This is a genomic window from Pseudochelatococcus contaminans (assembly GCF_014195635.1).
Classification (GTDB): Bacteria; Pseudomonadota; Alphaproteobacteria; order Rhizobiales; family Beijerinckiaceae; genus Pseudochelatococcus; species Pseudochelatococcus contaminans.
In genome coordinates this window covers 1-43,745 of the sequence record NZ_JACICC010000014.1, presented here as the reverse complement: position 1 = coordinate 43,745, position 43,745 = coordinate 1, and the positions used below count along the sequence as shown (strand labels likewise).

At 60.1% G+C, this 43,745-nt stretch carries 48 protein-coding genes and 1 pseudogene; 21 read left to right on the top strand and 28 right to left on the bottom strand.

The window, feature by feature from the left end; all coding sequences use genetic code 11:
• Positions 1 to 239 precede the first annotated feature (239 nt).
• The 5 genes and pseudogenes from FHS81_RS16620 to FHS81_RS16600 form a co-directional block, all read left to right on the top strand.
• Positions 240 to 827: an HdeD family acid-resistance protein gene (locus FHS81_RS16620; RefSeq protein ID WP_100560239.1), complete on the top strand. Its 588-nt coding sequence runs from the start codon at positions 240 to 242 to the stop codon at positions 825 to 827.
• 63 nt (positions 828 to 890) lie between these two features.
• Positions 891 to 1,931, top strand: coding sequence for a patatin-like phospholipase family protein (locus FHS81_RS16615; protein ID WP_035715050.1), 1,041 nt, complete (start codon positions 891 to 893; stop codon positions 1,929 to 1,931).
• A gap of 4 nt (positions 1,932 to 1,935) precedes the next feature.
• Positions 1,936 to 3,369, top strand: a complete 1,434-nt coding sequence (locus FHS81_RS16610; RefSeq protein ID WP_035715066.1) for a GntP family permease — start codon at positions 1,936 to 1,938, stop codon at positions 3,367 to 3,369.
• A 29-nt stretch (positions 3,370 to 3,398) separates the two neighbouring features.
• Positions 3,399 to 3,569, top strand: coding sequence for a hypothetical protein (locus FHS81_RS16605; RefSeq protein ID WP_183754664.1), 171 nt, complete (start codon positions 3,399 to 3,401; stop codon positions 3,567 to 3,569).
• Positions 3,548 to 3,736 (top strand): annotated as a pseudogene (locus FHS81_RS16600) (ATP-binding protein); the annotation flags it as partial. The gene FHS81_RS16605 and the pseudogene FHS81_RS16600, both read left to right, overlap by 22 nt.
• Before the next feature lie 227 nt (positions 3,737 to 3,963).
• On the opposite strand, the gene FHS81_RS16595 reads toward FHS81_RS16600, so the two are convergent.
• On the bottom strand, positions 3,964 to 4,698 hold the full coding sequence (locus FHS81_RS16595; protein WP_046797718.1) for a DUF6118 family protein: 735 nt from the start codon (positions 4,696 to 4,698) through the stop codon (positions 3,964 to 3,966).
• 8 nt (positions 4,699 to 4,706) lie between these two features.
• Complete coding sequence (gene traA / locus FHS81_RS16590) at positions 4,707 to 8,330, bottom strand: Ti-type conjugative transfer relaxase TraA (RefSeq protein ID WP_100559808.1); 3,624 nt, start codon at positions 8,328 to 8,330, stop codon at positions 4,707 to 4,709.
• A gap of 248 nt (positions 8,331 to 8,578) precedes the next feature.
• On the opposite strand from traA, the gene FHS81_RS16585 reads away from it, so the two are divergent.
• Genes FHS81_RS16585 through FHS81_RS16570 form a run of 4 tightly spaced genes read left to right on the top strand, consistent with a single transcriptional unit; the run spans position 8,579 to position 11,736 of the window.
• Positions 8,579 to 9,355 carry an NYN domain-containing protein gene (locus FHS81_RS16585; protein ID WP_030092369.1) on the top strand — a complete coding sequence of 259 codons (777 nt, stop codon included), beginning with the start codon at positions 8,579 to 8,581 and terminating at the stop codon, positions 9,353 to 9,355.
• Positions 9,356 to 9,368: 13 nt separating this feature from the next.
• Entirely contained in the window at positions 9,369 to 9,674 is a 306-nt protein-coding gene (locus FHS81_RS16580; RefSeq protein WP_030092368.1) for a hypothetical protein, read from the top strand.
• On the top strand, positions 9,671 to 11,335 hold the full coding sequence (locus FHS81_RS16575; RefSeq protein ID WP_030092367.1) for a type IV secretory system conjugative DNA transfer family protein: 1,665 nt from the start codon (positions 9,671 to 9,673) through the stop codon (positions 11,333 to 11,335). Before FHS81_RS16580 ends, FHS81_RS16575 begins: the two co-directional genes overlap by 4 nt.
• An 11-nt stretch (positions 11,336 to 11,346) precedes the next feature.
• Positions 11,347 to 11,736: a hypothetical protein gene (locus tag FHS81_RS16570; protein WP_030092366.1), complete on the top strand. Its 390-nt coding sequence runs from the start codon at positions 11,347 to 11,349 to the stop codon at positions 11,734 to 11,736.
• 226 nt (positions 11,737 to 11,962) lie between these two features.
• Here the strand turns inward: FHS81_RS16570 and FHS81_RS16565 are convergent, their stop codons facing one another.
• The 7 genes from FHS81_RS16565 to FHS81_RS16535 all read right to left on the bottom strand — a co-directional run bounded on the left by FHS81_RS16565 (position 11,963) and on the right by FHS81_RS16535 (position 15,893).
• Positions 11,963 to 12,280, bottom strand: coding sequence for a helix-turn-helix domain-containing protein (locus tag FHS81_RS16565; RefSeq protein ID WP_024899700.1), 318 nt, complete (start codon positions 12,278 to 12,280; stop codon positions 11,963 to 11,965).
• The gene (locus FHS81_RS16560) at positions 12,258 to 12,647 is read right to left on the bottom strand and encodes a type II toxin-antitoxin system RelE/ParE family toxin (protein WP_019200205.1); all 390 of its coding nucleotides are present in this window, start codon (positions 12,645 to 12,647) and stop codon (positions 12,258 to 12,260) included. The genes FHS81_RS16565 and FHS81_RS16560 overlap by 23 nt, the downstream gene beginning before the upstream one ends.
• A 78-nt stretch (positions 12,648 to 12,725) precedes the next feature.
• Positions 12,726 to 13,007 (bottom strand): ribbon-helix-helix domain-containing protein, encoded by a 282-nt coding sequence (locus FHS81_RS16555; protein ID WP_037506114.1) that lies wholly within the window; start codon positions 13,005 to 13,007, stop codon positions 12,726 to 12,728.
• 72 nt (positions 13,008 to 13,079) lie between these two features.
• Entirely contained in the window at positions 13,080 to 13,703 is a 624-nt protein-coding gene (locus FHS81_RS16550; RefSeq protein WP_030092365.1) for a nucleotide-binding protein, read from the bottom strand.
• Positions 13,704 to 13,946: 243 nt separating this feature from the next.
• Positions 13,947 to 14,822 carry a helix-turn-helix domain-containing protein gene (locus FHS81_RS16545; RefSeq protein ID WP_030092364.1) on the bottom strand — a complete coding sequence of 292 codons (876 nt, stop codon included), beginning with the start codon at positions 14,820 to 14,822 and terminating at the stop codon, positions 13,947 to 13,949.
• Positions 14,823 to 15,013: 191 nt separating this feature from the next.
• Positions 15,014 to 15,223, bottom strand: coding sequence for a ribbon-helix-helix protein, CopG family (locus FHS81_RS16540; protein WP_024899703.1), 210 nt, complete (start codon positions 15,221 to 15,223; stop codon positions 15,014 to 15,016).
• Between the two features lie 109 nt (positions 15,224 to 15,332).
• Positions 15,333 to 15,893, bottom strand: a complete 561-nt coding sequence (locus FHS81_RS16535; RefSeq protein WP_024899704.1) for a recombinase family protein — start codon at positions 15,891 to 15,893, stop codon at positions 15,333 to 15,335.
• 224 nt (positions 15,894 to 16,117) lie between these two features.
• Between FHS81_RS16535 and FHS81_RS16530 the strand changes: the two genes are divergently transcribed.
• From FHS81_RS16530 to FHS81_RS16515, 4 genes are all read left to right on the top strand, one after another.
• On the top strand, positions 16,118 to 16,408 hold the full coding sequence (locus FHS81_RS16530; protein ID WP_092938939.1) for a type II toxin-antitoxin system RelE/ParE family toxin: 291 nt from the start codon (positions 16,118 to 16,120) through the stop codon (positions 16,406 to 16,408).
• A 9-nt stretch (positions 16,409 to 16,417) separates the two neighbouring features.
• Positions 16,418 to 16,750: a HigA family addiction module antitoxin gene (locus FHS81_RS16525; protein ID WP_092938937.1), complete on the top strand. Its 333-nt coding sequence runs from the start codon at positions 16,418 to 16,420 to the stop codon at positions 16,748 to 16,750.
• 62 nt (positions 16,751 to 16,812) lie between these two features.
• Positions 16,813 to 18,261 carry a hypothetical protein gene (locus FHS81_RS16520; RefSeq protein WP_092938935.1) on the top strand — a complete coding sequence of 483 codons (1,449 nt, stop codon included), beginning with the start codon at positions 16,813 to 16,815 and terminating at the stop codon, positions 18,259 to 18,261.
• Positions 18,262 to 18,450: 189 nt separating this feature from the next.
• A complete protein-coding gene (locus tag FHS81_RS16515) occupies positions 18,451 to 18,783 on the top strand; it encodes a hypothetical protein (RefSeq protein ID WP_092938933.1) in 333 nt (110 codons plus the stop codon).
• 8 nt (positions 18,784 to 18,791) lie between these two features.
• Here FHS81_RS16515 and FHS81_RS16510 read toward each other — a convergent pair whose 3' ends face one another.
• Complete coding sequence (locus tag FHS81_RS16510; RefSeq protein ID WP_183754662.1) at positions 18,792 to 19,058, bottom strand: DUF6118 family protein; 267 nt, start codon at positions 19,056 to 19,058, stop codon at positions 18,792 to 18,794.
• A gap of 36 nt (positions 19,059 to 19,094) precedes the next feature.
• Positions 19,095 to 21,992, bottom strand: coding sequence for a Tn3 family transposase (locus FHS81_RS16505; protein ID WP_075657592.1), 2,898 nt, complete (start codon positions 21,990 to 21,992; stop codon positions 19,095 to 19,097).
• Between the two features lie 95 nt (positions 21,993 to 22,087).
• Between FHS81_RS16505 and FHS81_RS16500 the strand changes: the two genes are divergently transcribed.
• Positions 22,088 to 22,705, top strand: coding sequence for a recombinase family protein (locus tag FHS81_RS16500; protein ID WP_075657591.1), 618 nt, complete (start codon positions 22,088 to 22,090; stop codon positions 22,703 to 22,705).
• Positions 22,706 to 22,823: 118 nt separating this feature from the next.
• Here the strand turns inward: FHS81_RS16500 and chrA are convergent, their stop codons facing one another.
• On the bottom strand, positions 22,824 to 24,044 hold the full coding sequence (chrA, locus tag FHS81_RS16495) for a chromate efflux transporter (protein WP_075657590.1): 1,221 nt from the start codon (positions 24,042 to 24,044) through the stop codon (positions 22,824 to 22,826).
• Positions 24,041 to 24,397 carry a PadR family transcriptional regulator gene (locus FHS81_RS16490; RefSeq protein ID WP_246050384.1) on the bottom strand — a complete coding sequence of 119 codons (357 nt, stop codon included), beginning with the start codon at positions 24,395 to 24,397 and terminating at the stop codon, positions 24,041 to 24,043. The genes chrA and FHS81_RS16490 overlap by 4 nt, the downstream gene beginning before the upstream one ends.
• A gap of 110 nt (positions 24,398 to 24,507) precedes the next feature.
• On the opposite strand from FHS81_RS16490, the gene FHS81_RS19215 reads away from it, so the two are divergent.
• Complete coding sequence (locus tag FHS81_RS19215) at positions 24,508 to 24,951, top strand: TSUP family transporter (RefSeq protein ID WP_198513209.1); 444 nt, start codon at positions 24,508 to 24,510, stop codon at positions 24,949 to 24,951.
• Entirely contained in the window at positions 24,917 to 25,264 is a 348-nt protein-coding gene (locus tag FHS81_RS19210; protein ID WP_198513208.1) for a TSUP family transporter, read from the top strand. Before FHS81_RS19215 ends, FHS81_RS19210 begins: the two co-directional genes overlap by 35 nt.
• Positions 25,265 to 25,295: 31 nt before the next feature.
• On the opposite strand, the gene FHS81_RS16480 is transcribed toward FHS81_RS19210, so the two are convergent.
• Positions 25,296 to 25,853, bottom strand: coding sequence for a DUF6118 family protein (locus tag FHS81_RS16480; protein ID WP_245872445.1), 558 nt, complete (start codon positions 25,851 to 25,853; stop codon positions 25,296 to 25,298).
• Between the two features lie 206 nt (positions 25,854 to 26,059).
• On the opposite strand from FHS81_RS16480, the gene FHS81_RS16475 reads away from it, so the two are divergent.
• The 3 genes from FHS81_RS16475 to FHS81_RS16465 are packed head-to-tail and all read left to right on the top strand — an operon-like array spanning position 26,060 to position 30,332.
• The gene (locus FHS81_RS16475) at positions 26,060 to 26,665 is read left to right on the top strand and encodes a recombinase family protein (RefSeq protein WP_003501158.1); all 606 of its coding nucleotides are present in this window, start codon (positions 26,060 to 26,062) and stop codon (positions 26,663 to 26,665) included.
• A gap of 16 nt (positions 26,666 to 26,681) precedes the next feature.
• Positions 26,682 to 29,651 (top strand): Tn3 family transposase, encoded by a 2,970-nt coding sequence (locus FHS81_RS16470; protein ID WP_100559806.1) that lies wholly within the window; start codon positions 26,682 to 26,684, stop codon positions 29,649 to 29,651.
• 51 nt (positions 29,652 to 29,702) lie between these two features.
• Positions 29,703 to 30,332 (top strand): MarC family protein, encoded by a 630-nt coding sequence (locus FHS81_RS16465; protein WP_012092073.1) that lies wholly within the window; start codon positions 29,703 to 29,705, stop codon positions 30,330 to 30,332.
• Here the strand turns inward: FHS81_RS16465 and phnE (FHS81_RS16460) are convergent.
• From phnE (FHS81_RS16460) to phnG, 13 genes are all read right to left on the bottom strand, one after another.
• On the bottom strand, positions 30,329 to 31,201 hold the full coding sequence (gene phnE / locus FHS81_RS16460) for a phosphonate ABC transporter, permease protein PhnE (protein ID WP_012092074.1): 873 nt from the start codon (positions 31,199 to 31,201) through the stop codon (positions 30,329 to 30,331). The two genes, FHS81_RS16465 and phnE (FHS81_RS16460), sit on opposite strands and share 4 nt — an antisense overlap.
• A gap of 10 nt (positions 31,202 to 31,211) precedes the next feature.
• Positions 31,212 to 32,084: a phosphonate ABC transporter, permease protein PhnE gene (gene phnE / locus FHS81_RS16455; protein WP_012092075.1), complete on the bottom strand. Its 873-nt coding sequence runs from the start codon at positions 32,082 to 32,084 to the stop codon at positions 31,212 to 31,214.
• 118 nt (positions 32,085 to 32,202) lie between these two features.
• A complete protein-coding gene (phnD, locus tag FHS81_RS16450) occupies positions 32,203 to 33,144 on the bottom strand; it encodes a phosphonate ABC transporter substrate-binding protein (protein ID WP_100559804.1) in 942 nt (313 codons plus the stop codon).
• 56 nt (positions 33,145 to 33,200) lie between these two features.
• Positions 33,201 to 34,292, bottom strand: coding sequence for a phosphonate ABC transporter ATP-binding protein (phnC, locus tag FHS81_RS16445; protein WP_183754660.1), 1,092 nt, complete (start codon positions 34,290 to 34,292; stop codon positions 33,201 to 33,203).
• Positions 34,293 to 34,394: 102 nt separating this feature from the next.
• The gene (gene phnN, locus FHS81_RS16440; protein WP_036586893.1) at positions 34,395 to 34,973 is read right to left on the bottom strand and encodes a phosphonate metabolism protein/1,5-bisphosphokinase (PRPP-forming) PhnN; all 579 of its coding nucleotides are present in this window, start codon (positions 34,971 to 34,973) and stop codon (positions 34,395 to 34,397) included.
• A gap of 5 nt (positions 34,974 to 34,978) precedes the next feature.
• Positions 34,979 to 36,118, bottom strand: a complete 1,140-nt coding sequence (locus FHS81_RS16435; RefSeq protein ID WP_036586751.1) for an alpha-D-ribose 1-methylphosphonate 5-triphosphate diphosphatase — start codon at positions 36,116 to 36,118, stop codon at positions 34,979 to 34,981.
• On the bottom strand, positions 36,111 to 36,767 hold the full coding sequence (locus FHS81_RS16430; RefSeq protein WP_036586752.1) for a DapH/DapD/GlmU-related protein: 657 nt from the start codon (positions 36,765 to 36,767) through the stop codon (positions 36,111 to 36,113). Before FHS81_RS16430 ends, FHS81_RS16435 begins: the two co-directional genes overlap by 8 nt.
• Entirely contained in the window at positions 36,764 to 37,483 is a 720-nt protein-coding gene (gene phnL, locus FHS81_RS16425; protein ID WP_036586755.1) for a phosphonate C-P lyase system protein PhnL, read from the bottom strand. The genes FHS81_RS16430 and phnL overlap by 4 nt, the downstream gene beginning before the upstream one ends.
• A 67-nt stretch (positions 37,484 to 37,550) precedes the next feature.
• Positions 37,551 to 38,327: a phosphonate C-P lyase system protein PhnK gene (gene phnK / locus FHS81_RS16420; protein ID WP_036586756.1), complete on the bottom strand. Its 777-nt coding sequence runs from the start codon at positions 38,325 to 38,327 to the stop codon at positions 37,551 to 37,553.
• Positions 38,324 to 39,217 carry an alpha-D-ribose 1-methylphosphonate 5-phosphate C-P-lyase PhnJ gene (locus FHS81_RS16415; protein WP_036586757.1) on the bottom strand — a complete coding sequence of 298 codons (894 nt, stop codon included), beginning with the start codon at positions 39,215 to 39,217 and terminating at the stop codon, positions 38,324 to 38,326. The genes phnK and FHS81_RS16415 overlap by 4 nt, the downstream gene beginning before the upstream one ends.
• Entirely contained in the window at positions 39,214 to 40,323 is a 1,110-nt protein-coding gene (locus FHS81_RS16410; protein ID WP_010660131.1) for a carbon-phosphorus lyase complex subunit, read from the bottom strand. Before FHS81_RS16410 ends, FHS81_RS16415 begins: the two co-directional genes overlap by 4 nt.
• A 2-nt stretch (positions 40,324 to 40,325) precedes the next feature.
• Positions 40,326 to 40,955 (bottom strand): phosphonate C-P lyase system protein PhnH, encoded by a 630-nt coding sequence (gene phnH / locus FHS81_RS16405; protein WP_036586758.1) that lies wholly within the window; start codon positions 40,953 to 40,955, stop codon positions 40,326 to 40,328.
• Positions 40,955 to 41,482, bottom strand: a complete 528-nt coding sequence (gene phnG, locus FHS81_RS16400; RefSeq protein ID WP_080692056.1) for a phosphonate C-P lyase system protein PhnG — start codon at positions 41,480 to 41,482, stop codon at positions 40,955 to 40,957. The genes phnH and phnG overlap by 1 nt, the downstream gene beginning before the upstream one ends.
• A 214-nt stretch (positions 41,483 to 41,696) precedes the next feature.
• Here phnG and phnF point away from each other — a divergent pair, with 214 nt between their 5' ends.
• Together phnF and arsC are read left to right on the top strand one after the other, a co-directional pair.
• A complete protein-coding gene (gene phnF, locus FHS81_RS16395; protein ID WP_167388134.1) occupies positions 41,697 to 42,470 on the top strand; it encodes a phosphonate metabolism transcriptional regulator PhnF in 774 nt (257 codons plus the stop codon).
• 54 nt (positions 42,471 to 42,524) lie between these two features.
• Entirely contained in the window at positions 42,525 to 42,938 is a 414-nt protein-coding gene (gene arsC, locus FHS81_RS16390; protein WP_036586762.1) for an arsenate reductase (glutaredoxin), read from the top strand.
• Between the two features lie 116 nt (positions 42,939 to 43,054).
• Here the strand turns inward: arsC and ssb are convergent, their stop codons facing one another.
• Complete coding sequence (gene ssb, locus FHS81_RS16385; RefSeq protein WP_029924876.1) at positions 43,055 to 43,573, bottom strand: single-stranded DNA-binding protein; 519 nt, start codon at positions 43,571 to 43,573, stop codon at positions 43,055 to 43,057.
• Between the last annotated feature and the right edge of the window lie 172 nt (positions 43,574 to 43,745).

The following is a 43,745-nucleotide window of genomic DNA, read 5'->3' as shown; positions in this document are numbered from 1 at the left end:
TGCCGATGTCTCTTGACCTCGCGGCCTGACCGGAGCCAACGTTACATGCTCGGAGCGCGCTGCTCGCCAATTTCCACCACATTCGCGACACGACCGCATCATGGCGATGAAAAATTGATTGTCTGGCATGGGCTTCACGGTCCTGTGCCAATTTTGATCCATATCCGGCCCTGCGGGTCGGGGAAGGCAACACCCGCTGCCCGGCGGGAAGCACCCTGTTGAACAAGGAAGTCAATGCCATGCCGATCAGTCTTGCCGCCGCTGCACAGACCTACCGCGAAGCCGCGCGCGATGCGGTGCGCCGCCATTCGACCTTCCACCTGGTACAGGCGGCGCTGCTGGTCGTCGCGGGGATCGTCGCCATCGTCTTCCCGGCCTTTTCTTCGGCTGCTGCCGTCGTGGTGTTCGGCTGGCTGCTGATCGCCAGCGGCATCATTCAGGCCATCGGCCTGATCAGCGCACGCCATACGCCGAACTTCTGGCTGCAGATCATCTCGGCCATACTTGGTGTGTTGCTGGGCATTCTGCTCTTGCGCAACATCGCGCAGGGGATGCTGCTGCTGTCGCTTCTGCTGATCATCTTCTTCATGATCGAGGGGATGTCGAAGGTTGTCTTCGCATTGACGATCCGTCCCTTGCCCAACTGGCTTTGGGTTTTTGCCAGCGGGGTGCTCTCGGTCGTGCTGTCGCTTGTGCTTTTTGCCGCGATGCCGGTCACTGCGCTGTGGCTGATCGGGCTGATGCTGGGGCTCGACCTCATCGCCATTGGCGCGGCCCTTGGTGCGATGGCGTGGAGGCTTCGCGGGCAAGCGGTGCCCGCCGCCTGATCCCCTAGGGCGCCCGGCTTCGGGCGCCATTTTCTTGCAATGAATTGACTGAAAGGCGCCGAAATGGCCAGCAACCCGAAATCGCAGACGCGAAAAACCCTTCCCATCGACCTCGCCTTGCAGGGGGGCGGTTCGCATGGGGCGTTTACATGGGGCGTTCTGGACCGCATCCTCGAGGAAGACTGGTTCGAGATCGATGGCATTTCCGGCACCTCGGCCGGCGCCATGAACGCGGCAATCCTGGCGGCCGGCATGGCCACCGGCGGGCGGCAGACCGCGCGTGAGATGCTGACCGCCTTCTGGCGCCGGACGGCCGATGCCGCGCGCTTCAGCCCGTTCAAGCGCGGGCCGCTGGAGGTCCTGACGGGCAAATGGACGCTGGACAACTCGCCCGCCTTCATCGCCATGGATCTGATGGCGCGGCTGATCTCGCCCTATTCGCTGGGTGGGGCGGCAGGGAACCCGCTGCGCGACATCCTGACAGACCTGATCGATTTCGACGCGCTGGCGACCGGGCCGGTCAAGCTGTTCATCACGGCAACCAATGTGCACACCGGGCAAGGCAGGGTGTTCCGCAAGCATGAGGTGACGGCCGATGTGCTGCTCGCCTCGGCCTGCCTGCCATCGATGTTCCAGGCCATCGAGATCGACGGCGTGCCCTATTGGGACGGCGGCTATGCGGGCAACCCGACGATGACGCCGCTCGTGCGTGAATGTGAAAGCCTCGATACCGTTCTGGTGCAGATCAACCCGGTCGAGCGGCGCGAGACGCCGCGCACCGCGCGCGAGATCGCAAGCCGCCTGAACGAGATCTCTTTCAACGCCCAGCTACTGAAAGAGTTGCGGATGATGGCGCTGCTGCGCCGTGTCATCGACCCCGGCAATGGCGAGGCGCGGTACTGGAAAGAGATGCGCCTGCATCGCATCACCTCGGACATCATGGTGGACCTTGGACATTCCTCGAAGCTGAATGCCGAATGGGACTTCCTGAAGATGCTCTTCGACGAAGGGCGCCGCGCCGCCGAGGATTTCGGCCGCACCCATATTCAGGACATCGGGGTGCGTTCGACCTTCGATATCGACGCGCTGGCGGACGAGCTCTGACATGCTGGGTCTGCTGGGTATTCTGTTGGGCCTTGCCCTGATCATGGTGCTTGCGTTCCGCAGTTGGACAATCCTGCTGCTGGCGCCTTTGGCTGCTGCGGTGGCGGCGCTTTTTTCCGGTCAGCCGATGCTGGCGCACTGGACGCAGACCTTCATGCCTGCGGCGGCGGGGTTTGTGGCGCAGTTCTTTCCGCTTTTCCTGCTGGGCGCATTGTTCGGCAAGCTGATGGACGACAGCGGATCGGTTTCAGCGATCGCCGATTACATGACGCGCCGGCTCGGCCCCTCGCGGGCGATCCTTGCCGTGGTGGCTGCGGGCGCGATGGTCACCTATGGCGGTGTCAGCCTGTTTGTGGCGTTCTTCGTTCTGGCGCCAATGGGGCAGGCGCTGTTCAAGGCGGGAAGCGTGCCGCGCAGGCTGCTTCCGGCGGCACTCGCGCTTGGAACCTCGACCTTCACCATGTCAGCCATGCCGGGAACGCCTGCGATCCAGAACGCGATTCCGATGCCGTTCTTTGGTACCACCCCCTTTGCCGCACCTGGGCTTGGCATCATAGCCAGCATCATCATGGCGGCCATCGGCCTGGGCTGGCTTTCCTTCCGCGAACGTCAGGCCAAGGCGCGGGGCGAGGGTTATGGCGCGGCCGAAAAAGGCTCCGCCGTCTCGCGCGAGCTGGCCAGCACCGCACGCGAGTTTGACCCTGCCGAGATCAGCCGCGCCGGATCCTGGGGCGGGCGGCCACCGATCGGCCTGGCCATTCTGCCGCTGGTTCTGGTTGTCGTGGTCAACCTGATCCTGACGCAGTTCGTGCTGCCCAGCATGGATTTCGATTTCCTCTCGCAGCCCGCATGGGGCGAAACCACCCTGTCGGCTGTCGGCGGGGTCTGGTCGGTGGCGCTTGCGCTTCTGGTCGCCTGCATCGTGCTGGTTGCCATGAACCGGCGCCGCTTTCGCAATCTGCGCGAAAGCATCGACTCGGGCGCGACGGCCGCAGTACTTCCGATCATGAGCGTGGCAAGCCTTGTGGGGTTCGGCGCGGTCGTGGCGGCCCTGCCTGCGTTCGAGATGGTGCGGGACTGGGTTCTGGGCATCGGAGGCGGGCCGCTCGTGTCACTGGCGGTAGCGACGAACATCCTTGCCGCGTTGACCGGATCGGCTTCGGGCGGGATGACCATTGCGCTGCAGGCCCTTGGCCCCACCTTCATGCAGATCGCGTCAGACACAGGGCTGGACCCTGCGCTGATGCACCGGGTGGCCGTGATCGCCTCGGGTACGCTGGACAGCTTGCCGCATAATGGCGCGGTGGTCACGATGCTTGCGGTCTGTGGCTGCACGCATCGCGAAAGCTATCTGGACATCGTCATGGCCGCCATTGTCAGCGCGCTTGTTGCCCTTGTGGCCGTGATCGTGCTTGGCACAGCCTTCGGTTCCTTCTAACCCGATAGGGACAGAGCTTCGGGATCGTCATGACACAGCCCACGCCGACCGCCGCACCACCGGCCCTTTTGAACATCACGCTGGGCGTCATGCTGGCGCTGATGCTGGGGTGGTTCTTCCACATCGCCTCGGGCGTTCTGGTGCCAATGGTGCTGGGGCTGATGATCTCTTATGTGGTCATGAGCGCGGGTCCACGCTGATCACCAGCAATCTGCCCTTCGACGAATGGACCGAAACCTTCGGCACCGAACGCCTGACCGGCGCTCTCCTCGACAGACTGACACACCACGTAAACATTCTCGAGATGAACGGCGACAGCTATCGCCTCAGCCAAAGCCGCGCTCGAAAGGCCCGATCCGCCACCTGATCACACCTAACAGAATTGGCCCTCCGGGCCAATGCGCCATGGCACGTGCCAGCTATTTGGGGAGCGCACGCGCCATGGCGCTTAGTGCCCCGCCACTGGCCTACTTTTGCGCCGCCACGTGGCCGGTTTTGTCTCCGCCGTTGACATACAAATCATCCCGCAGAAGAATCCGGCTAAAATCACATAGATTCCGTAAATATCGGACGCAGCTCGAACTAGCGCCAAGGCTACTGAGGCACTGCCATGGTGACCGTGCAACGTTGTTCTTTCTTCGCCTTGGCGGCCGCCTCTGCGCACGCCGCAAGCGTCTCCTGATTGGCGCGCACAAGATTGCTGGCCTCAACCAGGTTGCGCCAGCCTCCTGGGCTTCCCGACTGCATGAGCGAGATTCCCGCATTCCAGCGGTCGGCATTCATGGCGATCGAGGCTACGGCCATATCGACCGATCCGGGCAGAACGCGCGGAAGGAACAACGTCAACAGCACGCCGGCGACCAGGCCGGCCGCTCCCACGCCCCAAAGCCACCAATCCTGTTCCCGACGAAGGCGGGCGGCCCTGACGAACTCGCGAAGATCGCCGGTCACGCGCTCGAGGGCTTGTCCTCGAGCCTCGATCGTGCGCCCAGCACCCTCCGAAATCCGGTCGCCGGCGTTCTCGAGCGCGCGGGCGTAATGATCGGGGCCATTCCTGAGCGCCGGCGACTTCTGCAAGGCTTCAAGGGCCTGTCCAACGGCGGTAACCTGCTTGACCATACGGCCAAGCTCCGGGCCGTAATCGGGCGGCTGCTGGATTTTCTCGAATTCCTCGAACGCCGCTTCCACCCCCTTGCGGATGACGGTCATTTCGCCGCCAACGTCGCGCGTCAGCTTCTCGACAGATCGCCGCAACGTATCGAAAGCCTGGGCCGGGTCGCTGCCTGCGTCCTGCTCGTCTGGTTCTGTACCCTCGCTCTCGTCCGTCATGGCGTCTCCTATCGTTCCATCCCAAGGCCCTGGCTCCGGCCGCGTGCAAGGCTCTGCTCCATGTTGCGGGCGAGGCTTTCACTCTGCCGCACATGACCGATTCCGAGGTCCTGGCTGCGATTGCGCAGGATCGATTCAACCTGCGGATCGCGCTCAAGGTTCTTTGTCATGCCGCGCATTTGCCCCTCGACCTTCCCGCGCGCCTCGTCGTGCTGCCAACCGCGAAGCTCCTGGCGTTCGCCCTGTAGCTCCTGCCAGCGCTGCACGAACCGTTCGGCCCTGACGTTCGGGTCCGCCAGTGCGGCGCGCTCCCGGTCCATGCCGGCGCTGAGTTGGCCGACACGCTCGCGGCCGGAAAGCTCCTGCATGGCAGCCCGCGTCTCGGGGTCATGCTGCAAGGCGGACACCATCAGCGCCGACGCTCCCGGCCGCGCCTGGTCGAGCTGCTGGCCGGCCTGCCGCAATTCCTGCTTCTGCGTTTCGAGTACGGGCAAGCCCTCACTGTGATTTCGCTCGGCCGCGTCATAGGCCCGCGCATAGCGGTCTATGGCGCGCTCCATGTCGGACGGCCGCCGCAAGCGGTCTGCCTGCCGGTCGGGCGCGGGCACCTCTCGCACGCTCTCCACTCTTTCCGGCTGCGCCTGGCCGGTTGAGACGGCATTGAGCTTCAGGCCGTCGAACATGGAGCGCCGGGGAGTCTCGTCTCTCTCTGGCCGCTCCTGGGCCGGCGCGACGCGGTCCTGCTGCGGCCCTTCAGCCGCCGCGCTCCGCCCGAGTTTCAAGCCCTCGAACATGCCTCGGCGCGGGCGCTGCTGCTGATCGTCCCCATGTTCCTGAATACGATCCTGGGCGAGATCCTTGGACAGCGAAGAAACCCGGTGTGGATCCTCGCCCCTATTTTCGGCCTCGATGCTCGGCCGCTGCGATTGACGATCGGCCCGGGTTTGCTCCTGCGTCGGCTCTCTGTCCGGACGTAGCTCGATCTCGCTGCGAACCCCCATCTGCTCTGCGATCCCGCGCCGCTCGGCAAAGTCGCGGGTATAATCGAGCGTCGTTTCCTTCACGCCCGACCGGCTGAGCCGGTTTTCAAGTTGGGCGTAGGCCAGCTCGCCGCCTTCATGCACCTTCCACGCATTGCGCTCGGCCGTAGTCCCGTCTGGAAGACGCACCGTCTCCGATCCGCGATGCTCAAGGCCGATCTTGTCCCCGATCTCTGGCGCGGCCTCTTTCATGGCGCGCTCAAGGTCCACACCCCAAATCGTATGTTTCTGGCCGCGATCGTTTTCCAGCGTCACGAAATAGCTGTCGCGGTTCTTCGGGTCGTGCTGATAGGGCGCGGCCCCATGATCGACCAAACGACCGGCGTTACGGTCGGCAAACTCATCCATGCCGGCATAGAGCTGCGCGCCGTCGCGATGCCGGGTCATGGCGACATAGGTCAGATGCCTGTCCATCGTGCCCGACGCCATCACAAAGGCGCGGTCCACTGTCGCGCCCTGGTTCTTGTGAATCGTCGTCGCATAGCCATGGTCGAAAGCCCGATAGTCGTTCGTCGGCACGCTGATACTGTCGCCCCTGCCCTTTCCTCCGGGACCGTCGAGCTGCGCGACGATCCGGCCAGCCTCGACGCTCTCGACCGTGCCAAGCATCCCGTTCTTGACGCCAAGGCCGCGATTGTTCTCCAGGAACACGATACGGTCGCCCGGCGCGAACTCGCGCTTGCCGTCATTGGTCTGGAAGGTCAGTCCACCAGCGTCCGAGCCCTCACCGGGCACACTGCTCTTCGCCAGCTCGCCGCGCTCCTGCAGGGCCGATCTGATTTCGTCATTGATGGCGCGAACATCGGCACGGCGATGTGCCATCGCAACGCGCGTGCCCTCCGGCCGTTCGTCGCGATCGGCAAGGTAGTCGCGCACGATCTCGCCGCGCGCCTCGTCCCGCGTTTCGCTAAGCCGGATGCTCCCGTTATCCCGGTAGGCGGCCAGGCCCTCGGCCGTCCGATGGGTGGCGAAGTCAACCGACGCCTCCCGCTGCCAGTCCACGCGCTGCCGGCGAATCTCCGAAAGCTCGGCATGGCCGATTTGCTCGGCGATGGCGCGGAACGGTGCGCCGGCCCCGATCGCCTGGAGCTGCTCATGATCGCCGACGAGGACGATCTTCGCCCCCCGCGCCTCGGCCTCGTTGATGAACCGGGAGAGCTGCCGGCTCCCGATCATGCCCGCCTCGTCGATCACGAACACGTCGCCGCGGCCGAGTGTGCCGCGGTCGTTCTGCCAGCGATATTCATACGACGCGAGCGTGCGGCTCTGGATGCCGGAGGATTCCTCCAATCCCTCGGCCGCCTTACCCGACAGGGCCGCGCCGTGAACCGTGTAGCCATGCGCCTCCCATGCTTCGCGCGCCGCCGCGAGCATCGTGCTCTTGCCTGCGCCAGCATAGCCGACAACCGCCGCGATCTGTTCCGGCCCGGTGATATGCTCGATCGCGCGCCGCTGCTCGTCCGATAGCCGTGCCGAAAGATCGCCAGCGCTCTGACGAATGGCAGCGTCTTGGGCGTCGATCGCGCGGCCGACATGCTGCCGATCGACGCCATGGGTCTGCGCCTCGTGCAGCCTTGTCGCGCTCATCGCCATGCCGGATTCGATCCCGACCATTTCGCGGGTCGAATATCGCGCAAGCTCGATCTCGCCTGTCTCGGGGCTCATTCGCTCGCCCTGCAACTCCACCAGCGCAGGCGAAGCCATGACGGTCGCAAAGGCATTCTGGAACGTCTGCGCGTCGTCGTTGATGTAGCGATGCAGTGTCCGCGCAATGTCGTGCCGATCGAACACGCTCTTTTCGTTCGTGACGATCGCAAGAACCTGTTCCGGCTTCTCCCGGATCAGCTCCGCATTCCGCTGCGCCGCTTCCGCATCAAGCCGGGTGCGCGACACGTCGAGGCCGCGCCGCTGCATCTGCGTGGCATGCACGCCCATATGCTCGGTCGGCTCAAGCTCAAGTCCGCGCTCCTGATGCGAGCGATGATCAATCCGCACATCGAGACCGGCCTTTGCCAAATGCTCGTTCGCATGCTGCTCCCACGACTGTCTGATATCGCGGAGCTGCATTTGCGTCGTCGGCAACCCCTCGTTCAACAGACGCACATTCTTCCACTCGATATGCGTTTTCTCGCCAAGCCGTTCCTCTGTGACCTGGCGCGTCGTCATCAAAAGGTGCGCGTGATAATTCCGAACGTCGCTCGCCGAATGCGGCGAATGGATCGCGAAATCGACCGCCCCGCCATAGCGGTTCGCCAAATCCTGGGCGAACGCCCGCGTTAGCTCTAGCCGCTGCTCGGCTGTCAGCTCGTGCGGTAGCCCGATCTCGATCTCACGAGCGACACGCGCGTCTTTCCGATTTTCGGCAAACTCCGCTGCGTTCCAAAGCGCCTGGCGGTCCTTCGCCCATTCGGCACTCACACCCTCGGGCAACACGATTTCCACATGCTCAACGCCCTGCTTGCGGGTGAAGTCATGCGTGAGGCCATCGCGTTCGTTCGTCAGGCGCTCGCCGGCACGATAGGCAGCAGAGGCAACGGCGCTTCTGCCGCTGGCCCGCGATACCGGTTTCATGCTCGCATGATAGATTGCCAAACGCTGCCTGCCCTTTTCCGATCTGCGATCGGCGCAACTGACTTGCGAAGCAAGTCGTAAGTGCGCCCTTCTCAACTCAATCGCTACGCTCTTTCGTCGCTCGGTGTGGCGCTTGCGGCAAGGTCGATGCGATGAACTGAGGCCCTGATTGTGCTGCAAAGCTGCCAAAAATTCAAGGTAGCGCATAATCGTGTTTGGTGACGCTGCTTGCATCGGATAGACTTCGGCTCAAATGGGAGTGCAGACCGATGGCAATAGACAGCGCCGGAACACTTGCGTTGCTGATCGACGGCGATAATGCCACCCCGAAAATCATAACCGGGCTGCTGGCTGAGATCGCCAACTATGGCACCGCCAGCGTCAAGCGCATCTATGGCGATTGGACCAAGCCGAACCTCAACGGCTGGAAAGAGTGCCTGCTGGAACACTCGATTCAGCCGGTCCAGCAATTCGCCTATACGACCGGGAAGAACGCAACGGACGGCGCGATGATTATCGACGCGATGGACTTGCTCTATACCGGCCGCTTCTCCGGTTTCTGCATCGTCTCAAGTGATAGCGACTTTGCCCGCCTGGCCGCGCGCATCCGTGAGCAAGGCGTCATCGTCTATGGGTTCGGGGAGCGCAAGACGCCCCGCCCCTTCATCACCGCTTGCGACAAGTTCGTCTATTTCGACGTGCTCAACACGGCCGGGGAACAGAAGGAAGCGGAAGCCGTCACCGCGCCTAAAGCGGCCGCCGCCAAGCCTGCACCGGCGAAAGCGGCACTCGATCGCGCTGCCCTCGACATGCTGGCGAAAGCTGTCACCGCCTCGGCCGACGAAGACGGCCGCGCCAATCTGGCCCGCGTCGGCGCGCACCTGGCGAAACAATCGCCGGATTTCGACGCCCGTAACTATGGCTTTCCCCGCCTCTCCGATCTGGTCGAGGCGTCGGGCATTGTCGAGGTCGAGCGCATTGGCGAAAATCCGAAAATTATCATGGTTCGCCTCAAGGGCGGGCCAACCCCTCGCCCCGCTAGATAGAAGGAAACGACACATGGCGCGCAAGACGATCGAACAGCGGTTGGCCGAGCTGGATGCGCAGCGCGCCACGCTCAAGGCCCGGCTCGGCAAACAGGAGCGCGCCAACGATACCCGCCGCAAGGTGCTGCTCGGCGCGCTCGTTCTGCATCGCCTCGAAAGCGGCAAGGATGAGGAATTTTCCCGACGCCTCCGCGAATGGCTCAAGCGCGAGCTGCCCGACTTCCTGACGCGCCCTGGCGATAAGGAACTCTTTGCCGATCTGATCGCCAACGCGCCGGCCAGGGAGACAACAGACAGCGCCGGGGGGGCCGCCTCATGAATCAGGCGACGTTAGCCTGGGCCGCGTTCAAGAACATGATGCGGCAGGCTGCGCGTGATCCGCTATGGGCGTTCCTATCCCTGCTCGCCCTGCCCTTCCGCATCTGGAAACCGCTTCTCGGGCTTCTGTTCATCCTCATCATAACCCTGTTCGTGGTCGGCTTCGGCGGCCGGTTCTTCCTCGAACAAATGGGCTTCGGCCCCGGCTCGGTTCCCTTCATCGCGCTCGATCTCGTCACGCTGCTGGTGCTGGCCGCGATCACCTTCCGGCTCGTCACCAATCCGCTGATTATCCATTTCGGGGATATGGACGGCGAAACCCACGGCTCGGCCCGCTTCGCCACCGACAAGGAAACCGCCGCCCTTGCCCGCGCCGATTCCGGCCTGCTGATCGGCCGCGACGGCAAAACGGGAAAGCTCCTGCGCTATGACGGCCCGGCCCACCTGCTGACGATGGCCCCGACGCGCACCGGCAAAGGGGTGGGAACCATCATCCCTAACCTGCTCACGGCCGACCGCTCCGTGATCTGCATCGACCCCAAGGGCGAAAATGCCAAGATCGCCGGCCACGCCCGCCAGACCTTCGGCCCGGTCCACGTCCTCGACCCCTTCGGCGTCACCGGCCAGCCCTCGGCCGCCTTCAATCCTCTCGACCAGCTCGACCCGGCCGGCCTCGATGTCGCGGAAGATGCAAGCACCTTGGCCGACGCCCTCGTGTTCGATGAACCGGGCATGGCCGGCGAGGCGCATTGGAACGAGGAAGCCAAGGCGCTCATTGCCGGCCTGATCCTCCATATTGCCGCCAGCGAGCCGCGCGACAGGCGAAACCTCGCTACCCTGCGCGAAGCTCTCACCCTCGCCCCTGAAGCCTTCGCGGCGCTCCTGAAGGACATGCAGGCGTCAACGGCCGCCGGCGGCCTGATCGCCCGCGCCGCAAACCGCCACCTCGGCAAATCCGACCGGGAAGCGGCCGGCGTCCTCTCGGCCGCGCAGCGCCATACCCATTTCCTCGACAGCCCCCGCATGGTCGCGGTCCTCGGCCGATCCGATTTCCGCTTTGCCAATCTCAAGCGCCGCAACGCCTCGGTGTTCCTCGTCCTGCCGCCCGATCGCCTCGCCACCTATTCCCGCTGGCTGCGTCTGCTCGTCGCGCAAAGCCTGACCGACATGGCGCGCGACCCCGCCAAGCCGGCCGTGCCGGTCCTCTACCTGCTGGATGAGTTCGCCGCCCTCGGCCACCTCGCCCCCGTCGAGCGCGCAATGGGCCTCATGGCCGGCTATGGCGTCCAGCTCTGGCCGATCCTGCAAGACGTTCACCAGCTCCGCGCCACCTACGGGCAACGCGCCGGAACCTTCCTGTCAAACGCCGGCGTCCTACAGGTGTTCGGTGTCAACGATCACGACAGCGCCCGCCTCGTCTCCGATCTGCTCGGGCAGGAAACCGTGGTGTTCCAGACCATGAGCCGGGCGCTCGATTCCGAAAAATCCGGCCTCTCCTATGGCGAGCAACACACGGCCCGGCCGCTGCTGACCCCCGATGAGGTCCGCAACCTGCCGCAGCATGTCGAATTGCTGTTCCTCGCCGGGCAACGGCCGATCGTCGCCGGCAAGCTCGCCTATTACGCCGATGCAGAATTCCGGGGGCTGTTCGACCAAGCATAAAGGATGAAACCATGACCGACACCGATGCGCCCGAATGGCCCGATCCCGCCGACAAGGCCCATGCCGTTGAACAGGCCAAGCAGCTCCGTGACCAGGCCGCCAAGGGCGGCTTGCGGTTTGAAGCCTATCTGCCGCCGTCGCTGGCCCTGTGGCTGCTCGATCTGATCGAACAGGACACGTTCCTTGATCCGTCCGAAGCCGTGTTCGTGATCCTGGGCGAGCATAAGGAGCTGGCACCCCATGCCGATCTGCGCCGGGAACTACTCAAGCGCCGCATACAGGTGGCGGCCGATGATTCCCGACCGGGTATTTCGATGGAAGAAATGAAAGCCCTACTGCGCGAAAAGCGCGAAGCCCCCCTGCCCGAGCCGGCCAGATGGGAAAAGCGGTCCCGGCGCTGACGCACCGGGGCTTCTCTCTTGCGGCCCTCCGGTCACTTCGGCGCTATGTGGGAGCGCGTTCCCTCCGGGCCGGGGCCGGCTGCTCGCCGGCATCGCTCAACCAGGCCACACCCGCGACGCTAGCCCCCGGCCGTCCCGCTCTCATCATCTAGGGCCGTAGGGACGGCCGGGGGCGGGATGCAGGCAGACAACTTGCCAAATTGCTTGTTTGCCAACTTGCCAGCAATCAGGCAATCGCCTCAAGGCCCCTTTTCTGAATAACGGTCAGCAGCCGCAGCGCCGGGCCGCCGGGCTTCTTCACCCCACGTTCCCAATCTGACACCAGCCCCTTACTCACGTTGAGATAGCGGGCAAAGACAGGCTGCGAGATACGCTCACGCTCACGAATAGAACGGATTTCCTCGGGGGTCAGCGGCTCAACGGTTGTCAGACACCCCTCGTCAAATTCGCGCATCGTCTGCTTGTCGATCGCGCCGGACTCATAGAAGCCTTCCATCATCTCATGGACGGCCGCCAGAGCTTCACTCTTGTAAGTCTTGCTCATCGCAATTCACCTCGAACATTCGACCCGCAGCAACTTCCGCGTCCATCTGCGCATCTGCAAACCCCAAGACCAGCTTTGCGGCCTTCTTCAAGTAGGCTTCTTCCGCATCATCAAGGTTCGCCATATCGCTCTTGGCAAACCCGAACGCGAAAACCGCCCTCGTCTCCGCGCGGAAGAAAACCAGCGTTCGGAAGCCGCCAGACTTTCCAGCGCCGGGCCGCGCTACTCGTTGCTTGATAAGGCCGGCCCCTAGATCGGCGTCGATCTGGCCGCGCTCAGCCCGCTCTACAGCCTCACAAAGCATCGCGTCAGAGATTTTCTCCTTTCGGGCAAACTTGTGAAACCGGCTGTTTTTGAAAACCCTCACGCGACTTCCTCGCCCCTGAATGTATGACACATAGCGTTACACTTCAAGGCCCTTACCGCATCGCCGCTTTGCTGGCAATCAAGCACTATGTTTTGCCAGCAAGTCAGCAAGCGCCTCGCGCATGAGGTCTTCAATGGAGCGGTCGGTGTCGGCTGACAGCCGCTTAACCCGGCGATGTTCCTCCGGCTCGACCACGACTGTCACCCGCTTCATTCCGGCCCGCGTGGCGGCATGGTAACGCTTACCCTCGGCACGATCCGGGGTCGGCGCGGGGGCGGATTCCGCGATAGGCGCAACAGGCGGCGTGGTCTGCGCGCCCACGGCCTTCATGCTCGCGGCTAAACTCGGTCTTTTCGACATGGTTTTATCCCATCAAACTGCCAGTTTGCCAGCAATACCATTATGCCTTATTGCTGGCAATACAGCTTGCCGTCAAATCAGCAATTGGCCTCTAAGCCAGGTCAGCAATTCGGACACTTCCTCGCTGGCTTTGCCGGCCGGCTCATACTCCGGAGCGGTTTTGCCGGCCGTGAGCGCATGTCCGAAAGCCGCCCGCTGCTGGAAGGCGACGGGGGCAACCTCCAAGCCGTGAACCTGAACGGCTTCCCGCGCATCGGCCAGAAGCTGCGTGGCACGCGGCGGCACGGCGTTCAAAACGACAAAGGCCGGCTTTTGGGCGAGTTTCACCAGCTCGGCCGTGCTTCCGATCGCGCGAAGATCGAGGATTCCGGCTCGGCACGGGATCAACACCATGTCGGACGATCGCGTTGCCGCCATTGCGGCCGCTTCCGAGTGCGGCGCGGTGTCGATCACGACCAGCTCGGCCCCGCCATCGGTCGCGGCCTGCAAGCCTTGCGGCAAACGAGTGTGAGGAAGCGCGACGACAACCGGGGCCTCACCTTGTCGGCTATCGCCCCATCCGGCGGCGCTTGCCTGGGGGTCAAGGTCGATGATAGCGGCGGGAAGCCCGGCCGCCTCGGCGGCCGTAGCAAGGTGCAAGGCGAGGGTGGTTTTTCCAGCCCCGCCTTTTTGGCTGACTATGGCGATTGTTTTCATATTGCTGGCATAGCAGCAAACCGCATTGACGGCAAGAATTTTTGCTTAAATGCCTTATTGCTGGCAATACAGCAAATATTAAGCCCCGCCCTTGCCCCTCGCTCCCTCTCGAAAGCCCGTAGGACGGTTGCCGCCGGCGCGAACGTGGCGGTTTTGCTGTGAGGGTGCCGCCTCCCGATCCGCCTTATACGCGGATCGGAACCGCCGCAGGGCTGCGCAAGCAGCCCGAACAGCGGCGACCGCTTATGTTTGCCCTCTTAGATAAAGATCAGATGGGGATTCAGTCTGGTTATCGGACTCACGTTTCATCACACTCTTTGCCAGCATCACGAGGGCCTTACCGAGCGGGCTATCGCCGGTGTCGAGCTGCGTCCGCTCATCGAGGGGCAGGGTGGTCTTGTAGGCGTCGATTGCCTCGCTCCATGCCTGCTGATCCTGTCCATGATCAGCAGGCGGGGGCGGGGCCTTGCCGAACCTGCCGAGAAACTGACGGGCCTTTTCCGGCAAGGACAGGCGATAGGCGTTGCTCGTCTGCTGGACCTGTGGGCCGCGCCCCTCGTTGCCGGTCGGCTCGTAGCGCCGCAGCCAGTCGATGAAACCATGCGCCCGCAGGTTCTTCAGCGCCCGCACGATCGTATCGCGCGACCGGCCTAGCCGATCCATGATCGTGGTGATTGACGGCTCTAACCGGCCGGTGCGGAAGTCTATGAGATTGACGAACAGCCGCAGCACGTCGAGCGCCACCGATCCTAGCGGGCCGCTTCGCTCGCCCTTCTCGTGCAAGCCGGCCTCATTGTAGATTTCGGCCGCCTTCAAGATTGCCTGAACGTCCTTGCGCGTCGTCGGCCGCCATATCCGGCCCTCCGATCGGCCCCGGATATGACTATGCCGGCGAACTGGCGTCGGGCATCGCTCGGCCGGGGGCATGACCAGGCCAAGCCCGGCCTGTCCCGATCCCCGCCACGCCTCGCGGCGCTCATGGGCGAGCGTGGAGAGCTGCCCGGCGTCTTCCTCGGTGAGCTGGCCGGCGCTGTAGCGCGTCCATACCTCCCGCATGATCTCATCAAGCGCGCTTGCGCGCGCGCAGCCGATCGCGGCCGCGATCTGCGTCCTCAACATGCCTGTCGTCCTTCCATTTGAAGGACATGACGGCGCGGACGGCAGGCACGGCTTTCCTGTTTCCGCAAGAATCAATCTTGCGGATTGGAGTGCTGTAGCGTAGATAAGGGGAGAGCTTTGGCCCCGTCTCTACGGTGTGTCTGACGGCCTACAAAAACGCTCGACCGTTGGCGCGGTCGGGCGTTTTGCCGTTATGTCCCTTGCTTCGCTTCGATATAGAGCCTCAATGCTTCCTCGATGATCGGCGCGCGGCCAAGCACGCCCCGCTGCTCCTTGATCTTGTCGATTTGGGCGAGAAGATCAGTCGGAACATACGTGGTCAGCGCGATACGGCCGGCCGCAAGCTGCCGCGCCCGATGGGCGGCAACGTCCTTCCGAATCCTTTCCGAGTCGCGCTTCATTCTTAGCAGTAAGGACGAACTCGCCCGATTCTGCAATCCCTTGCGGAAGGAACCGCGAAAGGCACTACTTCTAGGGCCGGCAACTAAACGTGGTTACGTCAATGCGTATTCACGTCAATGCGTTCTCAAGCGCCCGGTAGAGCGTGGCACGATGCACGCCCAAGAGCCGGGCGACTTCCGCCACCGGCTTCTTGTCGTCATGGATAAGCTGGCGGGCATGGGCGATCTGCTCGGCCGACAGGGCAGGGGAGGGGCCGAACTTCACGCCTCGGGCTTTCGCCGCGATCCGGCCGGCGCTCGTGCGCTCCACGATCAAGCTGCGCTCGAAATCCGCGATGCCGGCGAACACGGTCAACACCATGCGCCCCGCCGGCGTCGTGGTATCGGCCCACGGCTCGGCCAGCGAACGCAGGCCAGCGCCGGCCTCCTTGATCCGCTCCGCGATCGCCAGAAGGTCGCCGGTCGATCGGGCGAGGCGGTCTAGCCTGGTGATCGTCACCACGTCGCCGGCACGCAGATGGTCGAGCATCCGCGCCAGCTCGGGCCGATCCCGCTTCGCCCCGGAAGCCTTTTCCTCGAAGATGCGGACGCAGCCGGCCGCACCCAGGGCGGCCCGCTGCGCATCGAGGTCCTGGCCGCGAGTCGAAACGCGGGCATAGCCGATGAACACGCGGCCGGCGTCGGAATCTGGTCGGCTGCTCACGGCTTCCCCCTGTCGCAAATCATGTCGCAAGTTTTCTACCACTTGCGACAAAGACATGCGACACGAAAAGCCCTGATTTTCCGGGGGCGGCCGATGTGTCGCGGGTTTTAGGACTTGCGCGACAAGGCTATGAGGTGATGAACTGTATAGCGTCGCTTGACACTATACGTTTAGCTTGATAGTGACGGCACATGAGAATCCGAAACGTGGTCCATAAGGGGTTACGCCGCTTCATCGAAGATGATGACGCCACCGACTTGGAGGTGGCCGTAGTGCCGAAAGTCCGTCGCATCGCCACCTTCCTCCAAGATATGGAGCGGGAAGACGAGCTGCGCACGGTCCCGAGCTGGAAGGCCCATCAGCTCACCGGCGATCGAAAAGGCACCTGGAGCCTGTTCGTCACCAAGAACTGGCGGATCACGTTCCGGATCGACCAAACCGAAATCGAGATCATCGACCTCGACTATGAAGATTACCACTAGGAGGTGGCTATGAGTGCGATGCAGGGCATCCGTATGAAAAATCCCGCCCACCCCGGCGGCTTCGTCAAAAGTGAGATCATCGAGCCGCTTGGCCTTTCGGTCACGAGCGCCGCGCAAGTTCTCGGTGTTACGAGGGCGGCGTTGTCGGCCGTGCTGAACGAGCGCGCGCACCTTTCGCCGGAAATGGCGCTCCGGGTCGAAAAGGCTTTCGGCGTGTCGATGGATACGCTCATGCGGATGCAGAACAGCTATGACATTGCCCAAGCCCGCAAGCGGGAAGGGGAGATCAACGTCGCGCCCTTCAAGGGAAAGCCGCTCGATCCGCAAGCGGCTCTGGTCTGATCCGACAACAATACGAATACGGCCGCGCCGAGAAGTAGCGGCAGCTAGTGAGAGGGGCGATCATGAGTGATGACGAAATATTTTCCGTCGCCAAGGAGATATCGGACAGGTTTGTTGCCGAATGGGATCGCTTGAAAGGTGATCGCGTCCCATGGCACATGTCCGAAGTGCAAGAGCGCGTTTTCTTCGAAATATTTCTGCATGTCGTCAACGCACGACATATGACGACCAACGATGTCGTAGAAGTAATAAAGGTCTATCTCCGTCATGCGGATTGGATAGGACTGCTAATTTGTGATTCCTCGCCTTCGAACGGGAATGGTTCGCATGGCCCTACTTGGGCTCTCGTTCGACCAAGAGGTCTTCTGGCAAGTTTTGGCGGCAGTCCGTTTCAGGCGATCTACGAGCCATTATATGAAATACACGGTGAAGAGGACGACCAGGATAGTGAGGAATTCTGGGATGATGACGAGCAAGACCTAACACCGGAGGAACGCAAGAAGCGGTCGAATGAGGTTGCCGAGAATTACCTCCGAAGCCACTTCGGCATTCCATATGAAGATGAGGATAACCCGGAAAACAGCTATATTACCACGCTTCCGGATGGGTTTCGAAATCCGCTCATAATTGAAGAATTCGCCAACGGCGGATCAAATCAGGACGTTATAGGCGTCTCTCGTCGTCTTCTTATGAGAGATCGAGCCGACAGTGAGCAAAATTGGCTCGAAAAACACCGTAACAATCAAGGAGTCGCTTCGAATTTCGATATTCTGACCGCTGCGGCGCTAGATTATCATCAAAAGCGGCCGCTCGTTCGGCAGCTCCGCTCATGGACTGAAGACCAGTACATCGGGGTCCAAGAAGCCGTTATGATCATGGCCGCTGTTTGGCCCGAATTCCTGGCAGGGCGGCTCACATTCGCTTCCTCTCACCACCGATCCTGGATCGTAGTTGAACAGAAGAGCGACAAACCCTTGCTCTTCGAACGTGAGAACTGGCCGATTAACACCTCGCTTTCGCGCATTCTTGCGGTGCTTTCTGGATTGCAATCTTTTCGCGGCATGACATGCCGGTTCGACCTATCGCAGGCAGGACAAGTCGTTTTTGATGGTCAGAGCGGTAAAATCTTGCGTGTGATCACAAAGGACTTTGAGCCGTCAGAAGAAGAAACCAGGAGCGCGCTCGGGCGGCTAACGCAACATCTCGTCAGCCTGGGGCACGATCATGAAGCCGTTCGCTCCTCGATATCTGATCCATCTCGGTTAGGAGAGTTGATTGATCCTGCCGGCCGCCTCTTACGCACCAATCGCTCCGATCCCGAACAGCGCCTCTTCGAAATGGCCGTCTCGATTTCAGATCGAAAACCTAGCCGGAGGAGCGCCAGCCCTATTCTAGGACACCGTACGGATGCGTTGTATAACGCGATCGGGGGAGACGGCCGCGACGACGCCTATCTTTCGGATGGTCTGTGGATATCGCCCGATGGACACCTTTCCGACAAGGGACGCTAGGCGCTGTTGCAAGCGAGCGAGACAAAACTCACCCACCTGCATTTGCAGAGGTGCAGCAACGTAAGAGAAAACCCTGTGGCTACAATTTCTTCGTCGGACAAATTTGATTCTAGTCAGGCTCAATACTGCTTGTCGTCAGATAGTTTTGTGCTTCTGAGAATAGTTCGGTTCCAAGCATCCTATACTGTTATGACAGCGACAGCCGGAGAAGACGACAGAAGTAAAGCCCCATATCCAAATCAAGAACGCCTCATCGAACATGCGGCCAGCATCTTTTCCGCATTTGGGGCGTCGGCCCGACATGCAAGCGACCTCCATGGCAGGCGCTACGTCGAATTTACTGGCTTGAGCCAAACCCAAATCGAGCAAGGAGGGCAATCCTTGGCAAATGCCCTCGGCTTGGAACTGTCGGATATGGCTGAGATATGGGCGGAGCTTTCCGATGCCGCCGACGAAGATGGGCTAGTTTACCTATCAGATGGTATGTATCTAACGGATGATGGTCAGTTAATCGAACGGTGACTTGGAGCCTAAGTGATCTCTACACTTGTTTGCCGAGTGAAAACGCCGATCATTCCGTCGCTTTCACGGTGATGGTGCAACGCTGATCCTCCGGACGTGCGCGCGGCCTCCCAACAAGCCGCTACCGAGTCCCTGTTCGCCTCAATGAGCTGGTCGGCCGACGCCACCCGCTGCCATGCTTCCGGGCTGCCGAACGCCATGAGGCTCATACCGGCCTGCCACGGCCTTTCGCCCATGACGACACTGGCGACACGCGGCGCGGCCGAGAACGGCAACAGGGGGTCGGTTCCGGCTCGGGGCGGAATGACACCCTAAGCGCTTGCCTCCGTGGGCCAGAGATATTCGCCGGTGAGCAGGATGTGCGCCCAGCCCAGAGGAGAGATATGGGCTAAGAGCTCGGGCGGGACATCAAGGCCCTCGTTTCGTCGTTCGACCACGGCGTGGCTGAGATGGACGGTGTTCCAGTAAATGATGATCGCCGTGAGCAGGTTCAGCCCGGCGATCCGGTAATGCTGCCCCTCCGTGGTTCGATCCCGGATTTCACCCTGCCTGCCAATGCGCAAGGCATTCTTGAGTGCATGATGAGCCTCGCCCTTGTTGAGGCCGATCTGGGCGCGCCGCTGCATATCGGTGTCGAGAATCCACTCTATAATAAAGAGAGTGCGCTCGACGCGTCCGATCTCGCGCAGAGCCGCCGCCAAATCGTTCTGTCGGGGATAGGACGCCAGTTTCCGGAGCAACTGGCTCGGCCTGATCTTGCCGGCAGCCATCGTGGCGGCGCACCGGAATAGATCAGGCCAATTTGCGACGATCAACTCTTCCCGGATTTTGCCGCCGACCAGGCCGCGTAAATCCTTCGGCGTTGCTGCGGGGGCGAACACGTAGAGCCGTTTCGATGGTAAATCACGAATACGCAGGATGAGGCGATAGCCAAGCATGGCGCTGATGCCGAAGAGGTGATCGGTAAAGCCGGCCGTATCGGCATATTGCTCTCTAACCTGCCGACCTGCCTCATTCATCAGCAAGCCGTCGAGGATGTACGGTGCTTCGCTGACCGTTGCGGGAATCGTCTGTGACGCAAACGGCGCGAACTGGTCATTGACGTGGGTGTAGGCTTTCAGCCCGGGTTCATTGCCGTATTTGGCGTTGACCATGTTCATGGCCTCGCCCTGCCGGGCCGACGGGAAGAACTGACCATCGCTTGATGCAGTCGTGCCCGTGCCCCAGAACCGGGACATCGGAAGCTTCCCCTGCGCGGTCACCACCATTGCCAGCGCCTGGTCCATAGCCTCGCTCTCGACATGCCAGCGGGCGAGGCGCGAGAGCTGCCAGTAATCATGTGTGTTTGAAGCTTCCGCCATTTTTCGGAGGCCAAGATTTAGTCCTTCGGCGAGAAGGACGTTCAGCAAGCCGACCCGGTCGGCGCATGGCGCTCCGGTTCTCAGATGGGAGAAGGTGTCGGAGAAGCCAATCGCCTTATCAACCTTCAGCAAGATGTCCGTGATCCGCGCCGCCGGCATTCGACGATAAAGATCGAGAACAAGCTCCTCTGCGTTTTCGGGAACGTCCGCGGTGAGCCGATCGATGCGCAGCGTTCCATCTTCGATGCTGCCATGGGGAATAGTCCCATCCCGAGCGGCACGCGCCAGCCGCTTCAAACCGTCCGCAAGACGGGCTTTGCGATCTGTCAGCCAGGCTTGAGGATCAATGGGAACTGCCAGCTTGGCGTTTGCCTGCGCCGAGGTTAACGGTACAAGGACCTGCTTGAGATCACCGTATCGGCGGGAATGATCGAGCCATATGTCACCCGATCGGAAAGCATCGCGAAGATGGAAGAGGACCGCAACCTCCCATAAGCGGTTGTCATTCCCATCTTGCGCGCGGAGATGACGATGCCATTTCGAATTCGGTCGCAAGAAGGACACACTGGTTGGTGTCGGCGCACGCGTTTCACCGATGGCTTTCGCAGCTACAATCAATGGTTCGGCTACCGGCGCGGCCTTGAGCCTCAGGCATCGTAACATCCTTGAAGCATATCGACGGAAGCGATGATAACCTTGTCCTACATGAGCGAGTGGCTCGTCTGCCAACGTGCTGGTAAGCTGCGTCCCTGCCGCGACCAATTGTTCAAGTTGATGCCATTCAGCTGATCGCGCCAATACATTTTCCAGCGGAACGCCATCGTCGCGGGCTTCCAGCAATGAGGCTCCCAACGCCGTGAAAGCGCGAAGCGTATCAGTGACGGCCGCTTTGGAACTGGCAATCCGCTCGTCATGAAGTCGTTTGGCTTCCCGCCAGGTTTTCCCGACGATGCGGTCGTGGGTCTCGACGATGGCGTCGGCAATTGCCGCTTCCCATTCGACGGCGCAAACGGCGAGGATCGCCCACCTTCGATCAGAGCTGATATCGCGCAGCCCGTCAGTGAAATAGCGCTCGCCTTGCCGACACAGGCGCGCGATGCGGTGTGGCGGGATACCCACGAGGATCTGAGGATCGATCTTCAGACCGCGCAGGAGCTCCAGCCGATCAAGCAAGCGGTTCGCTGACGCGGAATTGCTGCCGACCTCGAACTGGCGAAGCCAGATGAAGCGGCTGATATTTCCGTTCACCATTTCAGTCAGAAGCCCGTCCAGGCGCTCACGCGCATCAAGGTCGAGCCGGTCGGCAATTCGTGTCTCGATGCGTCGCTCGGCGGCAACGAGAGCATCCGCGCACAGGCGCTCTATCGTGGACACCGCTGGCAGGATCGTCACCATTTTCCTGCATTGCGAGACGAAGCGCTGCGCCAGATCTTCGTTGGACCTGGCATCTTCGGCCTGATCGAAAAGCCAGTCTCGCAAATCGCGGGCGCCACGGCCTGCGAACGCCTTGTAACCGTAAATCTCGCGCAAGGCTTCCATATGCTGCTGACGAGTTTGGCGGCGAGTGGCGTAAGTGAGAAGCGCATCGGCCGGAACTCCGAGTTGCGCTCCGATGAAGGACAGAACTTCTTGCGGGATCAGCTCGCCGGGTGTCAGCGCACGACCGGGATAACGAAGGGCGCAGAGCTGTAAAGCGAACCCGAGCCGATTTTCCGGTCTACGCCGTTCACGGATATGTTCCAGATCGTCGTCGGCCAGTGTGTAATGCCTGAGCAGCAACAATTCGTCGGTTGGCAAGTCGAAGAGTGCCGAGCGCTGTCGCTCGGTGAGAATATGTCGTCGTGGCATACCAGAATTGTCCCCATTGAAGTTTAGTCTGTTTTGGACAACAATTGGCCCCTACAAATCAAGGTCTTCCGGCACCAAAATCCACGAGGGTTCAATTGGGACAGCGCGCCGCCATCTATTGCCGTGTCTCGACAGCTGATCAGTCCTGTGAACGACAGGAGCGAGATCTCACTTCCTTTGCCGAGCGTGCCGGCTACACGATCGCCGGTGTCTACAAAGAGACGAGCTCCGGAGCGAAGCTGGATCGAGCCGAACGGAAGAAGGTCATGGCGCTCGCCCAGGCCAGAGGCATCGATCTGGTTCTGGTCACCGAACTTTCCCGATGGGGACGATCTACGATCGATCTTCTCAACACATTGCGTGAACTGGAAAGTCGGAAGGTCTCGGTGATCGCCATGAGCGGCATGACCTTCGATTTGGCCAGCCCGCACGGCCGGATGCTCGCGACGTTTCTGTCCGGGATTGCGGAGTTCGAGCGCGATCTCATCAGCGAGCGCGTGAAATCCGGACTTGCCGCAGCCAAGGCACGCGGGAGACGGCTTGGACGACAGCCCGGTCAGCGCCCAAAGTCGGACAGGCTCGCCCCGAAAGTACTGGCGCTCATCGCGGAAGGCCGCAGCTATCGCTGGATCGCCCGCGATCTGGCAATCAGCAAGAATACGGTTGCAGATATTGCCAAGCGCTACAGGGAAAGCAAATGCGCCAGAGCGTGAAGTGCGCGTGCGGCAGAAACAATCGGCTCAATGACAGAATCGTATGGCATGAAAAATCCATTGTCGGGAACCAAAGTTCTTGCACAAGTTTCGTCGCTCTCGTCGGTTGTGGCGACCGTCAGGCCACGCTGATCAGCACGCCACCGGCTGCGGCCACAAGCACAACAATCCAGGGCGTGGTCTTCCACGCCATCAGCAGAACAAAGCAGGTAAGTGCCAGCGCGAATTGATAAGGGCCGACGATGGCACTGGTGAAAACCGGATCGTAGAGCGCTGCGCCGAGAATGCCGACAACGGCGGCGTTGGCACCCCTCATCAAGGCCTGCGCGCTTTCGCGTTGGCGGAAGCTATCCCAGAAGGGAATAACGCCAAGCAGGATCAGAAAACCCGGAAGGAACACGGCGATCAGGGCAATGCCCGCTCCGATGAGGCCGTTAGGTTCCGGCCCCAATAAGGTTCCAAGATAGGCCGCGAAGGTGAAGAGTGGTCCCGGTACCGCCTGCGCCGCACCATAGCCTGCAAGAAACTGATCGTGACTGATCCAGCCGCTTTTCACCACTTCCGTTTCGAGAAGCGGCAGCACGACATGGCCACCGCCGAAGACCAGTGAGCCTGCGCGGTAGAACGAGTCGAATACGGTGAGCCCTTGCGAGGACAAGGCCGGAGCGAGGATTGGCAGTCCAAATAGTAAAGCGAAGAACAGGACCAGCGAGGTTGCCCCAAAGGTCCGCGAGACCGGGAAGTTGATGTGCCTGGTGACTGCCTCGTGATGATTACGGCAAACCAGAAGGCCTGCTGCCGCGCCTGCAGCGATCGCCGCCACTTGGCCAAGCGCGCCCGCCAGAAGCACGATTATCAGGACCGCACCGAGGGCGATTGTGGCCCGCTCGCGATCCGGGCACAGGTTCCTCGCCATACCCCAGACCGCCTGCGCCACGATAGCGACCGCAACGATCTTGAGGCCGGTGATGATGCCGCCGCCGACCGGGCCGCCAAATACTGCGGCGCCGTAAGCGAAGATCATGAGGAAGATCGCTGACGGCAAGGTGAAGGCTGCCCAGGCGGCAAGCGCGCCGAGCGGCCCGCCACGCAACAGTCCCAGGGCAAAGCCTACCTGGCTCGAGGCTGGACCGGGCAGGAACTGGCTCAGTGCTACAAGATCGGCATAGCCCTTTTCGTCGATCCATTTGCGGCGCAGCACCAGCTCGTCGCGGAAATAGCCGAGGTGCGCGATCGGCCCGCCGAAGGAGGTGAGGCCAAGTTTGAGAAAGGCGGTGAAGACTTCGCCGACCGAGCCTCTGCTTATTTGGATTTCATTGTGGTTCGTCGTGTCGGTCATCGTTTCATCGCCTCTCCGGTAAATTCACGGATGCGCTCCTTGGCCACGGTAAGGCCCTCGCGACCCTTGTCTGTAATGGAATAGAGCTTGCGCACCGTGCGGCCGTCACGCTCCTCGCGCACGGTGAGATAGCCGTCGCGCGCCATCTTGTGCAGCAGCGGATAGAGTGTCCCGGCAGACAGGCGGTAGCCGTGGCTCGCCAGCTCATCGATCATCCACTGGCCGTAAATCTCACGCTCGGCCGCATGATAGAGCACATGCAGGCGCACGAGGCCGGACAGCAGATCGTGATGCTCCATTTTCAGCGAGTGCCGTTTCTCGGGCGCAGCGATTTTTGACGGGTTCCCTGTCATGCCACCTGCCTTCTTGATTCGCGGAGCAATCGGTTCATACTATCGATTTACGATAGCGAAAGACGATTACAAAAGGAAGACAAGACTTTGAGCTTATCCTGATTGGCATTGTGGCGGTGTTCACCGCTGGCGTCACGCTTTTCTCGGGCTTCGGCCTCGGCACGATCCTGATGCCGGCCTTCGCGCTGTTCTTCCCGGTCCCGTTGGCAATCGCGGCGACCGCCGTCGTGCATTTCGCCAACAATATCTTCAAATTCGGACTGATGGCCAAGCAGGCCGATTGGCGCGTCGTGACGCGGTTCGGGCTCCCGGCTGCGATTGCCGCTCTCGCGGGAGCGAGCCTGCTAACTTGGTTCGACAAGTTGCCAGCCGTTGCGAGTTACACCCTTGGCGGGTCGGCCTATGAAATCACAGTGGTCAAAGCCGTCATCGGCGTATTGATTGTCGTGTTCGCCCTACTGGAACTGTGGCCGCTTTCAAGCGCTTGCGTTTTCGCCGCGTTTGTTGCCACTCGGAGGCGTGCTGTCGGGATTCTTCGGCGGCCTTTCCGGTAATCAGGGTGCGTTGCGCTCCGCCTTCCTGCTGAAAACGGGGCTATCAAAGGAGGCTTTCGTTGCCACCGGGGTCGTCTCGGCAGTTATCGTCGATGCAGTTCGGCTAATCACTTATGGAACGAGTATCTTGGCGGAGCACCTTGCCCGGTCTCAGGAACTGCCTGCGCCGGTTGCCATGGGCACGGTCTGCGCCTTCATTGGATCGTTCGTGGGCAAGCGTGTCCTGCAGAAAATCACACTGCGCACCGTGCAGATCATCGTCGCAATTATGATTTTGCTCATTGGGAGCGGACTTGTGGCAGGCTTGATCTAACCCTGAGAGGATGTGGGCAGGACATTTGCGCTTAGGGTGTCATTTCGCCCCGAGCCGGAACCGACCCCAACAGGCGCGGAAGAAACAGCATCACGAGCGCGCCGACGATCAGGCCGAGAGCGAACGCGGCGACAAGCCACCAATTTTGTCGCTTGCGCTCCCGCGCACTGGCGACGTGCGCCGAAAGATTCCGGCCGGCGCGCTCGAGGTCGGACGCCTGCCGCTCGAGCTGTTGCACGGCCGTCCTCACCAAGCCCTCGCCGCTGCGCTCAAGCGCCGCCGCATAGTGCTGCGCGCCCTGCCGGAGAATGGGTGACTGTTCAACGCCGTGCATCCGTTGCGCAACGCTGTCGAGCGCCTGCACGAGCTGGGCGAGCTGGGGCTTGTAGTCGGCCTGCGGCTCGATCTTCTCGAACTGGTCGAAGGCGGCTTCCAGCCCGCGACGGATGACCGTCATTTCCGCGCCGATCTGCGCGCCCTGCGTCTCGATCGTGCGCCGTAGCGCGTCGAACGCGGCGGCCGGGTCGCCGGCGTCCTCGTCCAGTGTTTCCGGCTCGATACCTTCCCTGTCGTCGTCCAGCTCCGTCATGGTCACTCCCTAACCTACATTGGGGCTCTGTGGTCATTTCTACATTAATACACGCTAAGGGCATTTTGCAGGTGACGGGAAACACATGATTTCCGCTCACCGTGATCGCGGGGCAAACTGGCCACGCAATAGGGCCATTTTTTGCGCGACAAACCCTGTCGGAATGTTAGGCTGTGCGGCAACACCTGATTTGAGGTTTGTCGCACATGTTGATCGGTTACATGCGGGTATCGAGTAGTGACGAGCGCCAGTCGGTTGCCTTGCAGCGCGATGCCCTGCTCGCGGCCGGGGTCGATGAGCGCCATCTCCATCAGGATCGCGCTTCCGGAGCGCGTGATGACCGGCCGGGTCTGAAGGCATGCCTCGGCGAATTGCGCGAAGGCGATGTCCTGGTCGTCTGGAAGATAGATCGGTTAGGCCGGTCACTCTCCCACTTGATCCGCATCGTCGAGGATTTGAAGGAACGTGGTGTCGCCTTCCGATCTCTCACGGAGGCGATCGACACCACGAATTCGCACGGCGCGTTTCTGTTCAACCTGTTCGGCTCGCTTGCAGAATACGAGAGAGTGCTGATCACCGAGCGGGTCAATGCCGGCCTGGCGGCGGCTCGCCGACGTGGCCGTAAGGGCGGGAGACCTCCAACGATCGATGCGGAAAAGGTCGAGCAGGTTCTAGCTGCTTTGGAAGCTGGCGCCAGCAAGGCGTCCGTGTGCCGGACGTTCAAGGTGGCGCGCTCGACCTTGATCGACACGTTGAAGCGGACTGGATGGACAGGCCCCGGCAAGACCGGCACGCCCGAAACCGTAGTTTGACGAGTGACCGTGGCTGATGGCGTTTCTCGATGAGCAATCGCGTGCCGTTTTATTCGAACCACCCGAAGCTTATGAAGATGCGCAAGCGCGCTATGCACTGACTTCCGAGGATATTGTCTTCGTCAAGGAGCATCGCCGGTCGCATAATCGGCTTGGCTTTGCGATCCAACTCGCACTGGTGCGTGATCTGGGCCGTCTGCTGCGAATAGGCGAAGTTCCACCTCAGGCGGTTGTCTCTGTTGTCGCCGACCAGCTGGGCATCGACCCTGCAGTGTTCGAGTTCTACGCCCAGCGCGACGAAACGCGCCGGGAACACGCGCGCGAGATCGTCTCTGCACTGGAGCTTCAGCCTGTCCGGACGAGTGACTATCGCGAGTTGATAACGGCGGCGGCACGCGAGGCGGCGGCCACTGAACAAGGTGCGCCGATCGCCAAGGCCGTGATCGAAGCCTTGAAGGAACGAAAGTTGCTCGTTCCTATGCCGGAGCTGCTGATCCGTCTGGCACTGGCCGGCCGGGCGGCGGCGCGTCGACAAGCCTATCGCGAATTGATCCGGGATCTGGAGCAGCCTTCGATCGAGGCGCTTGATCAGCTCCTCGCTGAGCGGGCCGGCGATCGGAGCCACCTTGGCTGGATTGCGGAAGCACCTGAAGGGGCGAAGCTGAAGAACCTCAAAGACTTGATCGCCCGCCTCGAGGTATTGCGCTCAGCCGCCATTCCCGACGACCGTCGCAAGACGATCCATGCCAATCGCTACGGCATCATCGCCAGGGATGCACGCATTCTGCATGCCCGGGAGATACGACGCCTGACATCCGAACGTCGCTACGCCACGCTGGCCGCCTTCGTCATCGAGAGACAGGCGTCGATCACCGACCTGACGATCGACATGTTCTGCAAAATGATTGGGAGCAACCGCCGCAAGGCCGAGATCAGCCGCACGGAACGCCGGCTAAAAGAGGCCGAGGTTCTTGATGGGGTGGCGCTTGAGCATCTCAAGCTCGGCGAGGCGCTTCTGGCCGCTCGTGCGAGCAAAACCGATCTTGCATCGGCGATCGCAGCCTCCCTCGGCTGGGACGGATTGGTCGCCAGCATGGCGGCAGCCAGATCTGTCGTCCACCCTGATCGCAGTAACGAATTCGACGAGCTCATCAAGCGGCACAAATCGTTGCGCAAGCTGGGCAGACTGATGTTCCGCACGTTCTCGTTCCGGTCGTTTCGTGCTGATGATCCGATCCTTGTAGCAGTGGACCATCTGCGCGCGCTCTATGGCGGCCGGAAATTGCCGGCGCAGGTGCCGCTCGCCTTTCTGACCCGCAAATGGCGACGCTGCGTGCGCCCGAACAGTGCCGATATCGACCTGCGCGCCTGGGAAGTGGCGGTCCTCGTTCACCTGCGAGAGCGTCTGAGGGCCGGTGACATCTGGGTCGAAGGCAGCCGGGCATGGCGCAGTTTCGAGGATTATCTTCTGCCTCGGCCGATCTTCGAGCTGATGCGCGCCGAGGGGCGGCTCGGGCTCGCACTCCCCGACAGCTTTGCCGAATGGCGAGCAGAACGGACCGCCACGCTCGATGAGAAGCTGAAAGAGCTGGCAAAGGCGGCGGCTGCCAATGCTATTCCGGATGCAGCGATTTCCGACAAGGGCCTGTCGATCTCGCCGATCCGCGAGGAGGAGCGCGACAGCATCGTCGCGCTCAGCCGCCGACTATATGTTCTGGTGCCACGGATCAGGATCACCAGCCTGCTTGCCGAGGTGCAAAGCTGGACCAAATTCCTCGACAGCTTCACGCATTATCGTACCGGTGAGACGGCAAACGACGAGGCAGCGCTGATGGCAGCGATCCTTGCCGACGCCACCAATGCCGGAGCCGAACGTATGGCGGAAAGCTCACGCGGCGTCACGATCCACCAGATGATGCTGATGGTGGACAGGCATATGCGATCGGAAACCTACGCCACGGCGACCGCCGTGCTGGTCGATGCGCAGCAGGCCCATCCCTTTGCCGCGATCTGGGGTGACGGCCATATCTCCTCCTCGGACGGACAGTTCTTTCCGGCTGGCGGGCGTGGCGAAGCCAGCCTCGACTACAATGCAAAATACGGCAAGCGACCGGGGGCGTCGATCTATGGCTTCCTGTCCAACCGTTTTGCTTCCTTCTTCTCCCGCATGATCCAGGCATCCGAGGGCGAAGCCCCCTACGTTCTCGACGGCCTCCTTCACAACGAAAGCTCCGTCGAAATCTATGAGCACGCAACCGATACCGCTGGCGCCACCGAAACGACGTTCTCCATGTTCCACGCCTTTGGCTACAGGCTCATTCCCCGTATCCGCAATCTCGGCAATCGCAGGCTCTTTGTCATTGATCGCGATCCGGCTTACGAACCGCTCGACGCGCTGATCGCTGGAACCGTTAACATGGATGTCGTCGAGCACCACTGGGATGAGGTCTTGCGGCTGAAGGCTTCGATCGCTGCAGGTTTGGTGCCGCCTTCCGTCATCCTCAAGAAGCTGGCAGCGTCGCCGCGACAAAACCGGCTGAACCAGGCCCTGCGCGAAATGGGCCGGATAGAACGCTCGATCTTCATCTGCGACTGGCTGCTCGATACGAAACTGCGCCGCAGATCGCATGCGATCCTCAACAAGGGTGAAAGCCGTCATGCTCTCGCACGCGCCATCTTCCTCCACCAGCTCGGCGAATTGCGCAACCGCGTCGCCGAAACCATGGCTTACCGCGCGTCCGGTCTTAACCTCGTCGTCAACGCCATCATCCTGTGGAACACTGTCTATCTCAGCCGTGCTGTCGATTATATCAGCAGTCAGGGTATTATCATTCCGGACGAGCTGCTCTCCCAGGTCGCACCACTACCATGGGCGCATATCGCGCTCACCGGCGACTACCTCTGGAACGAAATTGACCGACCCCTCGAACGCTTCAGGCCAATCCGGGCTAACCGCTTCAATCCAAACAACTTCAAATTCCCTTAGCGTGTATTAATGTAGAAATGCCCACGGAGCCCCAAGAAGGGCGCGTGCAGTATGGGGTTCTACGATACGGTTTTCAGCGCGTTCGTCACCCTGCTTGTTACAATCGATCCGCCCGGACTGGCGCCATTGTTTCTGGCGCTCACGCCGGGCATGGAGCGGCACCACCGCGGACAGGTGGCGCTTCGCGCCTCCATCATCGGTTTTATCGTGATGGCGCTCTTTGCCATTGCGGGCGCGCAGATACTCGGCATGTTCGGCATTACCATCGGTGCGTTCCGCGTTGCCGGTGGCCTGTTGCTGTTCTGGATCGCATTTGAGATGATTTTCGAGAAGCGGACAGAGCGCAAGGAAAAGAGCGCCGAGGTTGCCATCACCAAGGACCATATCCGCAATATTGCCGCTTTCCCGCTTGCCATTCCGCTGATTGCCGGTCCGGGCGCAATTTCGGCAATCGTGCTGACCTCGGACTCATTCCATGGCGTCGGGCCGCGTTTGGCCCTTCTTGGCGTCATCTTCGTCTGCCTGCTGATTACCTATCTCGTGCTGCTGCTGGCCGAGCGCGTCGACCGGTTTCTGGGCGAAACCGGTCGTTCCATCCTGACCCGCCTTCTCGGCGTCATTCTGGCAGCGCTTGCCGTTCAGTTCGTTGCAGATGGCATCAAGACACTCATCACCGGTTAAGCCGATTTCTGTGCCTTCTTGCCAATCATGGCGTGACGCAGCTTGGACGAGAACCAGTCGATCACGGCAACAGCGATCAGGATCATGATGATCAGGAAGGAAACGTCCTGAAGGTTCAGAACCTTGATCTGTTCCGCCAGATGCGCGCCGATGCCACCTGCCCCAACAATACCGATGATCGTTGCCGAACGGGTGTTTGACTCGAAGAAGTAAAGCACCTGACTGCCGATCAGTGGCAAAACCTGTGGCAGCACGCCGAAGCGATAACCGTGCAGCTTGCCGCCACCCGACGAGACCACGCCTTCGACCGGCTTCTTGTCGGCCCCTTCAATGGCTTCCGAGAACAGCTTGCCGAATGCGCCGAAATCCGAGCAGGCGATGGCGAGGATACCGGCAAACGGCCCAAGCCCCACAACCGACACCCAGATCAGCGCCCAGATCAGCGTATCGACGCCGCGAATGGTATCGAGGAAGCGGCGGATGCCGAAATGCAGGAAGACATTCGGAATGATGTTCTTCGCCGCCAGAAAACCGAATGGAAAAGCGAGGATCGCTGCCAGCAATGTGCCGAGATAGGCGATTGCCAGCGTTTCCATCATCGACCAGAGATAAAGGCTGAAACGACCGCCGGATGATGGCGGCATCATCATCAAGGCGAAATCGCCGAGGCGACCGAGGCCGTTTAGAATGCGCAGCAGCGAAAAATCGAGCCAGTAGAAGGCGAACCAGACCGAAGCGATAAGCGCTACGGTTAAAATCGCCAGATTGCGCCATGTGCGCCCATTGCCGAACAGATCGGCATATTCGGCTCTGAGTTCCTTTTCGTGCGCATGCGCTTCGCGGGAGAGACTTTGTGCAATGTCGGTCATAATTCTCTCCTCAACCAATACGGCCAAGCAGTGCGTGACGCACGCGCTGGGTGACAAGATCGATCACGACGATCGTCACGATGATCAGAAGCAGAATGGCGCTGACATCGCTGTAATAGAACTGGCGGATCGAGGTAAGCAGTTCCTGCCCGATGCCGCCTGCCCCCACAAAACCCATGACGGAAGCGCCGCGCACGTTGATTTCAAAGCGCAGCAGGCCATAGGAAGCAAAATTTGCGGCCACTTGCGGCAGCACGGCAAAGCGAATGACCTGCAAGCCGGAGCCGCCCGATGCGCGAATACCTTCTACCGGGCGCATATCGATATTCTCGACGACTTCGGAGAACAGCTTGCCCAGTGCTCCTGTCGTATGAAGCATCAGTGCCAGCACACCGGCCATCGGCCCAAGACCGAAGGCGATAACGAACAGCAGCGCGAAGACGATTTCTGGAACCGTACGCAACAATTCCAGCCCGCGACGAACGATGAAGCGAACCGTCGAATTGGGAGCCATGTTGGATGATGCTGCGAAGGAAGCGGCGAAAGCGACGACTGCACCGATCAATGTCGCCAGATAGGCGATCAACAGCGTCTCAAACAGCATCTTGAGCCAGCCGCCGAGGTTCCAGTACCAGGCAGCGAGGTCGCCCCAGAAATTGGCGATGGTCAGATCCGGCAGAATGCGACCGAGATAGCTTGTAAAGCGAAAGAGATTTTCGACCAGTGTGCCCGGCCGAACATCGGCAACGACGGAGGCAGCAATGGCGACAACGACAAGCGCGAGGAGCAGCGCGATACCGTAGAGACGCCGTTTGCCGACTTCTCTGCGATAATCGGCAAGCAGGCCTTTTGCACCGTTGCCGTCGAGTGAGGATACCGTCATGCGAGATTCCTTTAATCAAGCATGATCTTGTCCGAAAACCGGTTCCCACTTTTCGGGATCATGCTCTAAAAAATGCCCGGAACGGGTTAGGTTCCGGGCACTTCAATTGTTCTGCGGATTAAGACTTGCGAGCCTTGTCGTTGAACTTGAGCATCTCGATGATTGGTTCGAAATCCTTCGCTTCGGTGGCTACGAATTCCTGATCCTTGCCGTCGGAAAGGGCGTCAAAGCCAGCCTTGTCCTTGGTTGGCATGTCGAGGAAAGCCTGCTTGATGTCTGCCTTCAACTGGTCTGGCAGCGTGCTGAGAACGGCGAACGGGTCGTCTGGAAGGAGGTCCGACTTGAAGATGACGCGGAAATCGTCCTTCGTCATTGCCTTGCCGTTGGCGTCTTTCAGAACGCTGCGGCTGACCATACGGGTCAGGTGGGAATCGTTTTCCGAGTTCCAGGAGTTGGCAGCGGCGTCAGCGGTGCCCTGCGCAAGAGCAAGAACTGCATTTTCATGGCTGCCAGCAAAGAAGTTCTTACCGAAGAACGTATCGACGCTATAGCCTTCGCGGTTGAGGAAGAAGCGCGGAGCATGGTTGCCCGACGTGGAGTTCGGATCAACGAGAGCAATGGTCTTGCCCTTCAGGTCATCCATTTTCTGGTAGGGGCTGTCGGCGCGAACATAAACGACAGAGTAGTAGCCGTTGACGCCGGTGTCATGACGCTGGTTGACGAGCGGAGTGGTTTCAACGCCGGTCATGACGGCGCGGGCATAAGAAGCCGGGCCATAGAATGCGATCTGGATGTTACCGGCGCGCTGGCCTTCGATGACGGCGGCGTAGTCGTTGGCGACGCGCAGCGTGACCTTGGTGCCAAGTTCCTTGCCGAGATATGCAGCCAGAGGTGCATAACGGTCGGAAGTGGTCGAGGCGTTTTCAGACGGGATAACGCCCAGAACGATTTCCGGATAATCCTTGCTCCAGTCAGCAGCCTGAGCGGTGGAGGCCATCATTGGCATGGTCAGCGTTGCGGTAAGCGCAGCCGCCGCCAGAAAGTTTCTACGGTTAAGCATAGGTATCTCCTGTTAATCCTGAGTTTGGAGCGTGTTTTTTCCGGAGCTTTATGCGCTCAGGCGGAAAGCTGGCGCAGAACGGCTTCAGCCGACTGCGGAGCTGGCATTGGCATTGTTTCAGCCTGTTCATCGGCGTCGATGACGTCAGCGGCTTCCATGCCGTAAAGGTCACGTGATGCCATATCTGTCAGCATCGACGGTGTGCCACGGAATACGATCTTGCCAGCAGACATGCCGACGAGGCGGTCGCAATAGCTGCGCGCAATATCGAGCGAGTGCAGATTGCAGAGGACCGTAATGCCATATTCGCGATTGATGCGGCGCAGGGCGTCCATGACGCTGCGGGTATTGCGCGGATCGAGCGACGCAATAGGCTCATCGGCAAGAATAATGCGTGGCTGCTGCACGAGCGCGCGGGCAATCGCCACGCGCTGCTGCTGGCCACCCGAAAGTTCATCGGCGCGGTGCGCCGCAAGATGCGCAATATCGAACTGCTGCAGAGCGGAAAGCGCGATCAGGCGTTCTTCGTCGCTCCAGATACGCAGGAGCGACTTGGGCGTCGAAACATAATTGAGACGCCCCATCAGAACATTGGTCAGAACATCCAGACGATCAACCAGATTGAAATGCTGGAAAATCATCGCACATTGCGCGCGCCAGTCGCGCAATCCCGAACCTTTAAGGCCCGTAACATCACGACCATCCCAGTGAATTGTTCCCTCGGACGGCTCGACAAGGCGATTGATCATACGCAGAAGCGTCGACTTTCCCGCGCCCGAGCGCCCGATAATTCCCACAAACGTGCCCGGCTCGATTTCGAGGTCCACGCCCGAAACCGCCACCTTGTCATTATAGCGGCGCGTTATGTTGTTCAGTTGAAGCATGAATTCGTCTCCATTCATGCTCGCACATTGCGCGCGCCAGTCGCGCAATCCCGAACCTTTAAGGCCCGTAACATCACGACCATCCCAGTGAATTGTTCCCTCGGACGGCTCGACAAGGCGATTGATCATACGCAGAAGCGTCGACTTTCCCGCGCCCGAGCGCCCGATAATTCCCACAAACGTGCCCGGCTCGATTTCGAGGTCCACGCCCGAAACCGCCACCTTGTCATTATAGCGGCGCGTTATGTTGTTCAGTTGAAGCATGAATTCGTCTCCATTCATGCTCACTTTGAATTGCTTCCATGACACTGCAATGAAAGCATAATGACGTTTGTGTAAATTTACACGCCGCTATAGAGATTTCACCTAAGCAATTGTTTTAACAGTTATTTCCTTCAAATGATGAAGGAAGGTCTCTGTGGATGCATTGACATCACCTGAATTGTCTATTGTGACAACATCTCCGGCATCGTCATCGAAGCTCACTTCACGCGCAAGTCGCGCGGTGATTTCTTCCCGGCTTTCACGACCACGCGACGCAAGCCGTTCTGCCAGAACGTCCGGTCGGGCTGTTATCACGACCACAGAACGTGATTTGTAGAGCCTGCGAATATCGCCAAGCACTCGCCGTGAAACGTTGGCGATCACCACCGTACCGTCGGCGATTTCATCCTCCAGTGATTTTGGCAATCCATAGCTCAGGCCATGCGCCTGCCAGTGCAGAGCGAAGGCTCCCTCGCCTGCAGCTGTTGCAAAAGATGCTTCATCCAGACTGTCATGATCTTCCGTGCCCGGCATTTGCGGGCGGGTGATGATGCGGCGCACAAAATGAAAACGCGTGTCGCCCGCAAGAGCCACACGCGCTGCATCCATGATCGTATCCTTGCCGGCCCCGCTGGGGCCGACGACGGCGACGAAACAGCCTTTCGGCATATCGGATTGCATCTGCATCAAAGCACCCGTTCGCCTTCGCGCCAGACCGTACGGACAACCGGGATTGCACCTTTCGGGCGCACGCGAACGAGATCGGCGCGCTTGCCGATGGCGATTTCGCCGCGATCATCCATGGCCATGGCGTCGGCAGGATTCTTGGTCACGAGGCGGACAGCCTGTGGCAGCGCAATCGGACGTTCACCCGAAGCAAGGCCGAAAGCCGACTGAATGAGGCTGAACGGAATATAGTCCGAAGACAGGATGTCGAGGCTGCCATTGTCCACGAGATCACGCGCGGCGATATTGCCGGAATGCGAGCCACCGCGAACGATGTTCGGCGCGCCCATCAGGATCGAGAGGCCCGCACCTTTCGAAGCATTGGCCGCTTCCATCGTGGTCGGAAACTCGGCAATCCGCACGCCATGGTCGAGCGATTCATCGACATGCGCACTGGTCGCATCGTCATGGCTGGCCAGAACGATGCCACGTGTCGCAGCCATTTCGGCAATGGCGCGGCGATGATTGGCCGAATAGGCGTCCGAATCCGCCATACGCTTCTCACAATGCACCCGGAACTCCTCATCCGTGAGCTTCATCTTGCGCATGTAATAAGTGCGATAGGTCTCAAGATCAACGAATTGACGCTGTCCCGGCGCATGATCCATCAGCGAAGCGAGTTTGACGCGGTCATCGCCCGCAAAAAGCTCGAACGTTTCGAGACAATCTGCCGAAGATACTTCGCAGCGCAGATGCAAAAAGTGGTCTGCACGCAGGCGATTTTCGCGAACACCGCTTTCAATGGCATCCGCAAGCATCCGCATATCCTTACCAACGAAGTCGCGGTCATAGTCGGAGCCGACACGCATCGCATCGAAAACCGTCGTGATGCCCGATGCTGCTACCTGCGCATCATGGGCCTGAACCGCAGCGTCGACATTCCAGCGCACTTTCGGACGCGGCGCGTAATGGCTTTCCAGCTGGTCGGTGTGCAATTCGATGAGGCCCGGAATGACATAATCGCCATCCATGTCATCGCCGCCATTGGCATAGCCCTGATCGATGGCTGCAATTTTGCCGTCACGGATCAGGATAGAACCGGAAACAATCTCGTCAGCGAGCACGATCTGCGCATTTTTCAGAACGATTTCATTAGCCATGGGATAGCTCTTTCATCACCGCATTTGTATTGGCGGCAGTTTCATATTTCGAGAGGAAAGCTTCGATATCGAGCGCGCGGAAATCATCGAGCGCCTCACGCAGACGATCATGGCTCCAGTCCCACCAGGCCAGCCGATCCAGACGATTGCCGGTCGCGGCATCGAAGCGTTCGCGAATGAGACGCGCAGGCACACCGCCCACAATCGTATAGGGTGCCACGTCCTTGCTCACCACCGCTCCGGCCCCGACAACCGCACCATTGCCAACCGTCACACCCGGCAAAATGGTGGAGCCATGGCCGAGCCATGTGTCGTGACCGATTTTCACGGCATTGCCGCGACGCCACTCGAAAAACTCCGTCTCATCCTTTTCCTCCGGCCAGTAATCACCGGCGCGGTAGGTGAAATGATGCAACGTCGGACGCCATGTCGGATGGTTGGTGGCGTTGATGCGCACATGGCTGGCGATATTGGAAAACTTGCCAATTTCCGCGCACCATATTTCGCAATCGACGCCGAGATAGGAATAATCATCGAGCACAGTTTCCGAAACGCGGCTGCGCTCGCCTATCTCTGTGTAGCGACCGAGTGTGCAACCGCTGACGATGGCGGTTTTATGCACCAGCGGTTCTACCGATAGCTTGGTCATGCGGCGGCCCTCGGAGAGAAAGCTGTCACGTCGATAATCCGGTCCGCAACCTCCGTACGCACATCTTCATCGTGGAAGATGCCTAGCATGGCGACGCCCTGCTCCTTCTTGGTCTTGATGAGATCAACCACGACAGCCCGGTTCTTCGCATCGAGCGAGGCGGTCGGCTCATCGAGCAACAGTATCGGATGATCCGTGATGAAACCGCGCGCGATGTTCACGCGCTGCTGTTCGCCGCCGGAGAAGGTTGCAGGCGGCAGGGCCCACAGGCGTTCCGGCAGGTTGAGCTGTAACAGAAGCTCGCGAGCGCGGTTCAGCGCCACTTCGCGATCGACGCCACGCGCAACCAGAGGCTCGGCAACCACATCAATTGCCGCGACGCGCGGCAATGTGCGCAGAAACTGGCTGACATAGCCAATCGTATCGCGCCGCACCGCCAGCACTTCGCGCGGATCGGCTGTTGCCAGATCCACCATACGGTCTTCGTGACGAATGAGGATCGAACCTGCATTCACAGCGTAATTGCCATAGACCATCTTGAGAATGGAGCTTTTACCGGCACCGGAAGGTCCGCCAAGCACGGCGCATTCGCCTGCTTCCAGATTGAAGTCCACGTTACTTACGACTGGCAACTGAATGCCACCTTGCAAGTGCATCGTGAACGTCTTCGCCAGCCCCGACACCGCCAGCGGAGAGGATGTTCTAACTTGTGTCATTTCTCACCTCACGCATGAAGTTTCGCTAATTTACGAACAACACGCTGCAAACATCTGTTTTAATTTACTAAACCTGTAGAATAGACGACACGAGCAGCTGCGTATAAGGCGCTTGCGGGTCATCCAGAACGCGGTCGGTCAGGCCCTGTTCGACAATATGGCCGTCTTTCATGACCATGATGCGATGGGACAGAAGCCGGGCTACGGCAAGATCGTGAGTAACGATGATCACCGACAGACCAAGATCGCTGACGAGGCCGCGCAAAAGATCGAGAAGACGTGCCTGCACGGACACATCGAGACCGCCGGTCGGTTCATCCATGAAAACAAGTCGCGGAGCAGTCACCAGATTGCGGGCAATCTGCAAGCGCTGGCGCATGCCGCCAGAGAAGGCGCGCGGCTGATCGTCGATACGGTCAGAAGCGATTTCGACACGACCGAGCCATTCCGTGGCCGTCGAGCGGATATTACCGTAATGACGTTCACCGACTGCCATCAGGCGTTCGCCGACATTGGCGCCAGCTGAAACCGTCATGCGCAATCCGTCAGCCGGGTTCTGATGCACAAAACCCCAATCGGTCCGCATCAGGAAACGGCGTTCCGCTTCGCCAATCTTGTAGAGATCGCGGAATTCACCGTCACGCATCCGGTATTCGACGGTGCCCGATGTCGGCTCCAGACGGGTTGCCAGACTGTTCAGCAGCGTCGTCTTGCCCGAACCGGATTCGCCGACGATGGCCAGCACTTCGCCCGGCCACAGTTTGAAGGAAATATCTGCACAGCCACGGCGATTGCCGTAAAACTTCGACAGGCTGTTTACTCTCAGCAGGGGTTCGCTGTTCATTTTACGGTCTCCTTGGCCGCAGCCTCCTTGTTTGCAGCCAGATGACCGAAATGGCCGTTGGCCTGACGGTCTTCGCAAAAATCAGTGTCGGAGCAGACGAACATCGAGCCGCCGCGATCATCGAGCACGACTTCATCCAGATAGACGCCCTTCGCGCCGCACAGCGCACAGGGTTCCTTGAACTTCTGCACTTCGAACGGGTGATCCTCGAAATCGAGGCTGACCACCCGCGTATAGGGCGGGACGGCATAAATGCGCTTTTCGCGACCTGCGCCGAACAGCTGCAATGCCGGAGACATATGCATTTTCGGATTGTCGAATTTCGGCGTCGGCGAAGGCGCCATCACATAGCGGCCTTCGATCATCACCGGATAATCGTAGGTCTTGGCGATATGACCGTGACGCGCAATGTCCTCGTAAAGCTTCACATGCATGAGGCCATATTCGGCGAGCGCGTGCATCTTGCGGGTTTCGGTTTCGCGTGGCTCCAGAAAACGCAGTGGCTCGGGGATCGGCACCTGATAGACAATCACCTGCCCCTCGGTCAGCGGATATTCCGGGATACGGTGCCGGGTCTGGATGATGGTCGCCTCGCCCGTATGGGTCGTTACAGCGACATCGGCAGTCTTCTGGAAGAAGGCGCGGATGGAAACGGCATTGGTCGTGTCATCGGCGCCCTGATCGATAACCTTCAACACATCATCCGGCCCCAGAATGGCAGCCGTCACCTGCACGCCGCCGGTGCCCCAGCCATAAGGCATCGGCATTTCACGGCTGGCAAAAGGCACCTGATAGCCCGGTATTGCGATGGCCTTCAGGATGGCACGGCGGATCATCCGCTTGGTCTGTTCGTCCAGATAGGCGAAGTTATAATTGGCCAGATCGCTCATTCTGCGGCCTCCTTCGTTACGCCTTCAGTCTCATTGTGCGCCTGGTCATATTCCGCGCGCATGCGGCGGATGAGGTCGAGTTCTGCCTGGAAATCCACGTAATGCGGCAGTTTCAGATGCTCGACGAAACCCGTCGCCTGCACATTGTCGGAATGCGAGATAACGAATTCCTCGTCCTCGGCAGGTGCCGTCACATCCGCATCGAATTCCCGCACACGCAATGCACGGTCGCAGAGCGACATGGACATGGCCTTGCGTTCGCTCTGGCCGAAAACCAGACCGTAACCGCGCGTGAACTGCGGCGGCTGCTTGGCCGATCCCTTGAACTGATTGACCATCTGGCATTCGGTCAGCTGCACGCGACCGAGCGAGACGGCAAAACCAAGTTCGGGCACGTCGAACTCGACATCCACTTCGCCAATGCGGATTTCGCCGACGAAAGGATGATTGTTGCCATAGCCGCGCTGGGTGGAATAGCCGAGCGCCAGCAGGAAGCCTTCATCACCGCGTGCCAATGCCTGAAGGCGCAGATCGCGCTCCATCGGGAATGTCCACGGTTCGCGGGTCAGGTCGCCCGGTTCGTGACCTTCCGGCAGGGAACCATCATCCTCAATCATGCCGACCGCACCAAGAATATCGGTTACACGCGGCGTCTCTTCCTTCACGGCTTCCCGCATTTCGGGTTCCGGAACGGCAACATCACCGGCCAGATCTGGGTCGAGCAGACGATGCGTGTAATCAAAGGTCGGTCCGAGCAACTGACCACCCGGCAGATCCTTGTAGGTCGCAGAAATGCGGCGTTCGATCAGCATTTCAGCGGTTTCCATCGGCCGCGAATAGCCAAAACGCGGCAAGGTGGTGCGGTAGGCGCGCACCAGAAAGATCGCTTCGATCAGATCGCCACGCGACTGGCGCACAGCAAGTGCCGCCAGTTCGCGATCATAGAGCGAACCTTCGGCCATGACGCGATCAACCGCCAGCGCCAGCTGTTCGGCAATCTGATCGAGACGCAGTGCCGGAACCGAACGGTCGCCGCGACGACGATCATCGAGAAGACGGTGGGCATTATGGATGGCCGTTTCGCCACCCTTTACGGCAACATACATTTTCAGCCCTCCAGAGCGGAAACGCGAGTTGTGCGGGGAAGCGCTGCAACAGCGCCGTCGCTGACCAGAACAAGATCAACGCCGAGCGGGTATTGTGCGCCGTTCTCACGCCATTGCTGGATGAAATCCTGCGGCAGACCTTCGACATGAAGTGCACGTTCGCCATCGATACCGGGGCCTTTCAGCACAAAGCCCCGTCCGCTTGTCAGCGACGCAACAGCGAGAACAACGGTTGTCGAACGGTCGGGAAATTCGGTGTCGCCCTGCGAAAACCCTGCCAGAGACGGCAACAGCGAAACATTGCTGGCTAGAGCGAATTGTGCGGCATCCGCACTTTCGACACGCGGCGCACCCGTGTGGAAAGTAAGCCAGGCGGTTACGCTTTCATCAGCTGCTATCGCTGCATCGCACCAGACAGTTGCATCGTGATCGAGCAGGGTTGCTGCAATAACGCCCAGTTCAGGCGTCAGCGGCTGCGGTGGTGTGGCTGTGCGCGCCAATGGATAAATGCGACCGGGATTAGCCATGGCGTGCATGACGGCATGAAAAGCCGACTGCGCATCCGTCACCGGATCGTCAAAGCCACCTTCAAACGCAGAGGAAGCGCTGTTTTCGAGAGAAAAAGGAAGCATCAATTGTCTCCCCGGACCATTGTGAAGAAATCGACCTTGGTAGCGGCGGCTTCGCCGCGCAGCTTGACGTCGGCATCGTCCAGCCGCTTGCGCAAGACATTCAGCACTTGTGCCTCCACGGCATCGCGATGGCCTTCATCGAGCCACAATGCATCGAAGACAGCGGCAAGCCGCGCCTTTTCCTGATCGCGACCGAGCGCATAAGAGTGGCCGACCGAACCGCCGGAGAGCCGCACCGTAGCGCGCGTCACCGTTGCCTCGCCGACATTGAAGGGGGCGCCGCCGCCGCCAATGCGGCCACGCAGCATTACGAGACCGGTTTCCGGTCCGCGCAGAACTTCAAATTCCGGCTTGTCGGACCATGCCTGCCAGAAGGCATGCAGCTCTTCGCCACTTGCACGCGCAAGAACTGCCATGCTTGCCTGCCGTGCGACTTGAACTGAATCTGGCACGGCATCCGGCACCGTTCCGCTTTCAGTGGTGGAACCGGCTCCGCCTCTCTTCGCACTTTGCTCCGTACCGTACATGAGCTTCCCTGCCCTGTTAGTTCCAGAGCGGGCTTTGACCTGATTGCATCAGATCGCCGCTCTGGAGTTTGTTTTGAGGCGCATCTCGTCCGAAAACCGTTTCATGTTTTTCGGGATGCGCTCCCGTTGACTTGATCTCTCAGATTGTCTAGTTATACAGACAACTATACAATACCAGAATGAATACACCCTGCCAATGACAGGACGATGACAGTTGATGACAAAGACCAGACGAATTGAGAGAAACAGCGGCGTAGCGATCTGGCGGCAGATTGCCGACGAGATACGCGGTGAGATCAGAGCCGGAAGGCTTCAGTCCGGTGCGCGTATGCCCGCCGAGATGGAACTTGCCGACAGGTTTGGAGTCAATCGCCATACGGTGCGCAGCGCAATCGCCGCGCTGACGCAAGAAGGCGTACTGCGTGCCGAGCAAGGGCGCGGCACCTTCGTTGCCAATGCAAAGCGCCTCACCTATCAGATCGGACGTCGCACCCGCATTTCGCAATCACTGGCTTCGCAAGTGCGGGACATGAAAGGCGCGCTGCTCGCTTCCGGCACAGCGCCTGCCTCCCCGGATATAGCCGAAGCTCTTGAGATCGAGCCTGGTTCACCTGTCCTGCGGCTGGAAACCTTGCACAGCGCCGACGGACGCCCCGTGTCGCGCGCAACACTCTGGATCAGTGCCGAACAATTTCCGGAAATTGCCGAGGATTATGCGGAAAGCGGTTCCATCACCGTGGCTTTCCGAAAAGCAGGAGTTGCCGACTACTTCCGTAAATCGACAATCATATCCGCCCGCCATGCGGATTCGGATGATCTGAAACATTTGAAGCTTTCGCCCGGCGCCATTGTGCTGACGGCCAAGGCAATCAATGTGAACACTGACGGTGTGCCCATCCAGTATTCGCTGACACGGTTTTCAGCCGATAATATGGAGTTTTCTATCGACACTTATCCCGGCGACCCGCAGATGAATGATATGAACTGACCCACGCTGGTGCCAACTACGCATGGTGCTTGCAACACAGACAGGAAACTCCCGATGACCGTCACTATTTTTCACAATCCGAAATGCGGCACCTCGCGCAATACGCTGGCAATGATCCGCGCCAGTGGTGAAGAGCCCGTCATAGTCGAATATGTGCAGAATCCGCCCACACGGGACCGTCTGGTCGGGCTGCTGGCGGCAATGAGCGTGACGCCGCGCGAGCTGCTGCGTGAGAAAGGCACCCCTTATGCCGACCTCGGCCTGTCCGATCCCAAATGGACCGATGACGAGCTGATCGACTTCATGATGGCTCATCCGATCCTGATCAACCGGCCCATTGTCGAGACGCCTCGCGGCACGAAGCTTTGCCGCCCATCCGAACTGGTTCTGGATATTCTGGAAAACCCGGTCACATCATTCACCAAAGAGGACGGTGAGCAGGTTAAATCTGAGGGCAAGTCGCGCTGACGAGCTCGCGATCAGACATCATTTTTCCTAGAGAATCGGAAGTATGATCCAATAGAAAAGGCGCTGTAAAACAGCGCCTTATCGTAATTCACTTATAAACTGGATTATATTCGTTCTCAGAACGGAATTTCGTCGTCCAGATCGCGCGAGAAGCCACCGCTGCTGCCACCCTGATTGGATGGGCCGGACGAGCCGAAATCACCGCCGCCACCGGAATAATCAGACATCTGGTTACGGTTGCCGCCACCGCCGCCGAACGAACGGCCTTCACCGCCGCCTTCACCACGGCTATCAAGCATCTGCAGTTCACCACGGAACTTCTGCAGCACGACTTCCGTCGAATAACGGTCATTGCCGTTCTGATCCTGCCACTTGCGGGTCTGGAGCGCGCCTTCGATGTAAACCTTGGCACCCTTCTTCAGATATTGTTCCGCAACCTTGGCGAGGTTCTCATTGAAGATGACAACGCTGTGCCATTCGGTGCGGTCCTTGCGTTCGCCGCTCTGGCGATCGCGCCAGCTTTCCGACGTTGCAATGCGCAGATTGGCAACCACGTCGCCGGAATTCAGACGACGAATTTCCGGATCGGCACCAAGATTGCCGACCAGAATGACTTTATTGACGCTACCAGCCATCGAAAATTACTCCGGGTCTTGCATGCACACTCTTTCCGCACTACTTCGCGCGGACAAGAGGCACTTTTCAAATGAAAGGTCGTGTCTCGGAAGTGGTAGAAATTGTCTGGCGGCGTAATCTCCGGGTGAACCAACACCCACCCAACCGGCGGCGGCAACCGCCAGGGAGATC

What these genes read in the sequence shown, in the direction of transcription:
- FHS81_RS16620 (WP_100560239.1), top strand. Translation starts at nt 240, where the DNA reads ATGCCGATCAGTCTTGCCGCCGCTGCACAGACCTACCGCGAAGCCGCG.
- FHS81_RS16615 (WP_035715050.1), top strand. Translation starts at nt 891, where the DNA reads ATGGCCAGCAACCCGAAATCGCAGACGCGAAAAACCCTTCCCATCGAC.
- FHS81_RS16605 (WP_183754664.1), top strand. Translation starts at nt 3,399, where the DNA reads ATGACACAGCCCACGCCGACCGCCGCACCACCGGCCCTTTTGAACATC.
- FHS81_RS16595 (WP_046797718.1), bottom strand. Translation starts at nt 4,698, where the DNA reads ATGACGGACGAGAGCGAGGGTACAGAACCAGACGAGCAGGACGCAGGC.
- FHS81_RS16585 (WP_030092369.1), top strand. Translation starts at nt 8,579, where the DNA reads ATGGCAATAGACAGCGCCGGAACACTTGCGTTGCTGATCGACGGCGAT.
- FHS81_RS16580 (WP_030092368.1), top strand. Translation starts at nt 9,369, where the DNA reads ATGGCGCGCAAGACGATCGAACAGCGGTTGGCCGAGCTGGATGCGCAG.
- FHS81_RS16575 (WP_030092367.1), top strand. Translation starts at nt 9,671, where the DNA reads ATGAATCAGGCGACGTTAGCCTGGGCCGCGTTCAAGAACATGATGCGG.
- FHS81_RS16570 (WP_030092366.1), top strand. Translation starts at nt 11,347, where the DNA reads ATGACCGACACCGATGCGCCCGAATGGCCCGATCCCGCCGACAAGGCC.
- FHS81_RS16565 (WP_024899700.1), bottom strand. Translation starts at nt 12,280, where the DNA reads ATGAGCAAGACTTACAAGAGTGAAGCTCTGGCGGCCGTCCATGAGATG.
- FHS81_RS16555 (WP_037506114.1), bottom strand. Translation starts at nt 13,007, where the DNA reads ATGTCGAAAAGACCGAGTTTAGCCGCGAGCATGAAGGCCGTGGGCGCG.
- FHS81_RS16550 (WP_030092365.1), bottom strand. Translation starts at nt 13,703, where the DNA reads ATGAAAACAATCGCCATAGTCAGCCAAAAAGGCGGGGCTGGAAAAACC.
- FHS81_RS16545 (WP_030092364.1), bottom strand. Translation starts at nt 14,822, where the DNA reads ATGTTGAGGACGCAGATCGCGGCCGCGATCGGCTGCGCGCGCGCAAGC.
- FHS81_RS16540 (WP_024899703.1), bottom strand. Translation starts at nt 15,223, where the DNA reads ATGAAGCGCGACTCGGAAAGGATTCGGAAGGACGTTGCCGCCCATCGG.
- FHS81_RS16530 (WP_092938939.1), top strand. Translation starts at nt 16,118, where the DNA reads ATGAGAATCCGAAACGTGGTCCATAAGGGGTTACGCCGCTTCATCGAA.
- FHS81_RS16525 (WP_092938937.1), top strand. Translation starts at nt 16,418, where the DNA reads ATGAGTGCGATGCAGGGCATCCGTATGAAAAATCCCGCCCACCCCGGC.
- FHS81_RS16520 (WP_092938935.1), top strand. Translation starts at nt 16,813, where the DNA reads ATGAGTGATGACGAAATATTTTCCGTCGCCAAGGAGATATCGGACAGG.
- FHS81_RS16515 (WP_092938933.1), top strand. Translation starts at nt 18,451, where the DNA reads ATGACAGCGACAGCCGGAGAAGACGACAGAAGTAAAGCCCCATATCCA.
- FHS81_RS16505 (WP_075657592.1), bottom strand. Translation starts at nt 21,992, where the DNA reads ATGCCACGACGACATATTCTCACCGAGCGACAGCGCTCGGCACTCTTC.
- chrA (WP_075657590.1), bottom strand. Translation starts at nt 24,044, where the DNA reads ATGACCGACACGACGAACCACAATGAAATCCAAATAAGCAGAGGCTCG.
- FHS81_RS16490 (WP_246050384.1), bottom strand. Translation starts at nt 24,397, where the DNA reads ATGACAGGGAACCCGTCAAAAATCGCTGCGCCCGAGAAACGGCACTCG.
- FHS81_RS16480 (WP_245872445.1), bottom strand. Translation starts at nt 25,853, where the DNA reads ATGACGGAGCTGGACGACGACAGGGAAGGTATCGAGCCGGAAACACTG.
- FHS81_RS16475 (WP_003501158.1), top strand. Translation starts at nt 26,060, where the DNA reads ATGTTGATCGGTTACATGCGGGTATCGAGTAGTGACGAGCGCCAGTCG.
- FHS81_RS16470 (WP_100559806.1), top strand. Translation starts at nt 26,682, where the DNA reads ATGGCGTTTCTCGATGAGCAATCGCGTGCCGTTTTATTCGAACCACCC.
- FHS81_RS16465 (WP_012092073.1), top strand. Translation starts at nt 29,703, where the DNA reads ATGGGGTTCTACGATACGGTTTTCAGCGCGTTCGTCACCCTGCTTGTT.
- phnE (WP_012092074.1), bottom strand. Translation starts at nt 31,201, where the DNA reads ATGACCGACATTGCACAAAGTCTCTCCCGCGAAGCGCATGCGCACGAA.
- phnE (WP_012092075.1), bottom strand. Translation starts at nt 32,084, where the DNA reads ATGACGGTATCCTCACTCGACGGCAACGGTGCAAAAGGCCTGCTTGCC.
- phnD (WP_100559804.1), bottom strand. Translation starts at nt 33,144, where the DNA reads ATGCTTAACCGTAGAAACTTTCTGGCGGCGGCTGCGCTTACCGCAACG.
- phnC (WP_183754660.1), bottom strand. Translation starts at nt 34,292, where the DNA reads ATGCTTCAACTGAACAACATAACGCGCCGCTATAATGACAAGGTGGCG.
- phnN (WP_036586893.1), bottom strand. Translation starts at nt 34,973, where the DNA reads ATGCAATCCGATATGCCGAAAGGCTGTTTCGTCGCCGTCGTCGGCCCC.
- FHS81_RS16435 (WP_036586751.1), bottom strand. Translation starts at nt 36,118, where the DNA reads ATGGCTAATGAAATCGTTCTGAAAAATGCGCAGATCGTGCTCGCTGAC.
- FHS81_RS16430 (WP_036586752.1), bottom strand. Translation starts at nt 36,767, where the DNA reads ATGACCAAGCTATCGGTAGAACCGCTGGTGCATAAAACCGCCATCGTC.
- phnL (WP_036586755.1), bottom strand. Translation starts at nt 37,483, where the DNA reads ATGACACAAGTTAGAACATCCTCTCCGCTGGCGGTGTCGGGGCTGGCG.
- phnK (WP_036586756.1), bottom strand. Translation starts at nt 38,327, where the DNA reads ATGAACAGCGAACCCCTGCTGAGAGTAAACAGCCTGTCGAAGTTTTAC.
- FHS81_RS16415 (WP_036586757.1), bottom strand. Translation starts at nt 39,217, where the DNA reads ATGAGCGATCTGGCCAATTATAACTTCGCCTATCTGGACGAACAGACC.
- FHS81_RS16410 (WP_010660131.1), bottom strand. Translation starts at nt 40,323, where the DNA reads ATGTATGTTGCCGTAAAGGGTGGCGAAACGGCCATCCATAATGCCCAC.
- phnH (WP_036586758.1), bottom strand. Translation starts at nt 40,955, where the DNA reads ATGCTTCCTTTTTCTCTCGAAAACAGCGCTTCCTCTGCGTTTGAAGGT.
- phnG (WP_080692056.1), bottom strand. Translation starts at nt 41,482, where the DNA reads ATGTACGGTACGGAGCAAAGTGCGAAGAGAGGCGGAGCCGGTTCCACC.
- arsC (WP_036586762.1), top strand. Translation starts at nt 42,525, where the DNA reads ATGACCGTCACTATTTTTCACAATCCGAAATGCGGCACCTCGCGCAAT.
- ssb (WP_029924876.1), bottom strand. Translation starts at nt 43,573, where the DNA reads ATGGCTGGTAGCGTCAATAAAGTCATTCTGGTCGGCAATCTTGGTGCC.